This is a genomic window from Ruegeria jejuensis, from assembly GCF_041537905.1.
GTDB lineage: Bacteria > Pseudomonadota > Alphaproteobacteria > Rhodobacterales > Rhodobacteraceae > Ruegeria_C.
Genome location: NZ_JBGRUO010000016.1, coordinates 54,659 through 111,474, shown reverse-complemented (window position 1 = coordinate 111,474; position 56,816 = coordinate 54,659). Strand labels below are relative to the sequence as shown.

The 56,816-nt window shown below is 57.4% G+C and carries 49 protein-coding genes and 11 pseudogenes (2 of these 60 running past the window's edge); 30 read left to right on the top strand and 30 right to left on the bottom strand.

Annotated features, from left to right (window positions below):
• Positions 1-1,475, top strand: the 3' portion of a protein-coding gene (locus AB1E34_RS17820; RefSeq protein WP_372573659.1) for a winged helix-turn-helix domain-containing tetratricopeptide repeat protein. It extends 79 nt beyond the left edge of the window; the window shows 1,475 of its 1,554 coding nt (coding positions 80-1,554); the start codon falls outside the window, past its left edge; its stop codon occupies positions 1,473-1,475.
• On the opposite strand, the gene AB1E34_RS17815 is transcribed toward AB1E34_RS17820, so the two are convergent.
• Both AB1E34_RS17815 and AB1E34_RS17810 read right to left on the bottom strand, forming a co-directional pair.
• Entirely contained in the window at positions 1,450-2,451 is a 1,002-nt protein-coding gene (locus AB1E34_RS17815) for a hypothetical protein (protein WP_372573658.1), read from the bottom strand. The genes AB1E34_RS17820 and AB1E34_RS17815 overlap by 26 nt on opposite strands.
• A gap of 129 nt (positions 2,452-2,580) precedes the next feature.
• Positions 2,581-3,156, bottom strand: a complete 576-nt coding sequence (locus AB1E34_RS17810) for a LysR family transcriptional regulator (RefSeq protein ID WP_372573657.1) — start codon at positions 3,154-3,156, stop codon at positions 2,581-2,583.
• Between the two features lie 330 nt (positions 3,157-3,486).
• Here AB1E34_RS17810 and AB1E34_RS17805 point away from each other — a divergent pair.
• The 3 genes and pseudogenes from AB1E34_RS17805 to AB1E34_RS17795 all read left to right on the top strand — a co-directional run.
• A pseudogene (locus tag AB1E34_RS17805) lies at positions 3,487-3,719 on the top strand (IS6 family transposase); the annotation flags it as partial.
• Between the two features lie 68 nt (positions 3,720-3,787).
• On the top strand, positions 3,788-4,813 hold the full coding sequence (locus tag AB1E34_RS17800; RefSeq protein ID WP_372573656.1) for an IS110 family RNA-guided transposase: 1,026 nt from the start codon (positions 3,788-3,790) through the stop codon (positions 4,811-4,813).
• A gap of 234 nt (positions 4,814-5,047) precedes the next feature.
• Positions 5,048-5,497, top strand: a pseudogene (locus AB1E34_RS17795) (IS6 family transposase); the annotation flags it as partial.
• A gap of 59 nt (positions 5,498-5,556) precedes the next feature.
• Here the strand turns inward: AB1E34_RS17795 and AB1E34_RS17790 are convergent.
• Together AB1E34_RS17790 and AB1E34_RS17785 are read right to left on the bottom strand one after the other, a co-directional pair.
• Positions 5,557-5,958 carry a hypothetical protein gene (locus AB1E34_RS17790; RefSeq protein ID WP_372573655.1) on the bottom strand — a complete coding sequence of 134 codons (402 nt, stop codon included), beginning with the start codon at positions 5,956-5,958 and terminating at the stop codon, positions 5,557-5,559.
• A gap of 84 nt (positions 5,959-6,042) precedes the next feature.
• Positions 6,043-9,414 carry a M10 family metallopeptidase C-terminal domain-containing protein gene (locus AB1E34_RS17785; RefSeq protein WP_372573654.1) on the bottom strand — a complete coding sequence of 1,124 codons (3,372 nt, stop codon included), beginning with the start codon at positions 9,412-9,414 and terminating at the stop codon, positions 6,043-6,045.
• Between the two features lie 1,345 nt (positions 9,415-10,759).
• On the opposite strand from AB1E34_RS17785, the pseudogene AB1E34_RS17780 reads away from it, so the two are divergent.
• Positions 10,760-10,888, top strand: a pseudogene (locus tag AB1E34_RS17780) (IS481 family transposase); the annotation flags it as partial.
• Here AB1E34_RS17780 and AB1E34_RS17775 read toward each other — a convergent pair.
• The gene (locus AB1E34_RS17775; RefSeq protein ID WP_372573668.1) at positions 10,885-11,205 is read right to left on the bottom strand and encodes an integrase core domain-containing protein; all 321 of its coding nucleotides are present in this window, start codon (positions 11,203-11,205) and stop codon (positions 10,885-10,887) included. The pseudogene AB1E34_RS17780 and the gene AB1E34_RS17775 sit on opposite strands and share 4 nt — an antisense overlap.
• Here AB1E34_RS17775 and AB1E34_RS17770 point away from each other — a divergent pair.
• Positions 11,195-11,269, top strand: a pseudogene (locus AB1E34_RS17770) (transposase); the annotation flags it as partial. The gene AB1E34_RS17775 and the pseudogene AB1E34_RS17770 overlap by 11 nt on opposite strands.
• Here the strand turns inward: AB1E34_RS17770 and AB1E34_RS17765 are convergent.
• The 6 genes and pseudogenes from AB1E34_RS17765 to AB1E34_RS17740 form a co-directional block, all read right to left on the bottom strand.
• A pseudogene (locus AB1E34_RS17765) lies at positions 11,261-11,471 on the bottom strand (transposase); the annotation flags it as partial. The pseudogenes AB1E34_RS17770 and AB1E34_RS17765 overlap by 9 nt on opposite strands.
• Before the next feature lie 65 nt (positions 11,472-11,536).
• Positions 11,537-12,535, bottom strand: coding sequence for an ABC transporter permease (locus AB1E34_RS17760; protein WP_372573653.1), 999 nt, complete (start codon positions 12,533-12,535; stop codon positions 11,537-11,539).
• A gap of 3 nt (positions 12,536-12,538) precedes the next feature.
• The gene (locus tag AB1E34_RS17755) at positions 12,539-13,516 is read right to left on the bottom strand and encodes an ABC transporter permease (protein WP_372573652.1); all 978 of its coding nucleotides are present in this window, start codon (positions 13,514-13,516) and stop codon (positions 12,539-12,541) included.
• Entirely contained in the window at positions 13,501-15,036 is a 1,536-nt protein-coding gene (locus tag AB1E34_RS17750) for a sugar ABC transporter ATP-binding protein (RefSeq protein ID WP_372573651.1), read from the bottom strand. The genes AB1E34_RS17755 and AB1E34_RS17750 overlap by 16 nt, the downstream gene beginning before the upstream one ends.
• A gap of 68 nt (positions 15,037-15,104) precedes the next feature.
• The gene (locus AB1E34_RS17745; protein WP_372573650.1) at positions 15,105-16,079 is read right to left on the bottom strand and encodes an ABC transporter substrate-binding protein; all 975 of its coding nucleotides are present in this window, start codon (positions 16,077-16,079) and stop codon (positions 15,105-15,107) included.
• A gap of 55 nt (positions 16,080-16,134) precedes the next feature.
• Positions 16,135-17,601 carry an aldehyde dehydrogenase family protein gene (locus AB1E34_RS17740; protein ID WP_372573649.1) on the bottom strand — a complete coding sequence of 489 codons (1,467 nt, stop codon included), beginning with the start codon at positions 17,599-17,601 and terminating at the stop codon, positions 16,135-16,137.
• Between the two features lie 166 nt (positions 17,602-17,767).
• Between AB1E34_RS17740 and AB1E34_RS17735 the strand changes: the two genes are divergently transcribed.
• Positions 17,768-18,868: a LacI family DNA-binding transcriptional regulator gene (locus AB1E34_RS17735; protein WP_372573648.1), complete on the top strand. Its 1,101-nt coding sequence runs from the start codon at positions 17,768-17,770 to the stop codon at positions 18,866-18,868.
• A gap of 10 nt (positions 18,869-18,878) precedes the next feature.
• Positions 18,879-20,486 carry a GMC family oxidoreductase gene (locus AB1E34_RS17730; protein WP_372573647.1) on the top strand — a complete coding sequence of 536 codons (1,608 nt, stop codon included), beginning with the start codon at positions 18,879-18,881 and terminating at the stop codon, positions 20,484-20,486.
• Positions 20,487-20,704: 218 nt separating this feature from the next.
• Here AB1E34_RS17730 and AB1E34_RS17725 read toward each other — a convergent pair whose 3' ends face one another.
• Entirely contained in the window at positions 20,705-21,931 is a 1,227-nt protein-coding gene (locus AB1E34_RS17725; protein WP_372573646.1) for an ATP-binding protein, read from the bottom strand.
• 205 nt (positions 21,932-22,136) lie between these two features.
• On the opposite strand from AB1E34_RS17725, the pseudogene AB1E34_RS17720 reads away from it, so the two are divergent.
• A pseudogene (locus AB1E34_RS17720) lies at positions 22,137-22,453 on the top strand (DDE-type integrase/transposase/recombinase); the annotation flags it as partial.
• Positions 22,454-22,524: 71 nt separating this feature from the next.
• Here the strand turns inward: AB1E34_RS17720 and AB1E34_RS17715 are convergent.
• The 4 genes from AB1E34_RS17715 to AB1E34_RS17700 all read right to left on the bottom strand — a co-directional run bounded on the left by AB1E34_RS17715 (position 22,525) and on the right by AB1E34_RS17700 (position 26,265).
• Complete coding sequence (locus tag AB1E34_RS17715) at positions 22,525-23,802, bottom strand: TRAP transporter large permease (protein ID WP_372573666.1); 1,278 nt, start codon at positions 23,800-23,802, stop codon at positions 22,525-22,527.
• Between the two features lie 26 nt (positions 23,803-23,828).
• The gene (locus tag AB1E34_RS17710) at positions 23,829-24,323 is read right to left on the bottom strand and encodes a TRAP transporter small permease (RefSeq protein WP_372573645.1); all 495 of its coding nucleotides are present in this window, start codon (positions 24,321-24,323) and stop codon (positions 23,829-23,831) included.
• Between the two features lie 97 nt (positions 24,324-24,420).
• Positions 24,421-25,404 carry a TRAP transporter substrate-binding protein gene (locus AB1E34_RS17705; RefSeq protein WP_372573644.1) on the bottom strand — a complete coding sequence of 328 codons (984 nt, stop codon included), beginning with the start codon at positions 25,402-25,404 and terminating at the stop codon, positions 24,421-24,423.
• Between the two features lie 72 nt (positions 25,405-25,476).
• Entirely contained in the window at positions 25,477-26,265 is a 789-nt protein-coding gene (locus AB1E34_RS17700) for an SDR family NAD(P)-dependent oxidoreductase (protein ID WP_372573643.1), read from the bottom strand.
• A gap of 143 nt (positions 26,266-26,408) precedes the next feature.
• On the opposite strand from AB1E34_RS17700, the gene AB1E34_RS17695 reads away from it, so the two are divergent.
• Positions 26,409-27,134, top strand: coding sequence for a GntR family transcriptional regulator (locus AB1E34_RS17695; protein WP_372573642.1), 726 nt, complete (start codon positions 26,409-26,411; stop codon positions 27,132-27,134).
• Between the two features lie 236 nt (positions 27,135-27,370).
• On the opposite strand, the gene AB1E34_RS17690 is transcribed toward AB1E34_RS17695, so the two are convergent.
• Positions 27,371-28,996, bottom strand: a complete 1,626-nt coding sequence (locus tag AB1E34_RS17690; protein ID WP_372573641.1) for a pyridoxamine 5'-phosphate oxidase family protein — start codon at positions 28,994-28,996, stop codon at positions 27,371-27,373.
• 191 nt (positions 28,997-29,187) lie between these two features.
• A complete protein-coding gene (locus AB1E34_RS17685; protein WP_372573640.1) occupies positions 29,188-29,811 on the bottom strand; it encodes a glutathione S-transferase family protein in 624 nt (207 codons plus the stop codon).
• A gap of 112 nt (positions 29,812-29,923) precedes the next feature.
• On the opposite strand from AB1E34_RS17685, the gene AB1E34_RS17680 reads away from it, so the two are divergent.
• Complete coding sequence (locus tag AB1E34_RS17680; RefSeq protein WP_372573639.1) at positions 29,924-30,826, top strand: LysR family transcriptional regulator; 903 nt, start codon at positions 29,924-29,926, stop codon at positions 30,824-30,826.
• Between the two features lie 238 nt (positions 30,827-31,064).
• Here AB1E34_RS17680 and AB1E34_RS17675 read toward each other — a convergent pair whose 3' ends face one another.
• On the bottom strand, positions 31,065-31,706 hold the full coding sequence (locus AB1E34_RS17675) for a TetR/AcrR family transcriptional regulator (RefSeq protein ID WP_372573638.1): 642 nt from the start codon (positions 31,704-31,706) through the stop codon (positions 31,065-31,067).
• An 85-nt stretch (positions 31,707-31,791) separates the two neighbouring features.
• Here AB1E34_RS17675 and AB1E34_RS17670 point away from each other — a divergent pair, with 85 nt between their 5' ends.
• The 11 genes and pseudogenes from AB1E34_RS17670 to AB1E34_RS17620 all read left to right on the top strand — a co-directional run bounded on the left by AB1E34_RS17670 (position 31,792) and on the right by AB1E34_RS17620 (position 42,721).
• Positions 31,792-32,952 carry an efflux RND transporter periplasmic adaptor subunit gene (locus AB1E34_RS17670; RefSeq protein ID WP_372573637.1) on the top strand — a complete coding sequence of 387 codons (1,161 nt, stop codon included), beginning with the start codon at positions 31,792-31,794 and terminating at the stop codon, positions 32,950-32,952.
• Between the two features lie 12 nt (positions 32,953-32,964).
• Positions 32,965-36,108, top strand: coding sequence for an efflux RND transporter permease subunit (locus tag AB1E34_RS17665; RefSeq protein WP_372573636.1), 3,144 nt, complete (start codon positions 32,965-32,967; stop codon positions 36,106-36,108).
• A gap of 106 nt (positions 36,109-36,214) precedes the next feature.
• Positions 36,215-36,919 (top strand): annotated as a pseudogene (locus tag AB1E34_RS17660) (transposase); the annotation flags it as partial.
• Between the two features lie 306 nt (positions 36,920-37,225).
• Complete coding sequence (locus AB1E34_RS17655; RefSeq protein WP_372573635.1) at positions 37,226-38,467, top strand: acetyl-CoA acetyltransferase; 1,242 nt, start codon at positions 37,226-37,228, stop codon at positions 38,465-38,467.
• A gap of 249 nt (positions 38,468-38,716) precedes the next feature.
• Positions 38,717-39,157, top strand: coding sequence for a MarR family winged helix-turn-helix transcriptional regulator (locus AB1E34_RS17650; protein ID WP_372573634.1), 441 nt, complete (start codon positions 38,717-38,719; stop codon positions 39,155-39,157).
• Positions 39,158-39,203: 46 nt separating this feature from the next.
• Positions 39,204-39,581, top strand: a pseudogene (locus AB1E34_RS17645) (alpha/beta fold hydrolase); the annotation flags it as partial.
• Between the two features lie 22 nt (positions 39,582-39,603).
• The gene (locus AB1E34_RS17640) at positions 39,604-40,008 is read left to right on the top strand and encodes an alpha/beta fold hydrolase (RefSeq protein WP_372573670.1); all 405 of its coding nucleotides are present in this window, start codon (positions 39,604-39,606) and stop codon (positions 40,006-40,008) included.
• A gap of 57 nt (positions 40,009-40,065) precedes the next feature.
• On the top strand, positions 40,066-40,527 hold the full coding sequence (locus AB1E34_RS17635; protein WP_372573633.1) for a tautomerase family protein: 462 nt from the start codon (positions 40,066-40,068) through the stop codon (positions 40,525-40,527).
• A gap of 236 nt (positions 40,528-40,763) precedes the next feature.
• Positions 40,764-41,752 (top strand): annotated as a pseudogene (locus tag AB1E34_RS17630) (class I adenylate-forming enzyme family protein); the annotation flags it as partial.
• Positions 41,729-42,253 carry a class I adenylate-forming enzyme family protein gene (locus AB1E34_RS17625; RefSeq protein ID WP_372573665.1) on the top strand — a complete coding sequence of 175 codons (525 nt, stop codon included), beginning with the start codon at positions 41,729-41,731 and terminating at the stop codon, positions 42,251-42,253. The pseudogene AB1E34_RS17630 and the gene AB1E34_RS17625, both read left to right, overlap by 24 nt.
• A 27-nt stretch (positions 42,254-42,280) precedes the next feature.
• The gene (locus AB1E34_RS17620; protein ID WP_372573632.1) at positions 42,281-42,721 is read left to right on the top strand and encodes a nuclear transport factor 2 family protein; all 441 of its coding nucleotides are present in this window, start codon (positions 42,281-42,283) and stop codon (positions 42,719-42,721) included.
• A gap of 169 nt (positions 42,722-42,890) precedes the next feature.
• Here AB1E34_RS17620 and AB1E34_RS17615 read toward each other — a convergent pair whose 3' ends face one another.
• Both AB1E34_RS17615 and AB1E34_RS17610 read right to left on the bottom strand, forming a co-directional pair.
• Positions 42,891-43,280, bottom strand: coding sequence for a calcium-binding protein (locus AB1E34_RS17615; protein WP_372573631.1), 390 nt, complete (start codon positions 43,278-43,280; stop codon positions 42,891-42,893).
• Between the two features lie 241 nt (positions 43,281-43,521).
• Positions 43,522-44,139, bottom strand: a complete 618-nt coding sequence (locus AB1E34_RS17610; protein WP_510769686.1) for an IS110 family transposase — start codon at positions 44,137-44,139, stop codon at positions 43,522-43,524.
• Between the two features lie 258 nt (positions 44,140-44,397).
• Between AB1E34_RS17610 and AB1E34_RS17605 the strand changes: the two genes are divergently transcribed.
• Positions 44,398-45,486, top strand: a complete 1,089-nt coding sequence (locus tag AB1E34_RS17605) for a DUF2855 family protein (RefSeq protein WP_372573630.1) — start codon at positions 44,398-44,400, stop codon at positions 45,484-45,486.
• 533 nt (positions 45,487-46,019) lie between these two features.
• Here AB1E34_RS17605 and AB1E34_RS17600 read toward each other — a convergent pair.
• Entirely contained in the window at positions 46,020-46,904 is an 885-nt protein-coding gene (locus AB1E34_RS17600) for a DMT family transporter (RefSeq protein WP_372573629.1), read from the bottom strand.
• Between AB1E34_RS17600 and AB1E34_RS17595 the strand changes: the two genes are divergently transcribed.
• Both AB1E34_RS17595 and AB1E34_RS17590 read left to right on the top strand, forming a co-directional pair.
• Positions 46,891-47,070: a hypothetical protein gene (locus AB1E34_RS17595; protein ID WP_372573628.1), complete on the top strand. Its 180-nt coding sequence runs from the start codon at positions 46,891-46,893 to the stop codon at positions 47,068-47,070. The genes AB1E34_RS17600 and AB1E34_RS17595 overlap by 14 nt on opposite strands.
• 23 nt (positions 47,071-47,093) lie before the next feature.
• A pseudogene (locus tag AB1E34_RS17590) lies at positions 47,094-47,541 on the top strand (IS5 family transposase); the annotation flags it as partial.
• Here AB1E34_RS17590 and AB1E34_RS17585 read toward each other — a convergent pair.
• Together AB1E34_RS17585 and AB1E34_RS17580 are read right to left on the bottom strand one after the other, a co-directional pair.
• Positions 47,521-47,613, bottom strand: a pseudogene (locus AB1E34_RS17585) (IS5/IS1182 family transposase); the annotation flags it as partial. The pseudogenes AB1E34_RS17590 and AB1E34_RS17585 sit on opposite strands and share 21 nt — an antisense overlap.
• An 88-nt stretch (positions 47,614-47,701) precedes the next feature.
• Positions 47,702-48,295, bottom strand: coding sequence for an HD domain-containing protein (locus AB1E34_RS17580; RefSeq protein WP_372573627.1), 594 nt, complete (start codon positions 48,293-48,295; stop codon positions 47,702-47,704).
• 209 nt (positions 48,296-48,504) lie between these two features.
• On the opposite strand from AB1E34_RS17580, the gene AB1E34_RS17575 reads away from it, so the two are divergent.
• The gene (locus AB1E34_RS17575) at positions 48,505-48,819 is read left to right on the top strand and encodes a hypothetical protein (RefSeq protein WP_372573626.1); all 315 of its coding nucleotides are present in this window, start codon (positions 48,505-48,507) and stop codon (positions 48,817-48,819) included.
• Between the two features lie 148 nt (positions 48,820-48,967).
• A complete protein-coding gene (gene ahcY / locus AB1E34_RS17570; RefSeq protein ID WP_372573625.1) occupies positions 48,968-50,356 on the top strand; it encodes an adenosylhomocysteinase in 1,389 nt (462 codons plus the stop codon).
• Positions 50,357-50,402: 46 nt separating this feature from the next.
• Here ahcY and AB1E34_RS17565 read toward each other — a convergent pair whose 3' ends face one another.
• Positions 50,403-51,050, bottom strand: coding sequence for a DUF899 family protein (locus AB1E34_RS17565; RefSeq protein ID WP_372573624.1), 648 nt, complete (start codon positions 51,048-51,050; stop codon positions 50,403-50,405).
• A gap of 200 nt (positions 51,051-51,250) precedes the next feature.
• Between AB1E34_RS17565 and AB1E34_RS17560 the strand changes: the two genes are divergently transcribed.
• Entirely contained in the window at positions 51,251-51,592 is a 342-nt protein-coding gene (locus AB1E34_RS17560; RefSeq protein WP_372573623.1) for a DUF2853 family protein, read from the top strand.
• Positions 51,593-51,820: 228 nt separating this feature from the next.
• Here AB1E34_RS17560 and AB1E34_RS17555 read toward each other — a convergent pair whose 3' ends face one another.
• From AB1E34_RS17555 to tsaD, 5 genes are read right to left on the bottom strand one after another with little or no spacing between them, the layout of a single operon-like run.
• The gene (locus tag AB1E34_RS17555) at positions 51,821-52,216 is read right to left on the bottom strand and encodes a DUF1761 domain-containing protein (RefSeq protein WP_372573622.1); all 396 of its coding nucleotides are present in this window, start codon (positions 52,214-52,216) and stop codon (positions 51,821-51,823) included.
• Between the two features lie 42 nt (positions 52,217-52,258).
• Complete coding sequence (locus AB1E34_RS17550) at positions 52,259-52,681, bottom strand: EVE domain-containing protein (RefSeq protein WP_372573621.1); 423 nt, start codon at positions 52,679-52,681, stop codon at positions 52,259-52,261.
• A complete protein-coding gene (locus AB1E34_RS17545; RefSeq protein WP_372573620.1) occupies positions 52,681-52,950 on the bottom strand; it encodes a YciI family protein in 270 nt (89 codons plus the stop codon). The genes AB1E34_RS17550 and AB1E34_RS17545 overlap by 1 nt, the downstream gene beginning before the upstream one ends.
• Before the next feature lies 1 nt (position 52,951).
• Entirely contained in the window at positions 52,952-53,914 is a 963-nt protein-coding gene (locus AB1E34_RS17540) for an NAD(P)H-dependent glycerol-3-phosphate dehydrogenase (RefSeq protein WP_372573619.1), read from the bottom strand.
• A complete protein-coding gene (gene tsaD / locus AB1E34_RS17535) occupies positions 53,911-55,008 on the bottom strand; it encodes a tRNA (adenosine(37)-N6)-threonylcarbamoyltransferase complex transferase subunit TsaD (protein WP_372573618.1) in 1,098 nt (365 codons plus the stop codon). Before tsaD ends, AB1E34_RS17540 begins: the two co-directional genes overlap by 4 nt.
• 86 nt (positions 55,009-55,094) lie before the next feature.
• On the opposite strand from tsaD, the gene AB1E34_RS17530 reads away from it, so the two are divergent.
• Together AB1E34_RS17530 and AB1E34_RS17525 are read left to right on the top strand one after the other, a co-directional pair.
• A complete protein-coding gene (locus tag AB1E34_RS17530) occupies positions 55,095-55,820 on the top strand; it encodes a uroporphyrinogen-III synthase (RefSeq protein WP_372573617.1) in 726 nt (241 codons plus the stop codon).
• 54 nt (positions 55,821-55,874) lie between these two features.
• Positions 55,875-56,816, top strand: the 5' portion of a protein-coding gene (locus AB1E34_RS17525; RefSeq protein ID WP_372573616.1) for a COG4223 family protein. It continues 387 nt past the right edge of the window; the window shows 942 of its 1,329 coding nt (coding positions 1-942); it begins with the start codon at positions 55,875-55,877; its stop codon lies off the right edge, out of view.

Below are 56,816 nucleotides of genomic sequence, written 5' to 3'. Positions count from 1 at the left end.
CGCCACAGACCCTGCACATTCTTGAATATCTCATTGCCAACCGCGACCGGGTGGTTCTGAAAGACGAGCTGGTCGAACAGGTCTGGCAGGGCCGGTTCATCACCGATGCAACCCTGTCGACGGCCATGAAAGAGGCCCGCCAGGCGGTGGGCGACAGCGGTCGCGATCAGCACACGATCCGCACGATCCATGGCAAGGGGTTTCGCTTTGTGGCCGAGATCGAGCCGTCAGTTCACGAAACCCCACCCGTGCCTGAGAGAGACCGGATCGTTCTTGCGGTTCTGCCGTTTCGCAGTTTGGGGTCCAGCCCCGATGATGCGTTTCTGGCCGAAGGTCTGACCGAGGACACGATCACCGACCTGTCCCGTTTTCGCGAACTGACTCTGCTGTCGCATCGCACAACCGCCCAGCTTGCGGCCGAGAACCTGTCGAATTCGGGGATGTCAGACCGGTACGCGGTCACGCATGTGGTCGAGGGCAGCATTCGCAGGTCTCAACGCCATTTGCGGGTGACGGTGCAGGTGACCGAAGCCAATAGCGGCAGGTTGGTTGCGACCGAGCAGTTCGACCGCGGCGGCGGGCCCGAGCATCTGTTTGACATTCAGCAGGACATTGCCGGCCTGATAGCGGGACGTCTTGGCAGTCGACACGGGTTGATGGCGCAGCAGGCCGCGCGATCAGTCCCGGAGGGGCGCACCCAGTCTTGGGACACTTATTTTCTGGTTGCGCAGTTCTACGAGTATTACCGCAGCTACGATCAGACGCTCCATGCCGATATCCGCGACAGGCTGCAAGTTGCGTTGAAAGAAGACAGCGGGTCGTCTGACGGTTGGGCGGCTTATGCGATGCTGTTGCTGGAAGAATACCGTTATCATATCAATCCGCGACCCGATGTGGATGCCTTGGCGCTGTCCGCGGAGGCGGCGCGCCGGGCGGTAGATTGCGACGCGCGGAGTGCCTTTGCCCGGATGACCCTGGCGCTGACCATATTCTATCAGAAGGACATTGCCGGGTTTCGCGCGGCAGCCGAACGAGCACTTGAGCTGAATTCCGGCCATTGCGACGTCCTGGCCGAGATCGGCTCCTGCCATATGTTTCTGGGCGAATACGACCGGGCGGTCGAACTGTTGGACCGCGCGATTGACCTCAGCCCGGTGCATCCAGGCTGGTACCATTATGCGCGCTGCTGGCTCTATGCGTCGCAAGGGTTCACCGAAGCTGCACTGGTCGAGATCGAGAAAGTACCGATGCCCGATTTCTTCTGGTATCAGGCGCATCTGGCCTGGCTTCACGGTGAGTTGGGAAATACCGAGCGGGCCCATGCGGCCGTTTCAGCCATGCGAGAGATGTTCCCGCAATTCGAGGATATCGCTTATGAGGAACTTGCATTGACCGGCATCACCCCGGAACGCGGCGAAATGGCAGTCAAAGGCTGGCGTAAGGCCGGGCTCAGGATCGCGGAACGTCCGGCTTAGGCCGCGAACGTCGCAGCGCTGGCCAGGCGATCAGCCCCGAGACGGCAACCGCCACGGCCAGGGCCGGGTAACCACCCACCGCAATCGCAAGGCTTCCGGCCCCGCCACCCAATGCAAAGCCAAGAAGGTAGCGCGCCATGCCGGTCGCGGGCGCATCTGTCCGGTCCAGATAGAGCGGGAAGAACAGGAAAAGGCCGAAGGCATTGATAAGGATCGACGCGCCAATCAACATTTCGGTCCGCGACAGATAAGTGAGACACCCGGCAAATGCCGCCAGAAGCAGACCGGCTATTCGCGCATGCAGGGTGATCCGATCCGGCATTGCTCCGGCAAGAAACGAGCCGGTTGCGGATAGTAATAGGCTCGCGGCCAGCCAGCCGCTGAGGCCACCAAGCTGTCGTTCAGCGGCAAAAATCTCCAGAAAGGTCCAGTAAGCGCCCATGCAGATAAAAAACGGCAGCAGGATCAGATCCTCTGTCCAATCAAGGTGCTGCGTGTTGCCGTTGCCGGGCAGGGGCAGCTTCTGCAGCATTAACAGCACCTGCACTCCCGCAAGAGCGGCCAGCAGCGGCAGCAGCGACAGCCCGGTCGCGAATAGCCCGCCGAGAAGGACAAAGGAAGCCACGCAGCCAACCGCGATTCCATTGCCGATCATCCGCAGCGTTGTTGCTTCGCTGTCCTTTCGCGACAGGGCCAGGGCCAGAACGATACCCTGCGACAGGCCGACGGCGCAGGCCCCGGCAAAAAGAACCGGCAGGACGATGGTCTGTGAAATTGCGGCACACGCAAGTCCGCCGCAGGCAAGCCCCCCGGCGATACGCGGCAGCGACAGATGCCCTGCGGACGACCCAAACAGGCACCCAACCGCTGCGGAAACCAAGACTGCACTGGCCAGTAGGCCGACGGCAACGTCAGAACTTCCGCTTTTGACTGCAAGCTCGGAGAGCCAGATCGGCATCGTGTTGAGAATGGTCACCGCAAAGGCGAGTATGAAAATGGATATCCGTTTCAGCTTATCACCCTTGCGACAACGGGGTTCCCTACGCGCCCAAGGTTTGTTCAATTAGACCGACCGGTCAATGACGCCGAATGGCCTGCGCCTAAGTCAACGCGACAGTTCATCAATAATTGCTCGCGTTTGGCGACAATTTGCAAGGCCGGACCGCGTGAAGAAGAAGAACGCATGGGAACCATGTCTGGCAACGACCTCATGTTCGGACAGGTTTTTATGTCGTGTCTGACGGTCGAGAAGAAGCTCATCGAGCTCGTTGCTCCAAATGAGTTCCACATATTCGCTGATGCGCGTTTCACGTATGTAAGCGAGAAGCGCCTTTGAATGACGCGGCCAACCCTTCGGCAAATGGGCAATCGGGCATTCCGATATCCCGACACTCAGTTTTCTGCCATTTAGTGCCGGCGCGACAGCTGCCGTTGCATCGGTCAGCAGATCAAAGGCCCAGGATATCTCAGACAGATAAGCGTCCCCCTCTTTGGTTAGCAAGAGGCCCTGCGGCAATCGCAGGAACAACGAGATACCAAGAGATGCTTCAAGGCGCTTCACCTGCTGACTGACAGCGCCGGGCGTGACTCCATGCTCTGCCGCAGCGGCCTTGAAACTCTGGTGCCGAGCTGTTGCTTCGAAAGCCTTGAGCCCATTCAAAGAAGGAAATCGATAGGTCATTTGGTCATCTCTCCGACATTCGTAGCATGTCAACTCGACCGGATAGAGTGAGGTTTTCTAAGTCTTGCAAACAATTTTTATCGTTTGAGATCAAGCCTGAAACCATGTCCAACATGCCCTGGAAGTCAAAATCAGGAACGGCATCATGACCATCAGATACAATCCACCAACAGGTTGACCGCAACTTGGCAAACCCTTTCATCACGGAATCATAAAACCACCGGGCAGAGTGCTTCATGTGGTTTTGTTGCAAACTTCGGCCCGCATGTTGGACCTTAGTGTGGTTTGATCCAACTGGTGATTTGATCGCGACAGTGTTTAGGAATGCCAATGATCGACTTCAAAGGCGCCCACTACCCAAGATCTGTGATCCTGTTCACGGTCTATTCTACCTACGCTACGGTGTCTCCCACCGCGACCTGGAAGAGATCATGGCGGAACTTGGTGTATCGGTCGATCATGCAACCCTGAACCGATGGATCGTGAAGTATTCACCCGAGGACGCTCGCGAGGCGCAGAAACGGAAGGCCAACACCGCTGAATCTGGGCACATGGATGAAACTCTGAGTAATCGAGCAACAGCTCTCTTGGCCAGTGCATGATGGCACTGGAACAATGACAGGAGAGCAAAATGGAACAGTGTTTTGTCGGATTGGACGTATCGAAAGCAGAGACGTCGATTTGCATGTGCGATGAGAATGGAGCCACCGTGTTTGCAGTTAAGACAGCGACGGACCCTGATGTGATCTGTCAGGCGCTAAGCAAACACCGTGGATGTATTCAATGCGTCGTTCTTGAGACCGGCCGAATGGCGAACTGGCTTTATACCGAACTGTCTGATCGAGGGTTGCCGATGGTTTGCATTGACGCGCGCCAGGCTCATGCTGTTCTCAGTCAGATGCACAACAAGACCGATGCCAATGATGCCGCCATGTTGGCTGAGCTGGCGCGTACCGGGTTCTACCGGAAGGTTGCGGTGAAGAGCCGGGTTGCTCAGGAGCGGCGGGCGTTGCTGAAAGCTCGGGAAGTAGCCTTGAAATCCCGTGTGAATGTCGAAAACACCATCCGTGGTTTGCTGGCCAGTTTCGGGCTTCGGTTACCAAAGCATCTTCAAACCTACGAAGAACGCATCCACGCGATCCTGAAGGACCGACCGGTCTTGTCCAGTGTCATCCTGCCTTTGCTCGACTTGCGGACAGCGGCCTTGCGGCAAGCGGCAGCCCTGAGCAAAGAAATGGTGCGCCACGCGAAAACCGATGAGGCCTGCCAACGACTGATGACGATCCCAGGCGTCGGTCCCGTGAATGCCGTGACCTTTGTGGCAACGATTGATGACCCGCGGCGATTTACAAAATCAAGATCGGTTGGTGCTTATCTCGGGCTGACATCCCGGCGTTACCAATCGGGAGACATCGACTATGGCGGCAAAATATCGAAACGCGGCGATCCTATGCTGCGCTCTACGCTCTATGAGGCGGCCAGCAGTTTGTTGAACCGCGTGAAGCCGGGCAAGGGATCGGAATTACAGAGATGGGCTCGGGCTCTCAAAGCCCGCACCAGTCACAAAAAGGCGGTCGTTGCCCTGGCGCGAAAGCTCGCGGTCCTGACGCACGCCATCTGGACAAACGGATCAACCTTTCAAACCAAGGAGGCATAACCGATAGAACAAGCGGACTTCCCGTTCACGAGTTGCCGTACCGACCAACACGGCAGGCTGTCGACCGAACCCGTTCGATCTACATGCGACTCACAATCCAGACCGCGCATGAAACCTTTGGGGGTTGAAGCCTTGAACGCCGAGATGAAGCGCCAAATGGGATGACTTCGGAAAGAACCTTGCAGGTGGTCGATACCGGACTAAACTCAACGAGAGCTGCTGCTCAATTAAAGAACCTATGTCAAAGTCCGTGGTGAATGGGTGTACCTGTATCGTGTGATAGACGGCGACGGGCAAACCCCTGATTTCATGCTTTCAGAGAAGCGAAACACGAAGGCTGCAAAGAACTTCTTCGCCAGCGCTTTGTGCAATTATGGCATCCCGAAACGGATCACCATTGACAACAGCAGGAGCAACGCGGCCGGAGTCAAAGCGGTCAACAACATCTTCAAGCGATTGCAGATACCGGGTAAGATCGACCCCGTCAGATCGAAGTACTTCAACAACATTATCGAGCAGGATCACCGCTTCATCAAGCGACTCACGAGGCCCATGCTCGGCTTCAAAAGCTTTGCCTCAGCTGTAGCCACACTTACGGGAATCGAGACCGCCAACATGATCCGCAAAGGTCAATTCGGATCTCCGACAAACGGATTCCGTCAATTCGCAAAGCTCGCTGGATAATGACGCCCAGTTAAGGCGATAGCTCTTAACCACTGCCGGGATGGCGACGGAACCCTCATTCAATAAAGCGCCTGGTTGAGCGTGATCTTCGCGGGAGCGCCAGTCTTGAAGGGGGCGCTGCCACGTGCGATCAGCCAACCATCGTCACGCTCCAGCCGCGCAACAACCCTTAATTCGGGCGATGCTTTCAGCCTCGCGGGCCAGGAGAATGAGTATTCTATGACCCTCGATTTCCCATCGCTATTGACGCTCGTTTTCGGGACGATAGCGCGGGTTTTGTACTGCACGGCGGGGTTTTCCAGATAGATAAAAACCCGGCCTTCGGGTATCTTCCCGTTATCCTCGTAGAGGATCGATCCCCGGATATCTTTTGTTTGCGCGCCGACGGGTGGCGCTATGACAGAGACAGCCAAAGCGCTGGCAGCGATCCATATAATGCGGCGGTCAGGGGTGCAGGACATCACGCGCCTCCTTGTTCTGACGGTTTCGGTTGGAGTTCCGCGGCCGGAATGGGAAAGGCGCCCAGGCCCCTTTCCCGGCTCATCTCAGATGACAAAGAAGTCCGCCGCCGACAGGTCCAGATCCGCGCTCAGATGCGCGAACTGAACAGCGTCTCCCTCTCCCGAACCATCAGCGTCATAAGACAGGGCCCCGGTCTCGGTGTTGTAGAGGATGCGGTCATTGCCGTCCTGACTGACACCCGTCGCGCTCTCATGGAACGCACCAAAGGACAGAACGCCGCCCTCGCCCAGTTCCGCGAAGATGCGGCTGTCGAGCAGCATCACATCCTCGGCGCTGTCGAAATCCTTGATCCGGTCGACATTATCGTCCCCGAGTGCTGTCGAGAAGCGGAACGAATCCTCGCCCGCGCCACCATGCAGGGTATCGGCACCCAAGCCGCCATCCAGCAGGTCGCTGCCTTTGCCGCCGCGCAGTTTGTCATCGCCCGCAACGCCCGGCTGGGCTGGCGCGGCGGGGAAATCGACCGACACGTTCAGCGTATAGGTCGAGCCCTCGGGCACCGCCTCCTCCCATCCACCCGGCGCATCCGGCGACCATCGGCCTTCGAGGATGTAGTAGGTTCCGGTTTCCTCCACGACAAAGACAGTGCTTGAATCCCGGTTGCTCGCCGAGCCGGGATCGCCACCGCCATCATCGTTCTCCGCGACGATATCACCGTCGCTGTCCAGCAACCGGACCCAGCTGTCATGGACATTGGGGTCGGCGATGCCATCTATATCGATCGAGATCACCGTCCCGGCGGCGAGAGCGATGCTGTAATAACCTCCCAGACCGTTTCCGGTGGCGTTGACGGTCGTGTGCAGCACGCTGGTCGAGTCGAAGATGTTCGGATCTTCCGCGAGTGAGAAGTTATCCGAAATGTCGAATGCGGTTTCGATGGAATTGTTCGTCGCATCCGGCCCCAGCGTGGCATAACCGGTGCCCATGCCCGGACGCGGCGGCGCATCGCCTTCATAGGCAAAGTCACCCAGTAGGGTGTCATCGCCGCCGCCACCGCGTAAGATATCAGCACCGCCCTGACCGGTCAGCACATTGGCCGAACCATCGCCTTTCATCCGGTCATCAAAGCCGGATCCCGCGAGATTCTCGATCGAGACATAGGTGTCCCCGCCATGGTCACCCCGCGCCAGATTGAGCTCGACCCCGGTGCTCGCATCGGAATAGTCCGCAGTGTCATGACCCGCGCCGCCATTCAGAGTGTCGGCGCCATCGCCACCGGTCAGCGTGTCATTCCCGGCACCCCCCGACAGCGCGTTGGCCTGATCGTCACCGATCAGACGATCATCGTGGAAAGATCCGACAGCGTTTTCGATATCGACAAGGATGTCGTGGCGGATGGCGGTACCACGCCCGACGATCTGCACCGGCCCGTCAGCATCGCCGCCGCTGGCCGTGCCATTGGCCAGATCGACCGTCACGCCGCTGGAACTGGCAGCGTAGTCAACCGTATCGGTCCCGGCACCACCATTCATGTAGTCCTGTTCCGACCCGCCGATCAGCGTGTCATTACCGTCTTCGCCATAGAGGATGTCGCCATCCCGGCCGCCGTCCAGAATGTCATCGCCACCGCCGCCGCTGAAATAGTCGCCACCGCCCTGACCCCAGAAATGGTTCGCCGCATCAGTGCCGATGAAGCGATCGATCCGGTCATCAGAGCCGATCAGGTTCTCGATGCTGTAGAACGTATCGCCCGACGCTGTGCCGCCGCTGGCGATATTGGTGGCGAGATTGACCAGCAACTGGAACGGACTCTCTTGGCTGTAATCGACCGTGTCGATCCCCGCCCCGCCCCGGAACACATCCACACCGGCCTGCCCCCGCAGCACGTCATCGCCGTCACCGCCATCGAGAAGGTCGTCGCCCGCGCCGCCATTGATGGTGTCGTTTCCATCACCTCCATAAAGCGCGTCATTTCCATCATCGCTTTCGGTCTGGTCCTCCAAATCCTCAATAGCGATCGTGTTGTTGATGTCGCGGCTGGCCAGCGAGTCACGGCCGCCAATGATGAGGTCATCCCCCCCCATGCCAAAGATCGTGTTGCCGCCCGCGCCGCCATTGATGGTTTCATTCGTTTCGTCGCCGAAAATGATGCTGGCCAGCGCGTTGTTGCCAGCGCTAGACGAGGTGTCGCCGCCTTGGTTTTCGGCAACGGCAGGCGCTCCCTCGGCGTAGATGATGGTCTCGACATTGGCGATCTCGTCGAACACCAGATCCCGGGACATGAGGATCACGGTGTCATTGCCGCCATCTGCGTCCTCGCGCACGATGTCGTCCATGGAGTCGACGAAATAGATATCGTCACCGCCATTGCCAGCCATCCGGTCGCCGCCTGCGCGGCCATCCAGAATGTTGTTGCCGTCATTGCCGATCAGGATGTCGCTATGCTGGCTGCCGATGCCGTTCTCGATGTAGTATTCGGTCTGTTCTGCATTATGACCGGCAAAGATCGACACGTTGTTGTTGTGGCCGTTGACGCTGGAAAACTGTCCCGCGCGCAAGTCGAGGATCGTGCCCGCAGTCGAGCCGGAAAAGTCGACCGTATCGGTGCCGCCGGTGTCATGGATCACAAAGCCGATATCATGCTGCATCCCCGACGAGGTCAGCGTATAGCCATATTCGGTGCTGTTGAAGCCATAGGTATTGTCGCCGATGTTGAGGTTGATCGTCTCATAGGTCCGTACCCCGTCCTCATCGACGGTCGAGAAAAAGCGGCGGATGACCGCCTCGATATCCCCCATCAGCGGCGTTGAGGCCGACCAGCGGCTCGCCTCGCCCACATCGATCCCATCGAAATAGGACATGACGCTGTATTGCTGCCGGTCATAGATCCAGGTGGCGTTGTTGAGATAGTTGATCTGCACGCCACCGGGGCCGCTGTAGTTATAGAGGCCAGGGTGGTTCAACCCAAATTCATGACCGAACTCGTGAATGAACGTGTCGAACACATAGCCGCCGATATCCGTAAGGTTAGGTTCGGTGTCGTGAAACCGCTGCCCGACGCTGACAAAGCGATTGCTTGAGAACGCGCTGCCATCGCTTGGCTCACCGATCTCAGGGCTGACCACCTCCATCCAGTCGGTTTCGGCGTCATAAGGCTTATCGTCCACGATCTCGAACTGCAAAGGGGTGACGGCGGACCACATCTGCAAGGCACCGATCGCGGCCGCCTTGTAGTCGGGGTGATCGTTGAGCTCGTGAATGTTGATCCGCATGGGTTCTGCCGCGATCTCTGGCGTCAGGCTGCGGGGCAGCGCTCCAAGATAGTCGAGATAGGCCTCGTAATCATCGCTTTTACCATAGGGGTTGTCCGGGGTTTGGTCATTGACCCACCACGGGTCGCTGGCGTTGTTGCGTGGTGATTGTATGTTGATCGAAGCTTGAAGCGCCTCGTCCATTTCAAGCGAAAGCGCAGCTTCCTGAGTATTGGCATGGTCTGTATTCTCGGTTGAGAAACCCAGCGAGCCAGGATTCGGGACCTGTTCTGCGAGCGCCAGAGATGTCGTTTCTTGAAGAGTTGTTACGTCACCCAAGTTCACTTGAAATCCAGTCTTTTGAAAACCGATCTCTCCAAAAGACGTCTCTTGCATGGGGCCGTACCCCAGTTCACACATCATGCACATATTCAGTCTACCTTTCCTCGCGAAACCAATGTCGTGGGTTCAATTCGCCGCGCAGAACGTGTGGCGTTCAGACGCTTTGTTGATCACGCTGAAAATGGTTGAGTACCCTGTACCCAACCATTGATCGCTTTCTTGCATTGGAGATGGCATCTTCGAGGCTCCCTATTTTACAACTCTAGATAGCACATTTTGCGTAGCTCTTTTGGATGCCAGCTGCGAAGCGGCATTGCGTTTATTGTCAGCGAAATCCGTCACCTCCATCAGGAACGATGAGGTGTTTCAGGCGCTTTCGATTCTGCTATGAAGTCATTTCATTGAGGATTACTGATTAAAATCAACACGAAATCCACTAGAGGAGAGACATCGGCGGAATTTGGCCTTGCGGGCCCGACACAAAGTTGGGCCGCAGGTCTTGACCTCGGCACCGGAACGAGGCGCGTCCAGCGCGGTTGCCGTGTGACCTAGTGATCCGTTGGCTAAAATCAACCTAGAAGTGAAGAAGCTGCTGTCCAAGTTCATCGTATATGAGCGCACTGCAGGTGTTCTATTGCAGCATCTACAAGGAACCGAAAAGCGCTCGATCCTAAACCACATAAGGTCATCATCACAGCCGTCGCCAGAAAGCTCGTCACAATCGTGAACGCGCTGTGCAAATCACGGCAAATGTGGAACGCTCAGTTCGAATGACAAATACAAGTTCTAGCAACTGTATTTCTCAGACGCCATACACCGCGCCGTCAGCAACCTCGGCCAAGGCGGCTGACGGGGGTCAAGTTAACAAACTCGAGATACAGAAGGCTCAGGGCTTTGGTAACGGGGCCGTCCTAGTCAAGCTGTTTTGCGCAGAATAACTGATCCGCCAAGGCGGTGTAGCTTTACCTTGTTCGTGTCCGCCCTGCTTTCTGTCGCGACCTTCGGTTGAGATCCTTCGGGTACATGCTTCGGTTCGTGGTCAGCGCGGTGGCTGCCAACATGATGCTGGTTCGATGTAATTCCGGTGTGCCCATCTCATAGGCGTGCTTGATCGAAGTCAGCGACGGTCCAGACCTGGGCATCATCGGAACCACGTCCCTGCGGGACCTCGAAGGCCCGCGATCAAGCAGGCAGCGGGTAGAGAGACAACTTCGCATGTCGCTTAACGGCGCTCAGCGGTCTCACGCCTTACGAATACATCTGCAAAATCTGGACATCAGAGCCAGATCGATTCATCCTAAATCCGATCCACCGGATGTCGGGACTGAACAACTAGTCTCTCATCCGGGTCGCGCGCCTCTTCGCAGTCCCTATTGCCCGGTTCGGTTGGACTGCTGCATGCATGTGTCGGAATGGACGTAGAGCGCCCTGTCTAGTCCCCATGTTTGGGCCATTTCGGATTAGAGTTTCGGACACTGGTGGGCGCATGTTGATGGCCTGATGCGGCCGGGTATGGTTGTATTGCCTGAGCCAACCGTTGATGGTGATCTGTGCTTGCTTTGTGGTTGTGAACCATGCGGCATTGAGCACCTCGCTGCGGAGCGTTCCATTGCACCTTTCGTTGTAGCCATTCTCCCAGGGTGTTGCCAGCATCGGTGATGGGCATCAGTTTAGGGACGGCAGGGAGTTTGCTGCCTGGCTGGGACTGGTGCCGGGTGGCGCGCAGGGTTTCGTTCCTGACCCGAGCAGCCTGTATTCCGCGGTCGACCGTTCTTGCGGATCGGAGTGATCGGGGCGGCGTCACGCACAATGATGGCGATGTAGCAGGGGCGCGTGTCGTAAGCACCGTCCGCAGTCACGGTCCCGATCTCATCATCCCTCGGGATTTGGTCGAGCAACTCAGGCGGCACCGGATTGTCCATTGCGCGGCAGTGGTTTGCTCACAAACCATGAGAGCGGCCATCTCGGCTGGAAGTGATGCGGCTCATGAGCCAATTACCTTTTGTTGTTTCGCGATGACGCGGGCCTGCAGCAGAATGACCGCAAACAGGAACCCCCCTCGGATCACCATCTGCCAATAGGCGCTGAAACTGATTGTGCCCTGACCGTTTTCAAAGTTCAGAACGTTGAAGACGAGACCAAGAAGCAATGCGCCAGCCACAGTTGCCGGGATCGACCCCATGCCCCCGGTCAACAGCGTCCCGCCGACGACGACCGACGCGATAGCTGACAGCTCCCATCCGATGCCTTCCAGGGGCTGACCTGCCCCGAAACCGGACGCCAGAAATAGCCCCGCCAATCCTGCGCAGCCGCCCGAAAGCATGTAGACAAACGCCTTGGCGCGATTGACCTTCAGCCCCATGAGGTTGGAGGCATCTTCGCTGCCGCCAATGGCAAGAACTGTTCGGCCGATCGTTGTTTTCTCAAGTACAAGCCAAAGAACCAGCGTCAACCCCGCGACGATGATAATGGCCCATGGGAACAGCCCAAATGCCTGCCCCATGCCGAGTTTGGTGAAGTTTGACCCCCAATCGACCGAAATCGTCTGTGCTCCGGAAATCACCAAGGCGCCCCCCTTTGCCGCAAGCATTGTGGCCAGGGTCGCTATGAACGGAGGAATTCGCAGAACGATGATGCAGAACGCATTGATGGCGCCAAACCCGATACCGGCAAGGACGGCACCGGGCAGCGCGACCTGTATTCCGTAGGGGCTGAGATATGCCGCAACAACAGAGGTAAAAGCCGCGACAGATCCGACCGATAGGTCGATCCCGCCGGTCATGATCACAAAGCACATTCCCAGGGCAATCGCGATGAACATCGCGTTGTAATTCAGAAAGGACGAAAAATTATAGGCGCTGCCAAAGTTGTCGTATCGCATCAACCCGAACAGGATCAGGGCAAGCAAGGCCACCCAAACCGTGACCGAAGCAGAGTTGCGGCGCAGATATTTGCGGAGATCAAAGGCCGTTTCATCAAGCATTAATCAGATTCTCCGAAACTGCTGCATCCAAACGGCCAGGATGATGATTGCGGCCTTTGCGATCAGCGCGACCTCATCCTCTACCCCGTTCGCAAGAAGCGTATATTTTACGAGCTGAATGATCACGGCACCCAGAATGGCCCCAAATATCGGCGCTCTACCGCCTTGTAATAGCGCGCCTCCCACGACCGCAGCGGCAATCGCGTCAAGTTCCATCAAGTTGCCGTTTCGCGCAGCGTCCGAAGCAGAGTTGATTGCTACCACAATCAGCCCTGCAAAGCCGGAGAGCACCGCGCAAATAACATAAGCCCCGATCTTGACCCTGCGCACCGGGCCACCGGACAGGAATGCCGCACGTTCGTTCCCCCCGATCGCCAGCAGGTAACGCCCCCAGGTGGTTCTGGTGACCACCCAGAACAGAATGCAAGCAATCACAAGGGCCAACCACCCTTGGAATGGCAGCCCCAATATCTTGCTTGTCCCGAGATAGCTAAAGGACGGGTTTGAGAAGGTCTGCAGGTTCCCGTTGGTGAGGACCTGTGCGATGCCACGGCCAGAGATGAATAGAATGAGCGTTGCTATGATTGGTTGGACGTTCAACACGGCCACCATGACCCCATTGAAGACACCGCACAGCCCGGCAACCAATAGCGGCAGGATGATCGCCAGAGCCACGCCCAAAGCTGGATTTGCCGCTCCGAGGTCAGAAAGGAAAATGAGCGGTGCAAGCGCACCGGCCAGAGCCATGACCGCGCCTACAGACAGGTCGATACCGCCCGTGGCGATCACCAGCGTCATTCCCATTGCGACGATCGCAATCGTCGCGACCTGGCTGATGTTCACGAACAGGGTCTGCAACTGCAGGAAATTCGGTGTGAACAGCGCATTGAACACCAGTAGTACAACCAGAGCGACGATCCCGCCATGGAAACGCAAAGGCATCGATGCGACCCGTTTCGGAAGCTTCATTGCGCGTTCCATGTGTCGGCTCCTGCGTCGTGGTGCGCAAGGGCGCCCACCAGTATGTTCTCTGTGATGCCCGGGTTGGCCAGTTCTGTCACCGAGCGACCTTCATGCATGACGACGATACGGTCAGCACCTTCCACCAACTCCTCGAACTCGGAGCTGATAAGTACAACACCGAAGCCTTTGTCGACATAGGAGCGGATAAAGGACTGTATCTCGCGTTTTGCGCCCACATCCACGCCGCGGGTCGGTTCATCCAGTATCAGGATGTCGGGTTCGGTCGCCAGCCAACGCGCTAGCAGAACCTTCTGCTGGTTACCGCCTGACAGTTCCCGGATGGGCTGATCCATGTGAGCGGCCTTGATCCCCAGATCGCTGACAAACGCGTCGACAATTGCACGCTCACGTTCGAAATCTATCTGGCCGCGCTTGGCCAGTTTGGGCAACAATGCGAGGGTCATGTTCTCGCGCACGGACATGTCAGGGATGATCCCTTCGGCCTTGCGGTCTTCGGTCAGGAACCCAATCCGCTTTCTGATCGCTTCGCCGGGACCCGAAGGCTGTCCGGGATGGCCATCAAGTTCGATGACTCCGTCTTCAAGCGCGTCTACGCCAAAAAGCGCACGCGCTGCCTCGGTCCGGCCCGAACCCAGCAACCCGCCAAGCCCGACGATCTCTCCGCGATGGAGTGTTAGATCGAAATGCGTCAACCGCGGTCCGCTACAGACATTCTCGGAACGCAACAGAATGCTGCCCCGCTTCGCTTTGGCGCCAGCAAAATCTGTCATGCCCTCGGCTGCGATCTCGTCTGTGTTCCGGCCAAGCATATCTGCAATCATTTCAAGCTTTTTTGTCTCGCTGACGATGCGGGTGCTGACGGTACGGCCATCTCGCATGGTCGTAACACGATCACTAATCTGAAAAAGCTCGTCGAGGAAATGCGAAACATAGAGAACTGACACGCCCTGGTTCTTCAACTCCCGTACCACACCAAACAGAACCTCAACTTCGCTTGCATCAAGCGAGGAGGTTGGCTCGTCCATGATCACAAGTTTTGCCTCAAGCGACACGGCCCGCGCTATTGCCACAAGCTGTTGAATTGCAGTCGAGAAATTTCCCAGCGGCTCGGTAACGTCAATGTCGATCCCGAAGCGCGCAAGCACTTCACGCGCCCGCTTGTTGCCCTCGCGCCAGTCTACGAACAGCCCCAGGCGTTTGGGTTCATATCCCATGATGATGTTTTCAGTGACGCTGCGCAGCGGGACCAGGTTCAATTCCTGATAGATCGTTGCGATCCCCGCTTCTTGCGCCTCGCGAGGGCTTGAGATCTCACTCTCGCCGTGCCGGATCACAACGCTGCCGCTATCCCGCCGGTACACCCCGGTCAGGACCTTGATCATTGTCGATTTACCGGCACCGTTCTGGCCAATAAGGGCATGAACCTCACCCGGCGCAATCTCAAGGCTGGCTTGGCTTAGCGCAGGTACGCCCGCAAAAGACTTCTCGATGCCCGACATCGAAACAAGAGCATTCATGATATCTCGAACTCCGGATAATTGCAGGCAAGGACCGACGGTTTGTCGGCCCCGCCCACCAGGGAGGATCAATAGGCCTCGTCGATGTGATCGGCAGCGTTGTCCTGGGTAAAGATACGGTCTTCGACCTTTACCCATTCGGGGATCTGCTCACCAGCAGCGTATTTCTTCATGACTTCGCATGCCAGCGGGCCAAAGAAAGGCGAGCTTTCTACGGTCACGCCCATCTTGCCGTCGATGATGGCCTGAAGGGCATCGCGTGTTCCGTCGATCGATACGATGGTGACATCCTCGCCGGGTTTCCGGCCAGCAAGTTCCAACGCCTGGATCGCACCGATCGCCATCTCATCATTATGCGCGTAAACCACGTTTACGTCGGGATGCGCCTGCAGCAGCGTTTCCATAACCTGACGGCCCAGGTCGCGGGCAAAATCGCCAGTCTGCGAGGCGACGATCTCGAACCGGTCATCTGCCGCAATGGCGTCGTCAAAGCCTTTCTTGCGGTCATTTGCGGGCGAGGAACCGGTCGTGCCCTCTAGCTGAACGATAATACCCTTGTCGCCCTCAAAGTTTTCCATCAGCCAACCGGCTGCCCGGTTTCCCTGATCGATGAAGTCCGACCCGAGGAATGCAACAAAATGTTCGCCGGGCTTGGCAACGGCGGGATCCACCGAGCGATCAACAAGGAACGTCGGAATGCCTGCGGCACGCGCCTTCATCACGGCCGGGATCAAGGGCTTTTCCTCACGCGGCGGCAGGAAAAGAACGTCGATGCCCTGGGCGATCATGCTATCAACATCGGCCACCTGCTTAGCAGCAGAACCAGCCGCATCCGTTGCGATCAGGTCCCAACCGCAGGCTTCGGCGGTGTCATGAAACGACTTGGTTTCCGCGATCCGCCAGGGGTTGTTCGACTCCATCTGCGCAAATCCGACCCGGTAACGGTCTTTCTGTTCCAGGGGCGGCAGATCCTGAGCCAGCGCCGCGGTGCCCAAGAGTGCACCAGCGATGACCGATGTGATCAAAAGATGTCTGCGTTTCATAGTTTTTCCTCCACTATTTGGTGCGGTCTCCTCCGTTTGACCGCGGATTATCAGGTCATGCCCAATTCAGGTAAGTTGTCTGCTTTCTCAGATAGCCGTCGAACCCATATGCTCCGTCTTCGCCACCAACGCCCGACAAGCCCCAGCCAGTGTGAAAGCCCTGAACCGCCTCGCCATTGGCGCGGTTAAGGTAAAGCTCACCGAATTTCAGGCGGTGCGGCGCCTCCATCAGCCTTTGATGGCGCGACGTGAACAGGTAGGCCGAAAGGCCAAAGGACGTATCATTGGCATGGGCTATGGCCTGCTCAAAATCATCGACACGAATTGCGGAAACGACCGGGCCAAAGACCTCCTCTTGCATGATGGTGTTTTTGTTGTCCGAGACCTCAAGAACCGTTGGGGACATCCAGTGGCCCTTTTCGTAGTCGCCGTCTGTCAGCGGGCCGCCCGCCAAAAGAACCTCTGCGCCTTCCGCGACGCTGCGGTCGACAAGTCCGGCAACCTTTGCCACTTCGAGCTTGCTGACCTTGGGTCCGATGTCGTGATCGGCCATCGGGTCTCCGATTGTCAGAGCCTTTGAAGCTTCGATGAATTTTTCGAGGAACTGGTCCGCAATGGCATGGTGCAGATACATGCGCTCGTTGCAGGTACAGATCTGACCGCAATTGGTATATCGCGCGACGACAGCTGCCGCGACGGCCGCGTCGATGCTGGCATCTTCCATGACGATGAAGGGCGCCTTGCCGCCCAGTTCCAGCCGAACAACCTTGATTTGCTCTGCCGCATTCCGAAAGATCTCGCGACCGGCGCGCGTGCTACCAGTCATTGTGACAAGTGCGGTATCGGGATGTCCGACAAGACGTTCGCCAACGATGGGCCCTTTGCCGGTCACAACGTTCAGGACACCGGGCGGGAGTCCTATTTTGTCTGCCAGTTCCGCAATTGCGAGGCCGGACAAAGGCGTGATTTCGTGCCCCAGCAAAACGACCGTGTTTCCGGCCACCAGAGCCGGTCCGATCTTGCGTGCGGCAAGCGCCAACGGGTAGTTCCAGGCTGTCAGCGCGACAACAACCCCGTAAGGATGGCGCCTGATCTGGATTTCTTCCGACCGGTTGTCTGATGTGACAATGTCACCCGACAGCCTGCGCGCTTCCTCAGCCGCATGGCGCAGAAAGTTGACGGTCGCGCCAACTTCGCCACGGGCCTGAGAAATCGGCTTGCCCTGCTCAGACGTGACCAAAATCGCCAGACGCTCGGTTTCCTTTTCGATCGCATCGGCAAGAGAGGCCACGAATTGCCCGCGCTCGATTGCCGGCCGCGAAGACCAGCTCACGAAGGCGCCCTTCGCAGCGGCAACAGCCAGGTCGGCATGCGCAGCGTCCCCGTCCGGAACGCACGCAATAACCGCCTCGTTGGCTGGGCTCTCAACAGCCACCTCTGAGGCATCAAAGCCAGCAAAACGGCCACCGATATACATCGACTTTCGCGTCATTTGCTTGGTTGTTTCCACAACAGGTGGCATCAGCCCCTCCCCTGTTCAAGCGACCGATTCGCTCTGAGATCGCGCCCACTAATTGGGATACTAATAAGATTATCTCGTCAATACTAATATTATCTTATAGTGACTAATATTAGTTGCGCTACGGGTGTTCACCCGATAAAAGAGATGCGAACGACAAGGTTGAGCAATGAACGAACAAGCCAACAATGCCAAACAGCACAGGGGCGTAGGAAAGGTTGCAGGTCGACAGCGCGTAACCATGCAAGACATCGCCCGGGTGGCTGGCTGCTCTCAGACCACGGTATCGCTCGTCCTAAACAGGAATGACTCGGTCAAGATCTCTGAAGAAACGAAGAAGCGGGTGCTGGACGCGGCGAAAACCCTCGGATACTCGATGCCCGCGCAATTCAGCAAATCCAACAGCACTGAACGACGCCCCGCTACCCTAGATGGAACGATCGCCTTTGTCGTTGACGATCTGGCGTCCAGCCCTGAAATGGTCAATGCCTTCAACGGTGTGAAACAGGCGGTGCGGGACACCGGCAACCTTGTGCTGCTGGCCGAAACCCAAAACGATCCGGAAGTCGAGCCCACAACACTACGGTTCTTCCTGAATCAGAAAGTGGCGGGCATCATCTACGCGACCGTTTTCACACGCCACGTAGAAGTTCCGGAAATTCTAAAGCAGTCCTCCACGCCGGTTTTGTTGCTCAACTGCTTTTCGGATGATCTATCTTTCCCTGCTGTTATCCCGGGTGAAATTGCGGCGGGACATACCGCGACAAATGCCCTGATCAAAGCGGGACACCGGCGGATCGCGACGATCACTGGCGAGCCCTTTATGGAGTGTGCCGCTGGGCGTACAACCGGCTATCGAAATGCGTTGGCTTCGGCAGATATTCCCTTTGATGAGGATCTCGTTGTGGAAGGCAATTGGCTGCCGAGCTCAGGCTACGCCGCGACGCGCGAACTGTTGGAGCTCCCGTCTCCACCAACGGCCATTTTCTGTCAGAATGACCGCATGGCCATTGGCTGCTACGAAGCCCTTAAAGAGCGAGGCATGAGCATCCCGTATGACATGTCGGTCATCGGCTTCGATGATGATGAAACAGCCCGGCATCTTTCCCCCCCGCTGACATCGATGATCCTGCCGACGCGGGCGATGGGCCGCTGGGTGATCGAGCAATTGTTTCACGGACCGACCGAAGATCAGCGGCATCCGTTGGTCAAGCTTGAATGTGAACTGGTTGAGCGCGATTCGATTACCGGCCCGTCTCCGCGCGACTGAGGAGCAAACCATGACAGAGACGTTCGATCACATTGTCATCGGAGGCGGGTCGGCTGGGGCGGCAGCTGCGGCAAAGCTCGTGAACAAGGGTAATTGCCATGTACTTGTTCTGGAGGCCGGGCATTCGCACCGCCATCCCCTATTGGACATGCCGCCGGGTATCTTCAAGATGATCAACGGGTCGAAATTCATGCGGTATCACCGTACAGAGCCACAACATCATCTGGATGGCCGGGTTCATGATATCCCCCAGGGGCACGTCTTGGGGGGCGGGTCCTCCGTAAACGCGCAAGTTTATATGCGTGGTCGACCGTCGGATTACGACGCCTGGGACGATTTGCTGCGTCAAAACAACGATGGCGTTGGTTGGGGGTGGGATGACGTTTTGCCCTATTTTGTTGGAATGGAAGGCAACAATCGTTTCGCCAACGAGCTTCATGGCACGGATGGCCCGCTTCTGGTTTCGGACCCCGGGCATATCGATGACATGTCGCGCTGGTTTGTTCAGTCTGTTCAGGCGCTAGGCGAGCCGTTTAACCCCGACTTCAACGGGCTAACCCAACGCGGGGTCGGCTTTTACCAATTCACCAATCGCTCTGGCCGACGTAGTTCGTCGGCTTACGCCTTTCTCAGCCCTTTGAGTTCCAACTCATCTCTGGCTGTACGTCTTCATGCAGAGGTCACCAGGATCCTCATCGAAAACGACCGTGCGGTAGGCGTCGAATACTGCGACAAGACGGGTCAACATCGCGTGCGATGCGACGGTGAGATCCTGGTTGCCGCTGGTGCGCTGGTCACACCCAAGATTTTGATGCTTTCGGGCATCGGGCCGGAAAAGGAGCTGGTTTCTCATGGAATAGACATTGTCTGTCCGTCCCCGGGCGTCGGCCAAAATCTGATAGATCACCCCGAAGTGCCAATTACTGCGTTTGCGAATGGTCCTTACGGGTACTTTAAACAAGGCGAAGGCTGGCGAATGCTGCGAAACGGTATCCAGTTCAAGTTGTTTGGGACTGGCCCTGTTACATCCGCTGGCGTCGAAGCCGGTGCCTTCGTAAATCCGGCAAACCCGGACGATGAGCCAACAATCCAGGCGTTTTGTGTGCCCATCGTTTATCTTGACCGCGATGCCCTTGATGAAGTGAGTGATGACTACGGACTCACTGTGACGACTGTTGTGGTCAAACCTAAGTCCCGAGGCGAGGTTCGTCTTCGTTCATCTGATCCGCGCGCGATGCCCAGCGTCTCGCCAAACCTTTTGAAACACGAAGACGACATGGCTGAAATGATCAGAGGGCAACGGTTTTTCCGCAGAGCTTTTTCAACCGGGCCTCTTGCAAAACACACCAGAGAGATCGTGATACCACCAGCGGATGACGATGAAACACTTCGCGCCCATTGCAAGCGTTTCGTGAAAACAAACTATCATCCAGCTGGAACGGCCAGGATGGGAAAGGATGGAGATCCTATGGCAGTACTCGACGCGCGAATGCGCGTACGCGGCATAGAAGGGCTCAGAGTATGCGATATGTCAGCGGTTCCAGACATAAACGCCGGAAACACCAATGCGCCCGCAATGATGCTGGGAGAAAGATGCGCTGACCTTGTTCTGAAATAAGCGTGGACCATATTGCATGGATTCGCGCTGTGGCGTTGGTGACATGTTTCCAAAGATGAGCGCAGCGGGTGCTTTTCATACTTAGCGATCCAATCACTGGCAAGTTCACTAGCCCTAGGTGGTTGATCCCACGGTTTGATGGTGTGATCCTTTCGTTGGAATGGAAGGAAGCACTATGGGACAAGTCCCCCCTGCCCTCCCTTGGCCTTGCACGTTCATCAAGTCGCTGCCCACATGCAGGAAATTGGAGCCGCAAACATGTTGTCTGCGAAGGGTACGACCTGATCGTGGTCGTAGAGAACAAGCCCCTGAACAAATCTATCACCACACGCCTCTGCCAATTTACGCATCCCGGAGAAGTCGCTGGAGGTAACAGTCGCGGACGACTTCACCTCGATACCGACGATCTCTCCTCGCCTGTTTTCCAGAACGATATCTACCTCGTTTTTGTCTTTGTCGCGAAAATGCGAAAACGTGCACCTTTGTTCGCTCCAGGTGGAAATTTTGCGTAGCTCGCTGAACACAAATGTTTCCAGGATCGACCCGAAGGGTGTCTTTTCCTTTTTGACGGTATCCGGGGTGACGCTGCGCATCGCCGCCAGAAGGCCTGCATCAAGAAAGTGAAGCTTGGGGGATTTGGTGAGGCGCTTCAGGCGATTTGTGAACCACGGCTGCAGGCTGTGCACAAGAAAGAGGCTTTCAAACACACGCACATACTTCTGGGCAGTCACATGATTCAGACCAATTGCAACACCGATCCTCGAATAGTTGACCAGTTGGCCGGAATGCTCCGCGAGTACTGCCAGTAGCTTCGGCATTATGGCGAGTTGTTCGATCTGGGCCACGTCGCGGACATCTTGCTGGACAATTGCGTCGATGTAATCGTGGTACCAATCCTGCTTTCGCCCCCATCTTTTCCGTCCAAGCGCCTCTGGATAGCCACCAGATAGAGCTGTCTCAACAAGGTCATCTCCAATGATCAGCTTGTCTACGACGGGGTTCTTTGCATCGAATGCCCTGTCGATAAAACCCGATTTTGCTTCAAGGATTTCTGTTTGGCTGAGGGGAAGGAGGCGAACAATTTCCATTCGCCCAGCAAGAGAGTCCGCGACCTTCGGAATAGTCATGAGGTTCGCGGAACCGGTCAGCAGAAACCTCCCTGCCCTTCTGTCATCATCCACGGTTTTCTTAATGGCCAGAAGTAGGTCAGGTGCCCGCTGGATCTCGTCGATTACTGCCCGATCCAGTCCGCGAACAAAACCGACCGGATCGTCGATAGCTGATTGCAAGACAGTCGCATCGTCCAAGGTCAGAAAAGGAACGTTGTCGGAGGCAATGTCTGTGGCAAGCGTTGTTTTGCCGGACTGCCGAGGTCCGGAGATCAGAACGACACGCGTGTCGGACAGCGCTTCTTGTATTCTTGTTTTGGCAAATCTTGGATACATGTTTGGGCTACTCAATCTCGACCGATTGAAAGTACGTAGCCGACCGATTGAAAGTCAACATCGGACTGATTGAAAGTGTAGGGACGGTAGACTGAAGCACTGATTGAATTCTGGCGGTCATAACAGGTGTACCAGCCTCATGGTTTCTTGCTGTAGTCAGGACGAGATCTTTTGAATACAGGCCTTTGGCGATAGCAGGGTTGTTGGGTTCATTCCAAAGCAGATCATCACAGACAAGCTGCGGTCCCATGGCCCCGCCAAGCGGGAGATCGCTCCGAGTCTGGATCATTGGCCGCACAAAGGCCTCAACAGCCGTGCCGAGAATAGCCACTCGCCGTTCCGAAAGCGGGAAAGAGCAATGCAGGGGCATCGGTTTCCAGGTGAATTACAGCGGTTCGTGGCGACACATTCTGCCATTCGCAATCGATCAGCGTCTCCGTTCGCCGCCGCTCCGCCTTAACAACCCTATATCACTGCCCCGAGACAATTGACGCCTGGAATGCCGCGGCCCAAGCCGCTTGAAATCTGAAAACCAGGATCTCTATGTGAACCGGAACAAACGTGACAACACCAACACAGTTGCTACGTCAACATCAGAAACTCTCTGGCATGATCAGCTTGGGCAGCCACAGCACGATTCCCGGGAATGCAGCGATGAGGATCAAAATTAGCAACATCGGCGCGAGTATGATCGTGACCTCTTTCAAGACCTGCACGACGTTCAGGCCGCCAATGGCAGCGGAAATCAGAAGGCACAACCCGTAGGGCGGTGTGACGAGACCAAATGCCAAAGACACGATGCCGATGATCGCAAAGGCGATCGGGTCGATGCCACCGGCCTGGGCCACCGGCATGAGCACTGTGCCCAGAATGATAATGGTCGGGATCGCGTCGATGAAGAGCCCGAAGATCAGGAAGAGAAAAGCGATGACGAGCGCCGTGCCGAAGGGGCCAAATTCCCACGCGGTGATCAGCCCGACGATCAGACGCGGCGCATTGTAGAACGACAGGAGCCAGCCAAACGCAGAGGCCGTGCCGATGGCGAAGAGGGAAATCGCTGCAAAACGCGCTGTGTCATAGAGGATGACGCCGAGGTCTTTGGCCTGCACTGTTCGATAGACGAACATTCCGAGGATCAACGCATAGCCTGCAGCGATAATTGCGCTCTCCGTCGGCGTCACGATGCCGCCCACGATACCGCCAATCACAAAAATCGGCGTGAGCAGGGCAAGTGCGGCGCCCTTCCAAGCCGCCCGGAACTCCCCCCAGTTCGGTGTGGCAGTGACCGGGTAGTCGCGTACCTTTGCAAAGCCATAGACGGTCGCCATCAGGGCGAACCCGACCATCAAGCCGGGGATCGCACCGCCGAGAAACAGCGCGCCGACCGAAACCTGCATGACCCCGCCCCAGACGATCATCAGGATGGATGGCGGGATGATCACTCCCATGACAGACGAACATGCGGTGATGGCCACGGCAAAGCGGGTGTCGTAACCCTCTTTCTGCATGGCTGGGATCAAGATTTTCCCGATGCCAGCTGCGTCTGCTGTGGACGAGCCGGAGATTCCGGCGAACAGCATCGAAACGGCTACATTGACGTGCCCTAATCCTCCCGGCAACCAGCCTGTCAGAACCCGGGCCAGCTCGATCAACCGGTCGGTGACCTTGCCCGAATTCATCAGGTTCGCGGCAAGCAGGAAAAACGGCACCGCAAGCAAGATGAAGGAGTTGTAGGACTGAAACATCCGGTCCAGCAGGATGAATGGCGTCAGCCGCAGTTCCAACAGAACAACCGGCACGGTTGACAATCCAAGCGCGAAGGCGACCGGGATACGCAAAATGACCAGCACGAGAAAGCCGCAGATCAACATGCTGCTTGCGGTGGCGGTATCCAAAATCATGACAAAGAGGCCGATCTGTTGCGGAACTTTGTGACCGCTTGAACCAATCTGTAACCTGCGAACACCAGCCAGATCATTCCGGCGAAGGGGACAGATACATAAGTGACCGCCAAGTTCGCGCGCATCATGACAGATCGCTGGTTGTTCCCAAACTCGACATATTCGATGCCATAGACGAAGAACAACAGTCCGAAGATCATGATCGCGACGTGAACCAGCCCGTTCTGGAGAAGTCGCAGAAGTGGTGAATAGGCATCCGGGATCACCCGAACGTCAAAATGCGTTCCGTCCCAGACCGCGACCATCGATCCGATCATCACGATCCAGACAAAAATGAAGGTCGCCAGTTCTTCGGTCCAGAGAAAGGTCGGGATAAGGCCGGTGTAGCGAGAGATCACCTGCATCGCGACCGGGATGGACAGGGCGCCCATCAGAACACCGAGCAATACGCGCAAGGCATTGCAAAAATTCTCGAGCACTCTGCCGATCATGTGATGCCTCCCGATTGAACTCTGCGATGCGCAACGGTGTCAGGTCGCGCGGGGAAGAGGCGGCGCGCGGTGCGCGCGCCAGCCCTTTGCCACCCGGTCACATCCCTCGGATGTTTTCCAGCAGCTCGGTCGCACCAAGCTCAGCGGCGTAGGCATCTTGCACCGGTTGGACCATTTCGAGCATCTTCTCGCGGCCTGCGAAATCGTGGACTTCGATTTGGCCTGCATCCGCCATTGCCTGCAGCTTTTCACCGTCTTGACCGCTTTCCAGCGCACGTCCGAAGGCGCCTGCCTCGGCACCAGCCTCCATGATGGCGGCCTGAAGGTCTGCAGGAAGCGTGTCAAATTTCTTCGCCGACATCACGATCGGACGCACGGTGATCGTGTGTTGTGTCAACGAGATATGCGGAGCGACTTCGTAGAACTTGAGATTCTGGATCGAGGCGGCTTCGTTCTCGAACCCGGCAATGACACCTGTTTGAATCGCGTTATAGACCTCGTTGTAGGCAATCGCCGAGGGCGCTGCACCCACGGCCGAAAAGGTCTGCGCCTGGATTGGAGCGCCCATGACGCGCATCCGGTGGCCAGCGAGTTCGTCCATGTTGGTAATAGGCTCAGCCGAGGCGAGATTACGCACGCCGCCACCGTGATAGCCTACGATCACGATACCGGCCTTTTCGCGGAGGTCATCTTCCAACGGTCTCAAGGTATCCGAGGACAAGACCGCGTCCCAATGCTCCAGATCGCGGAACAGGAAGGGCATGTCCATCAGCGGAATCGATTCCGAAAAGACGGCCATGTTGGATGGGGCAAGAATGGTGTAGTCGACCGCGACACCCTGGTTCAGGTACGTCACATAGTCCGATTCAACGCCAAGTTCGCCGTTCAGGCGCAGGTCAAAGGCGACGTCGCCGTCGTACTTCTGCGATACGAGCCGCTCGAACTCGCGCAAGGTTTTGGTAAACGCATGTTCCTCATCGAACATACTGGCACCGCGTAGCGTGACATCCGCGTCTGCAGCGGAGATGCCGCCAACGACCACAGCGGCTGCGGCGATAGACTTCAGCGTGAAGTTGAACATTGTTTCCTCCCAGTTCAAGTTAGCGTCTTTGCCCTGGGCGTGATCGCCCAGGATGGGTGAGCTGCCGCAGTTCTAAGAAAACGCAACGCCCCCGTTCACATCAATGCAGGCGCCATTTACGAAGCCTGCACCGTCAGTCGCGAGAAATGCGACAAGCTCTCCAATTTCTTGCGGAGTACCCTCGCGTTTCAGCGGTGTAGATGCCGCGACTTTCGTCCGGACATCGTCTTTCGTGAAGACGTTGTGGAAATCAGTGTCGATCATGCCTGGGCAGAGGGCATTTACCCGGATCTTCGGGCCCAGCTCTTTCGCCAATCCGCGGGTCATCGTCATGACCGCGCCCTTCGATGTGGCATAGGCCACAGCACCCGGTCCGCCACCGTCGCGGCCAGCAAGGCTGGCCAGGTTCACGATGCTGCCCTTCTCACGCATATGCGGCAGGCAAGCCTTTGTCATGGAGAAAACAGAGGTCAGATTCAGGTCCATAACGGCTTTCCAGTGGGCGAGGGTCATCTCTTCCATGGTCTTGCGCGCAACTAGACCGCCGGCGTTGTTCACTAGGGTATCGATGTAGCCATATTCGGCAACGACAGCCTCCACGAAAACCTCGGCGCTGTCCGGTTTCGACAAATCGACGCTTATTGCCATGGCGCGGCCGCCCGCGTCCTCGATTTGCGCGATCGTTTCATTTGCTCCATGCGCGCTGGAATTGTAGCTGACCGCAACAGAGGCACCCTTCTCCGCCAAGGCAAGTGCGCAGGCTCGACCGATGTCGCGGCCACCACCGGTTACAAGCGCTACTTTGCCTTCCAGCGCGAGCGCAGGAACAGATTTGCCGCGCTGAGCAAGTTCAACGTTCATGGTGAGCCTCCCTTGGTCATCTCACGCAAGCTCGCCCAATCTTGGATACTAGTCAACAATTAAATGTAAGCTAACTCTATATTTCATGCTAGAAGAGGCATGTAAAAACCTAGTCAACATTTTTATGGCTGTACCTTTTGCTAGTGTTTTGCCAGACTTGTGATGCAAAGAGACGGACGATAGTGATGAAAGCAGCCGTGGATTTACCCAGCAGAAAAACCGGAACCGATCATGTGTTTGAGACGCTTTTTGGTCAGATTGTCCGGTTGGAGTTGCTTCCAGGAACCAAGATTTCTGAAACAGAAACCGCAAAATCCTTTGGGTTCTCCCGCCAGCCGGTGCGCGAAGCATTCACGCGCCTGGCGAATCTGAACCTGCTACTGATACGCCCACAACGCGCCACGATCGTCCGCCCGTTTTCAAAAGAGATCATCTCGAACGCACGATTCATACGTGCGGCCATCGAGTTGGAGGTTATTCGCGCGGTTGCCCGAAACCGCGACACTTCGGTGGATGCCGAACTTCGAGCGAACATGCGGGCGCAGCGCGATGCCATTTCGCGCGAGAATGCAGAAGACTTCCATGAGCTGGACTACCAGTTTCACAAGCTGCTGTGTCGGGCATCAGGCAACGCGTTTGCGTTCGAAATCATCGCCGCCAACAAGGCACAGGTTGATCGCTTGTGTATGCTCTCTCTGACCAGTCAACAGGCTATGGAAACGCTTTATGCGGACCACGAAGCGCTATTGGATGCGCTCTTCAAACGCGATGCTGAAACTGGCGAACGCGTTCTTCGGACCCATCTTGACCGGCTGACACCGACGATTGAGGCTCTCTACACCACGCACCGTAGCTATTTCGAAGAATGACGTGCATGCGATGCTGGTTTTGTTGCGAAGTCATCGACTGAACAAAAAGATTCCGCCTGAGCGACAGTTTAATCAGCCAGTTCCGCGAATTGGCGAAACGGACAGACTCCGGGCGTGAACTGACATTTTAGGCAGAGCCTAACCTGCTGGGTTAAGCAGCCGGTACATCCCATTGGCCGACATTCAGCGCAATCCGCGGATGCTGGGACTACAGCACTGATTTCGGACATTTGGAACTATGCTCCAAAAGTCTCGTATTTGATCTGGTCGGCTGCGACGCCGGCGGCCTCCAAGCCGTTTTTCAAACCGGTCATGAACTCCAGAGGACCGCAAAGCATATAGTGCGCGTCTGGTCCCGCCCTAAGCGACAGCAAGTCGGCAGCAGTGATCCGGCCTTGGGCGTCAAAGGTCTGGCCCAGATGATCAGTGCTTTCCGGCGCGCTGAAGAATATCTGTCGGGTGGCGTTCGGATTTGCCGCGATCAGTTGATCAACCTCACTGCCAAACGCATGGGTGCGCCCATTTCGGGCCGCGTGGACATACCACACCGGCCGGTCGTTTTCGTCAACCGAGGCTTCGTGAAGCATTGCAAGCATCGGTGTCAGGCCGACACCAGCGCTGACGAAAACCAATGGTTTGTCATCGTCGGGGAGCACAAAGTCACCGGCGGGCAGCTTGGCCTCAATCACGTCGCCCACATGCACCTCGTCATGGAGGAATTGAGACCCGATACCGTCTGCCTCGCGTTTGACACTGATCCGGTAGTGCGGATTCGCGACCGAGCCAGATAACGAATATGTTCGCCGCACGTGCGCGCTATGGCCCGGGATGTCGAGAGCAATCGGCAAATGCTGCCCCGCACGAAAAGATGGCAGAGCCTGGCCGTTTGTGGGCACGAGATAGAATGAGGCGATACCCTCGGCTTCCACGACCTTGTCGGTCACAGTTAGCTTGGTCATCGCCGCCGCTTCTGCAGACCACCGTAGAGAAAGCGCGGCTGGCCTGTCGACGACTGCGTCAATCTCGACATCAATCACACGCAGGATGCTTGGGTCACGCGCTTCCTCTGGGTCCCACTCAACCTTGGCCCTTCCCGTCACATGCAAAAGCCCGCCGGTTGCGAAGTCGACAAAAAGCAGCCCAACACGCGGGTCTTCAAGCAGGTTCCCGATCGTGTTGAAGAAGTTGTTACCGGTGTAGTCGGGGATACGCAGTCTTTGCGGGCCAACCACACGGACAAACCCCGACTCCCCGCCACGATGGGATGCGTCATAGCCGTTGGACATCGCTTCTTCAGAGCCTTGCCTGCCCGATCCGATGAACAGGGTGTCTGCGGAGCCGATGCGCGCGATTTGTTCGGAGTTGAGCTGAGCGGATGCTGTCGCGTCAGCCGCTGTCGTCGCTGCAACACGCCACCACTCCCGCTCGTTAATGTACTTCGGACAATTCCCAAAGGTCTGTCGAATATCGATTGCGAAGCCATCTTTGATTGGACGCGTCCTGCCGCTGAAGCGATTGCGGCGGCGCGTGGCCAGTTCGATGCCAACCACGCCAATATCAGTGCCCGCCAGAATAGCCTCGCTCAGCGGGTCTTGCGGATCGATCTTTGTTGCAAGCGTCAGCGTCCGGGAGTCTGGCGAGCCAATGAAACCCTCCTCGCCTTCGATGATCGTCGCCCACACACGCCCCTGCTCATCGCTGGAGGCCGCAACCAGAAACGGTTGAGCTTGATAGAAAGCGCGGTGTTGGTCCGGCATGTGATCTCGGATGAAAGGCGCCACGCGCGCAGCAAGCCCTTTGACACCTACGCGTTCCTGTGCCGCCAGTTCGCCCGAATGAAATGGGGTGTCTGCGTCAAACATCATTTTGTCCTGTTTGCTCAACCTTTTCGTCAAAGACCCAGATCACTCAGGCCCGGGTGATCGTCGGGACGCCACCCCTAGGGCCAACAGAACTTAAGATCCTCTTCCTGGATCGGGTACTCGTTGATGCTGGCAAAACAGCGGTAAGGGATGGCGTAGGTCTTCGATTGCCATTGGAAACGTCTTTTGCACTACTCGGCGGCAAGACCAACGGCGGTGGCGGGCATCGCCTCAAAACCATCCAATGCCTCGAACCGTGCAATCCAGGCGCGGACGTTCGGGTATGGCTCGAGCGAAACATTCCCTTCTGGCGCATGGGCTGTGTAGGAATAAGCCGCAACATCCGCGATGGTCGGCCGATCACCGACAAGCCAGTCGCGACCGTCCAGACCCTGTTCCAGCTTTTGCATTGCTTTCGCCGCGGTTGCAGCCGCAAAGTCCACGTCCAGGGGCGCGCCAAACACCGTAATCAGCCTTGCAGCACAGGAACCAAAGGCAATTTCCCCGGCAGCAAGCGTGAGCCATCGCTGAACATTCGCTTCTCCCACGGCATCGCTTGGCATCCAGCCGGGTGCGTATTTTCGGGCGAGGTACACAAGAATGGCGTTTGAATCGGAAACAACGGTGTCGCCATCTTCCAGCACGGGCACCTGTCCATTCGGGCTCATGGCAAGGAAATCAGGCGTTTTGTTCTCACCTGCCGCAAGATCGACGAAGACAGCCTCATGGGCAATCCCTGCGAGCTTGGCAAAAACCAAAGCGCGATGCGCGTGGCCTGATTTGGGGAAGTGGTGAATGCGAACGGCGTTTGACATGTAACGGCTCCTGCTTGGGTAGATCATTTGCCAAGACAGATACGACTTGCAGTCTCGGGCGATAATCGTCAATTTTAGGGAATGTTTAGGCCCTGAAAGGGCGCAGTGAGCTATGGATAAGATCGACCGCATGCGGGCCTTTGCGCTTGTCGCAAAGAACGCCTCCTTCACGCTTGCCGCACAACGTATGGGACGATCCCCTCGGTTGGTCAGCAAGTACGTCGCGGATCTGGAAGAGGCGCTTGGCGTTCAACTCCTCAACCGAACCACACGCAGTGTGTCCCTGACGGATGCCGGTGCCACCTATCTGACGATGTGTGAACCGCTTCTTGATGGGTTCGACGAGTTGGAAGAGGCCGTCAGGAACCAACAAGCAGCTTTGCGCGGTGTCATCCATATCTCGGCTCCGACGGGATTTGGGTCGGTGCGGCTCGCGCCCTCGTTAGCGGATTTCGCTGCACTGCATCCGGAAGTGGAGATTGACCTTCGTCTCTCGGATAGAAGGGTGTCAATCATTGACGAAGGTCTAGATCTTGCGATCCGCATCGGACCGATGCGCGACAGCTCACTCAAAGTGCGCCAGCTAGGCTCAATGCCTTTGGTAGTCTGCGCATCTCCGGCCTATTTGAAACGGACCGGCATGCCGACACACCCGCACGCGCTGGAGGCACATGAGTGCATTCTGGACGGCAATATGACGGAATCTACGATCTGGCGTTTCAATATGGACGGCCAGGAATTGGCGGTCCATGTCAACGGCCGGCTTCGCGCCAACGCACCGGCAGCCTCAGCGCGGCTCGCAGCCACTGGCGTCGCGGTTGCCCGCTGTCCAGCCTACACCGTTTCAGAAGCTCTCAAGTCGGGAGAATTGGTCGAGCTCTTTGCCAACAACTGCGTTACACCCTATGTCGTCGCCGCACTGTTTCCACAGAACCGGCGACTGACGACCCGCGTGCGCGCCCTGATCGATCATCTTGCAAGCGACACGTCGCTTTGCTCCGACTTGAAGAGGTGATCAGGCATAGAACGGCCAGGAGAAACCGTTATCGAGTGCCGGCCCTTAGCGCCGTCCTGGTCAAACAGCCGTCGCTACAGCGCTGCCCGCCATACCGGACTGTCGCTGCAAAGCACTGTGGTGTCGCCGCCTAAGTTGCGCAATTCGGACCAAAGCAGTCCTAAGTGCAAAGACCTAACTCCGTTTTTGGGCAGTTTTTTGGATATCGTCGGTCAAGCGCCCCATGACGGGATAGCAATCAACTCAGCATTCTTTCCGAGACATCCTCGAGAAGATCATGCAAATCGAACTCCGAACCTTTTTCTGCAAGCCCCTTTTCATGCAGGATAAACGAAAGTCCGTGCACAAAACTCCATAGCAGGAACCCACGGCGGCGCACCTCTTCTGTGCTTCCGGGTTCGCCCAGACATTTTGCAACCTCGGTTAAAAGAATTCCAAAGCTTTGCTGCCCGCCTTCTTCCAGACGGGGATCGGCGATGCGATCCGTGAACCCGCCAAACTTCAGCCGGAAAATCCCCGGTTCATTCAGAGCAAATGCAATATATTCAATCCCGATCGCAGTAATACGCTCTGGCGATCCTTCTGGGATGCCTTCCAGCGCAGCACGAACCTTGTTTTGGTGCCTTCCCATTCCCTCAAGAACGGCGGCGACAAGCATTTCCGTCTTGTCTTTGAAGTGCTTGTAGGGGGCGGCAGTCGAAACGCCAGCCCGTCTGCAGGCCTCGGAAACCGAAAAACTGTCCGGGCCTTTTTCTTCAACCAGTTGCCGAGTTGCTTCTATCAAAGCAGAGCGTAGGTCGCCGTGATGGTAAGCCCTCTTCCCCACCGATTGACGGTCTGTATTGCTGCCTGGCGAATGAATTTTTTTCGTGCTCGTCATGATCCAACATGTGTCAGATCGCGTATCCCTTGTCAAAGTGAGAACTTCTAACATATGTTAGAGACGCTAACTTGATGAGGTCATAATGCCGAATTCCGCCAAATCCCCATCAGAAACCACTAAGCAGAGCCTGTTTTCGCGCGTGTTGCGCGGTACTGCGAGGGTTGGGCTGACTGTCAGCGTCGTTGCTGTCGCGACAGCCGCCGTTTACTTCGGAGCTTCCGAGCTGATGCGTAGGGCGGACGCCGTACCAGCACCGGACGCTGCGGCAGTGACCCCGGTCTCCGTGACGCCAATAACTTCCGAGAGCACCTATACCATTGATCGCGTTTTCATCGGTCAGGTGGAACCGCAGCGCGCAGCGGATGTTTCGTTCGAACTCAATGGTACGCTGGACCAGATTCTGGCGGATGAAGGGGATGAAGTTGCCAAGGGTCAGCTTCTTGCGACATTGGATGTTGCGCTGCTAGAGGTAGAACGCGACCGCCTGACCGCCTCGCGGGATGCCGTTAAGGCTCAGCTTGCCTTTGCCCGGAAAACGCTCGACCGAAACGCAAAGCTCATCGAGCAGGGCTTTGCCAGTCAGGCTCGTCTGGACGAGGCGGTGGCGCAACAAGATGAATTGCTGTTCAGAACCAACGAGCTCGACGCGGCCCTGCGCGACGTGACGGTTCGGATTGAAAAATCCAGCATTGAGGCGCCGTTTGCGGGCCAAGTAACCGCCCGACATGTGGACGGCGGAGAAACGTTACGCTCTGGTGAACTGGTGTTGGGCATAGTCGAGGTCGTGTCGCCGCAGGTTCGCATCGGGGTTCCTCTGGACGTCGACCCCGCGTTGCTGTCCAAGGTTGAGATTGAAATAGCGGGCGAGAACTATCGGGCAGAACTTGCGACCCTGCGCCCGGATATTGATCCAGTAACCCGCACTCGAACAGCACTGTTCAATCTGAAACACGGACCAGATGTTGCGTTCGGTCAGACTGCACGCGTGCATGTCCTTGACCCTGTCAAAAGTTCAGGGACCTGGGTTCCGACAACCTCGTTGAAAGAAGGGACGCGCGGGCAATGGACGCTGCTGGTCGCTGATGCGCAGAAGACGGTGCGGCTGGTTACTGTCGAAGTGCTTCATGCAGAGGATGACCGCGTCTTCGTCCGCGGGGAGTTTCCGGACGGTACTGTCCTGATTGATCGGGGGCCACAGCGTGTAACTGTTGGCCAGCGTGTGGCCTTTGGAACCGGCGAGTAACGGAGCGATCCCATGGAAACCCTGACCTTTCGCCACCCCAGACTCGTTGCCCTTATTGTTCTGGTGCTTGTATCCGCTGGGCTGTCTTCGTTCTTGTCGCTGGGCCGGCAAGAAGACCCGACAATAACCAACCTCTTCGCAACCGTAACGACGCAATTCCCGGGGGCTGACCCAGAACGGGTCGAAGCGCTGGTCACGGCGGAGATCGAGGAAGAGCTTCGGAAGATCGCTGAGGTAGATGAGATCAGCTCGGTCTCTCGCTCGGGCGTTTCGGTCGTCTCGGTTGAGTTACTGGAAACGTTGGACGCAGCCAGTATCGAGCAGGTTTGGGCTGAAGCGCGGGATGCTGTTGACGATGCCAGCCAGAACTTTCCATCCGGTGTATTGCCTCCGGAATTCGATGCCGAGGGTATTTCGGCCTATTCCGCTGTGATCGCTGTGGCGGCGGATGATCCGAATTTCCCAGTCACCCTGCTTTCTCGCCATGCCGAAGCGCTGGGTGACCGACTGCGCGCCATTCCAGCGACACGGGCCGTTGATTACTTTGGACAGCCAGACGAGGAAGTCTTGGTCAGTGTCGACATGGACAAGGCTGCGGCATTGGGGTTGAGCGCCGCCGAGATATCACAGCGAATTGCTGAAGCGGATGGCAAGGTCCAGTCGGGGCGACTGCAATCGGGCGTGGATCTGACCATCACCATCAGCGGAGAAATCAAGACTCTGGATCGCATCAGAAACATCGTCCTGCGTGAAAGTGCGAAAGGTGCCGTGGTGCAGCTGGGCGACATTGCAAGCGTAGACCGTGGTGCGCGCAACCCGCAGTCCTCAATAGCTTTCGCTGATGGTAAGCCAGCCGTTCTGGTCGGTGTTCTGGCACAGGACGGTGTTCAGATAGACCGATGGACCGGCTTTTTGCGGGAAGAGCTTGAAGCAGGTGCCCCATCGGTGCCCTTGGGTATTCAGGAACTACTGCTGTTTGACCAAAGCCAATACACGACGAATCGTCTGACAGAGGTCGGAGTCAATATGGCCATCGGCGTAGCGCTTGTGGTGATTGTTCTGTTCATAACGCTGGGGGTGCGCGCGGCAGCAATTGTCGCTTTGGTGCTGCCGGTCGTTTCATTGGCCACGTTGGCCACCATGAACATGATCGGATTGCCCATTCACCAGATGTCGGTCACCGGCCTCATTGTTGCTTTGGGATTGCTGGTTGACGCGGCCATCGTGATGACCGACGAGATCCGGCGTCGCCTGCAGGATGGTATGGAGCGTCTTGCGGCCGTCAGGGATGCTGTCCGCCGACTGGCCGCCCCCTTGTTGGCATCGACCGTCACGACGGCGCTTGCCTTCACGCCGATGATCCTGCTTCCGGGGCCTGCCGGGGACTTTGTCGGTGCCATCGCCATCGCAGTAGTGCTTATGTTGGTGTGGTCGCTTATCGTCGCCCTGACTGTGACGCCAGCGATTGCGGGCTGGGTTCTGTCGGACCGGGCCGACGCCGGAATGCTGAGCCGCGGCATCAGCATCCCACCGCTTGCGCGCCTGTTTGAAGCCTCTATTCGTTTGTCCGTTGCCAACCCGGTGCGATCCATCGCGCTGGCCTTGGTTCTTCCGGCGCTTGGCTTTGCGGCCTTTCCGACGCTGACCGCGCAGTTCTTTCCCGGCGTCGACCGCAACCAGTTCTATATCGAGGTCGATATGCCGGGCGGCACATCGATTGCTAGGACCGAAGCAACCGCGCGACAGATCGACGAAATGCTGCTGGCTGATGAAGGCGTGAAAAGCGTCTATTGGACAGTCGGAGAGTCCGGCCCCGCCTTCTACTACAATATTGTCGGTAACCGATCGCGCGAGCCCGGCTTTGCGCAGGGCATGATCACGACCGAAACCGCAGGTGACGCCGCACGTTTGGTAGGGGCGCTGCAGGGCCGCCTGGACACCGAATTTCCCGACGCTCAGATCATCGTGCGCGATCTGGTTCAGGGTCCTCCAGTCGCGGCACCGGTTGAGGTTAAGATACAAGGACAGGACATCACGGTTCTTCGGAACCTGGGCGATGAATTGCGCTCGATCATGGCCAATCTTGATTTGGTTACCCAGGCCCGGGCTAGCGTCAACGGCGGCAACCCTCAAATCAGGTTCGAGATTGATGAGGTCAAAGCACGATTGCTGGGACTTGACGTGGCTGATATCGCCGGGCAGCTGAACGCCGCGCTGGTCGGCGTTACCGGCGGGTCACTGATCGAGGGAACGGAGCAACTGCCTGTTCGTGTACGTCTGGGTGACAAATTCCGCTCGGACCTGAGCACGATTGTCAGCATGCCCATCTTGCTGCCGAATGCGGCCGCGGTCTCTGCAACGGGCGTGTTTCCTGCAGTGCCACTGTCAGAACTGGCCCGGCCCGTTATTGAACCGGCCGAAAGCGTCATAACCCGAACGGACGGCATTCGCGAAAACACCATTCAGGCGTTTATCGTGCCGGGTGTATTGCCAGAAGAGGCCTTGCAGGACGTTTTGGAGGCGCTTGATTCGTCGGGATTTATTTTGCCACAAGGCTTCACCATGTCCTTGGGCGGAGACAGCGACGCCCGATCCAACACCGTCGGAAATCTGCTGGCATCTGTCGGTTTAATCGTCACATTGTCCATTGCAACTATTGTGCTGACATTCAACTCATTCCGGCTGACCCTTGTGACTCTTGTGGTGTGCGTGTTGTCCGCTGGCCTCTCGATGTTGTCGCTGGCCATCATGCAGTTCCCTTTCGGTATCACGGCGATCATCGGCGTCATCGGCTCAATCGGTGTATCCGTCAATGCGGCCATCATCATTTTGACCGGGCTACAAAATGACCCGGGCGCGATTCACGGGGATCGCAATGCCATGGCGAGGGTCGTGTCCGGATCAAGCCGCCACATCATCTCGACGACGGTTACTACTTTCGGCGGGTTCCTTCCTTTGATCCTCGGTGCAGGTGCATTCTGGCCGCCGTTCGCCGTGGCGATCGCCGGCGGCGTTTTATTGTCGACCGTCGTCTCATTTTATTTCACTCCACCCGTCTTCGCATTGGTGTATCGTGGACGATTTAGAAAACGACATCTGTCTACTACCCAACGTCCCAGGTCTGGCAATGCGGCTCATAGGCTCGCCGCAGAATGAAGTTCGCGATTGATTCATCTGGGGAATTTCTCTTCGCCCAGAAGCCGCCGTTGACCGCCACACGCCCCAAACTTTCCGGTCAGGACTCTCTCTTGACCTCGGGGTCACCGACACGGAAAAGCACTTTATGTCAGAGGCTTCGGTTTATCGCATCCTCAAGTCCTACGATCTGATCACCAGTCCGGCCTATGCGGTTCTGTCTGCGGTTGACGAGTTCAAAGACAATACAACGTGACCGAACCAGCTTTGGCAAATGGACTTCACCTACCTGAAGGTCATCGGCTGGGGGTGGTTCTACTTGTCCACGATCTTCGACGATTACAGCCGTTACGTCGTCGCCTGGAAACTCTGCACGACAATGAAGACCGAGGATGTGACCGATACGCTGGACCTCGCTTTACGGGCATCAGGGTGCGATCAGGCAACCGTCCTGCGCAAGCCCCGTCTGTTCAGTGACAATGGGTCGAGTTACATCGCTGGCGAACTGTCCGACTGGCTGGAAGATCAGTAGATGGATCACATCCATGGCGCACCATATCAACCGCAGACCCAGGGCAAGATCGAGCGGTACCACCAAACCTTGAAGAACCGCATGCTGCTGGAAAACTATTGCCTGCCGGTTGATCTCAGTGAGCAGATCGACGCCTTCGTCGATCACTACAACCACAGTCGCTACCACGAAAGCCTATAGAAGCTCACACCCGCCGACGTCTGTTTCGGGCGCGGCCAGGCCATCCTGGAACAACGAGAAAGGATCAAACGAAAGACGTTCGGAACCCGGCGCTTGCTTCACAGCAAATCTGCCGCATAATCAAACCAGACAGATGAGCCAGATTCTCTATTAGATTACGCCGCCACCTGTCCCAAAATCCATGACGACGGACACACCGGTAGCAAATGTCCAGAATTACTGGCCTCGGCACAGCATTGAAGGTACGCCTCCGGCTCGCAGGCATGGAGACGGGCAAATACAATGCAGGCACAAGACGCCCTTGGACGGTTGACAACCACCAAGATAATACATTATCTGCATATGCAGATAAAACGCAGAAACGTGTGTCTCCAATGAATAATCTGGAAGCTCCTCTGCACGAGATGGCGAAGCGAGGAGAGACCCGTGGCGACCGATGCTGTATATATCCTGGGTGGACATCAAACCGATTTTGCGCGGAACTGGACCCGTGAAGGCGGCGATATTTATGGCATGATGAAGACCTGTCTGGAGGCCGGGTTGGCCGAAACCGGCATCGAGGCCAAGGATCTGCAAACCTGCCACATTGGGAACTTTGTAGCCGAGCTTTTCTGTGGTCAGGGCCAGTTGGGCGGCATGTTTGTGGCCATTGATCCCGCGTTTTCGGGTTTGCCCACGGCTCGGCATGAGGCCGCTTGCGCCTCGGGCTCTCTTGCGGTTCTGGCGGCGGCGGCAGAGATTGAGGCGGGGCGCTACGATCTGGCCTGCGTCCTGGGCGTCGAATTCATGCGGAACGTTCATGGCGACCAGGCTGCGGCACATTTGGGGGCCGCCCGCTGGGTGGGGCGCGAAGCCGATGATGTGGGCTTTGTGTGGCCGCATCTCTTCAGTGAGCTGGCCGTCGAATATCACCGGCGCCATGGCCTGGAATACGACCACCTGATGGAGATCGCGCGCATCGCGATGGAGAACGGGCGCCGCAATCCCAATGCGCAAACGCGTAAATGGGAATTCCGAAATGCCGCCTTCACTGCCGATGACGCTGAAAACCCGGTGATCGAAGGCTGGATGCGCCGTCGGGATTGCGGTCAAGTAACCGATGGTGCCGCCGTTGTGTTCCTCGCTTCGCCTAGATTTGCGGAGGAATTTGCGAAGAAATCCGGTCGGCCCGTCGAAAGCCTGTCAAAGGTTGCAGGCTGGGGCCATAGCACGGCCACCATGTGCATTGAGGACAAATTCACTGAAAGCGCTGGCTCGGATTACGTGTTGCCACATGTGAAGGGAGCGATTGATGATGCTTATTGTCGGGCGGGTATCGGCAGTGCCACGGATCTGGATGTGATCGAGACTCATGATTGTTTTACCATCACCGAATACATGGCCATTGACCATTTCGGTATCACCGCCCCGGGCGAATCCTGGAAGGCGATTGAAGATGGCACGATCGGTTTTGGTGGGCGGCTGCCGGTCAATCCATCCGGAGGTCTGATCGGTTTGGGCCATCCCGTGGGTGCCTCGGGGGTTCGTATGGTGCTGGATGCGCATAAGCAGGTGACGGGCCGCGCAGGTGACTATCAGGTCGCGGGTGCGCGCCGGGCCGGGACGCTGAATATCGGTGGTAGCGCGACGACGACAGCCTCATTCGTAGTGGAACGGGCCGACGGCTGATCGAGCCTACGGGCTTATGCGAACAAGGTTGGTGGTTTCCCGAACCGCCAGCCTCTCCAATGAAACGCTCGACGGCGCTTTGCGACCGGTCGCGTACTGTGATAAATTTGATGTATTTCGAGTGGACTACGTCGAAAGATGTATGTACAGGTTGTCTTGGTCATGTGTTATAACGCATGACCGGGTCCCCATTGCGCATGTGCTGTCGCAAGTGTCAGGGCCCAGTGGGGTAGAGTTGGAGGCCTGATCATGGCGACCGAACATCCGTTGGACATTGATCAAGGTCGGTGTAATTGTACCGCGCTGCGCCGTGCGTCACGGCGTCTGACCGCGACCTATGACCGGATGTTGGCTCCGCATAAAATCAGGTCCACGCAATTCTCAATCCTTTTCTATTTGGATCGTGAGAAGAAGGTGCGGATCAACGATTTGGCTGAGCTTTTGATCATGGACGGCACCACGGTCACGCGCAATCTTAAGCCGTTGGAACGCGACGGATATCTCAGCATTGAGAAGGGCAAAGACCGGCGCGAGCGTTGGGTTGGGCTGACGGCCGAAGGCAAAGCATTGCTGACGGAGGCCTTGCCCGCTTGGCAGGAGGCGCAGCGTAATTTCGAGGACTCGATTGGCCACGAAGATGCGGGCGACCTGCGTGGCATGCTGAATCAGGTTGCGGCACTGACTGGTTAACTTTTCTAGGTTTTAACGACGAAAACGCCTTGACTCGACGCATCAGATGTTAATATCTGCATATACAGCTAAAGTCTGGGAGGACAAAATGCTGAGCCATACACTCGTCGGACATGGCCCTGTACGCGTGATCGCCGCCCATTCCTGGTTGGCTGATCATTCTACCTTCGATCCTATGATGGAGTATGTGGATCGTGACCAGTTCACGGTGGCTCTGCCGGACTTCCGCGGCTATGGCGCATCCCGCGGGATGACTGGGGACTTCTCGATTGATGAGATGGCCAGCGACCTGCTGGCTGTGGCGGATGATTTGGGCTGGTCCAGCTTTGGCCTTTGTGGTCATTCGATGGGCGGGCAGGCGGCGCAGCTATTGGCAGCGCAACATCCTGGCCGGGTGTCGTCAATGCTGCTTTTGTGCTCGGTGCCGCCGCGGGGGTTCCCCTTGGATGACGGTACGGGCGCATTTTTTTGCTTCCTCAGCAGAGAATCCAGATGTGCGGGCGCAGATCACCGGCGTTGTAACGGCAGACCGCCTGGGCGGTACTTTCGGCGCGGCGGTTGCAGCGCGATCCGCTAAAAGCGTAACCCAGTCTGCGATTGCCGGATATCTCAAGGCCTGGACTGAAGAGGATGCGTCGACTAGCGTGGGTGCGTATCAGGGGCCCGTGAAGGTTTGTGTCGGTGAACATGACCCGTTCCTGACCGAACAGGTCTCACGTGACCACATCATGGCGATTTACCCAGGTGCCGATTTCGAAAGCCTCAGCGGTGCAGGCCACTATCCGCCGCTTGAAACCCCGCCCCACACGGCGGCCGTGTTCAATGCCTTTTTCGGCAGTCAGACCATCTGATCACAACAGCTGATCCGAGCCCCAGTTACAATCGAAACGGAGTGCAAACCCATGCCAATGGTTGAGTTAACTTTGACCGAAGACAGCCTGTCACCCGAGGCTCTGGACGACCTGATGCACAAGGCGACCAAGACCCTGATGTGGTGGGAAAAGCTGCCGGATGAACCCGAGGCGCGAAAAATCGCCTGGTCCATGGTGAATCAACTGCCAAAGGCGCATTTCTTTGTCGGCGGGCGGCCCGCCGAAAAACCCCGCTACCGGTTCCGGGTTCACACCATCCAAGGGTTGATGAGCCAACGCGCAAAGCAAGGCGTGATGCGTGATCTCACTAAGCTTGCGCTGGAGGCCGAAGGCGCGGCGATGGACTTGGATAACATGAGCCGTGTTTGGGTGATTTTCCGTGAATATTCGCGCGATGACTGGGGCATTGCGGGCGCGCCATTCGCGCCATCGGGCTACGTCACCAGCCTTGATGAAATCAACACCGATCCGATGCCAAGCGTGGACGCGGAGGCATAAGCCGCGAGCCCGGACGTGGTTCAATTCAGGAGGTGATCGTGAGCGATTTCGGGATTCCCCAACGCACAGACCAGCATTTCGACACCGAACTCACTTGTGGCGATGTGGCGCCGTATGGGGTGCATGAGCGAGACCGTTGGGTCGTTCCAGCCAGTCTCAATCAGATTAGCGCTGGCGCTCTCTTTGCCGACCCAACGGTCTCGCTTTTTGACCGTCGTCCGCAGACTTATGACGACATGTTTCGCCTCGCCGTCGCGCGTAGTCCTGAACGCGATGTTCTGATATGTGGCAACCGCCGTTGGACCTACCAATATCTCGACGAACAGGTAGATCACGTTGCTAGCGGATTGGTTGCTGCGGGACTGAAAAAGGGCGACCGGTGGCCGTGATGCTCGACAACCGGGCCGAATTCCTGCTGGCCGTGCTGCCAATTGTGCGCGCCGGTGGTGTGATCATTCCGCTCGGCACACGCCTTGGCAGCGCTGAGGTCGCCTATATCGCGGAGAATGCCCGCCCCAGATTTGCCGTCACCGCCGCCAAGTGGCGCGGTAAACTCCCGGTCAGGAGCAGCATCGAAACGATCTATGTTGTGGATGACGGCGGCTTGCCACAGGCCGAAATGGCACGGTCTTTCCCGGCCCTGGCGGCGGAAGATCTGATAGCGATCATCTACACCTCGGGCACGACGGGCAAGCCCAAGGGCGCCATCCTGACCCATGTGAATTTCGTTCATACCTGCTTGCACTATCTCTACGCGCTGGCCCTGGATGCCCCTCTGCGCAGCATGCTGGCGTTGCCGGCAACCCACATCGCCGGCTTTGGACCGCTCATGTCTGTGACACTAGCTAGCGCAGGAACAATCGTGATGCTCCCAGAATTCAAAGCCACCAAGGCGATGGCAATGATCGAGGCTGAGAGCGTTAATTTCGTGGTGATGGTGCCCACGATGTACCAGTTGTGCATGATGTCTCCCGATCTGGCGAACTACGATCTCAGTTCTTGGATCTATGGTGTCTACGGTGGGGCAATCATGCCGCCCGCAGTGATCGAACGGGTACGCCAAAACCTTCCCCGTCTGCGGCTGATCAATGCCTATGGCGCCACCAAAACCTGCGCGGTCTGCACTATCATGCCGCCGGAAGCAACCGATGCCGCTCCGTCCAGCGTCGGGCTGCCTCTAGCCTGTGATGAGATCAGGATTATGAGTGCCGATGGTGCCGAACTGCCAGTTGGCGAAACCGGAGAGCTATGGATTCGCGGGCCCAATGTCTCGCCCGGGTATTGGGAGAACGACGTTGCAGCCAACGAAGCCTTCGCCGATGGCTTCTGGCGCTCGGGCGATATCGGCAGTCGTGATGAGGAAGGACGACTCTACATTCATGACCGCCTGAAGGACATGATCACGCGCGGCGGGTTCAAGGTATTCTCTGCCGAGGTCGAAAACGCTCTTATGGCGCATCCCGATGTGGCCGATTGTGCCGTCTTTGGCGTACCGGACTCGGTGCTGGGTGAACGCACAGTAGCCCAGATCATGCTCAAGACCGATGATGAGATCGACGGGGACGCGCTCCTTGCGTTTCTGACAGACCGGATCGCCGATTACAAACTGCCCGACTTCTGGCGGTTAGGGCGAGATCCGCTGCCGCGCAATCAAAACGGCAAACTACAAAAGGCGGTGCTGCGTGACGCAATGCTCGCGGAACAAGCACCCCGGGACACCAGCTAAGAATTGACGCGATAGGGAGGAAAAATAATGAGCAACGCCGAGATCATCGAGGCCTGCCGCCTGGCCTATTCGGGCTATGAGGAAAACAAGCGCGAGCCGTTGATCGCCCTGTTGGACGAAAACGCAGTATTCGAATTCCCCAGATCGCTGCCCTATGGCGGAACGTGCAACGGCCTTGAGGAGTTCAAGGCCTTCTGGACCCTGCTTTACACCGAGTATTACGACCATTTCGACTATGACGCCCATGCGGTGATTGATGGCGGTGACTATGTCATCGTGCCGGTCAAGGCGCGTGCCAAAGCCAAGAATGGCAAGACGATGGACAATGAACATTGCTTCTTGTTCAAGGTCGAGAACGGCAAGATCGTCTATGCCCGCATCTACGCAGATACAGCCAAGGGTCGCGACGTGATCGCCGGGCGAGAGCCTAAGCAGTTTCCCAAACCCGATCTGTCCGTAATCATATGATTTGAAACAAGAGCGTGTGGTCGGTATCGGAGGATCTGGCTCGTTGTTGTTTCAGTTTATGCCGCGTTCTGACGATGCAGCAAGCGGCGTTTCTGGATTGTCTTGTTCTTGATCTCCTTTCGACGTCTGAGGATGGTCTCGGCCCGGCCGAAGTAGACATCGGCAGGCGTCAGGTTCCCGATGCTTTCGTGGTAATCCACGCCATCCGCACCATCAAACCATCCGCAAAGATGAAACGTGCCTCTGTCAATTGCTCGGGGTTCACGAAGGGCAGGACGATGCTGTTGCCATCGCCGATATCGACTAAGATGGTGCCCAAACCGGTCGACGTAATCGACAGGTCTTCAATGCTGTTCACGCCTGTGATTTGGCTGACGTCGAGCCGGTCGTTGTTCCCAAACCCCAGTATCGTGTCACCACCATGATCGTCACCAAAGACAAAGATGTCGCTGCCGCCCCGACCATCAAGTTGGTCGTTACCCGCGCCACCGATGATTACTTCGTCCTCGGATGTACCTTCAAGGAAGTCACGTTCGTCAGTTCCGGTGATTATTTGCATGTTCGAAAGTCCTTTGATTGTGACATTTCATGTCGCTGAGACGAGGTAATCTTTCACATCAGCCCGCGACACGATCCGACAGCTAGGGCCGGCCGTACTCAACTTGGAGTAAACTGAATGTGCGTGTCAGGTTCTTGCCAATTCCTGCTTCAGACTGCGCTGATTGCCGTCCAGTTGTATGAAACAGGCTTGCAACCTCACGACTCGTCAGGACACCGGCGGCCTCATGAGATCAACAAACCTACTGCTGCTTTGGTATCAGACGACCATCGTTTGTTTGAGTATCCACGTTGTTCATGCGAGGCGCGTCTTTCGGTGATTGTACAGGGGGCAATGTTTCAACCATGTCGATGTAATCGTGGGCCAGTTGCCGCTCAAGTTCGGGAAGCTCCGTTTCAGGAGCATCAATGACTGCGGTCAGCTTTTTGAGCTGCGTGATGCCTTGAGGTGCAACAACGCCGAATTCTGTCAAATGACCCCGTAGTGCATTGATCAGTTGCGTGCCTTGCCGAACCAGAATGTCACGCGAGCGATATACCATGGCTTGTGCTTGCTGCGCCAGAGGTTTTACTGAAACAAATCGCATCGTCGGACGTGAAGCCGCCTCGGCGTCGGCTGTGTCATTCTTGTGTCGCTTCATGTATTGCTTGGCATAAACAGGTGGAACCAGCCGCACCTCATGACCAAACTCCGCAATCAACTGACCCCAATGATGGGCGCTACCACAGGCCTCCATCGCAAAAATGCAGCGTGTGTGGCGTTCCATATAGCGACTGAACTGAGCCCGAGACAGCTTCTTGCGCAACACAACCGATCCATCTCTGGTAGCCCCGGGCAAATGAAAAACGCGCTTGGCCAACCTCTCATTGATCGCTATGCGATCAACTGCCGGTCAGTGATCGACCCCAATTAGTGTAACATCGTCTATGGATATCCTACTCGTTGCTTGGTGATACTTCACCACTCTGGCACATTGCGATGCCGTAGAGCGGGGGTATCCACTCCATCAAGGTCTCTCTGACTGGGCAATGACCGGTTTTCCTGATCCCGCCTGACGCAGCGTCCTTTGCACGCCGACAGTCCGACGGGCTAGGTTATGCGCAAACTGGAGGAGCTTATGACTTCAATCACGACACTCGAAGTTCGCAAATCGGGGCTTTCGGACATGCGCCGAACTCAAACGCCGGTCGATGATCTGCAAGATGGCCAGATACTGGTCAGGATTGTGCGCTTTGGCCTGACCGCCAACAACGTAACTTACGGCGTTGTTGGAGACAGGATGGGCTATTGGCAGTTCTATCCAACCGCAGATGCCGACTGGGGTGTCATTCCGGTCTGGGGGATTGGTCTGGTCGAGACAAGCGCGGTTGAAGGCATTGTTCCCGGCGAGCGGCTTTATGGCTATTGGCCCATGGCAAGCCACGCAATCCTGCACCCGGACGCAGTCCGGGATAGCCAGTTTTTTGACAGCTCCGAACACCGCTCAAAGCTCGCGGCGGTTTACAACCGCTATCTACGCCTGTCGAACGATCCCAAGGACGATCCATCAACCGATGACATGCGCATGGTGCTATGGCCGCTCTATGCGACCTCCTACTGTCTTTATGACTTCGCCCTGGACAATAACTGGTTCGGCGCCAATCAGGTTCTGATCGTCTCGGCCTCGTCCAAGACGGGAATTGGTACGGCCTATGCGTTCGGGATGGACCCGAATTCGCCCAAGGTCGTGGGCCTGACCTCGTCCGGGAACAAGGACAAAGTACAGGGGCTGGGCCTGTATGATGACGTGATCATCTATGACGAGATCGAGGAGCGTTTCTCGCCGGATCAGAAGACGCTGATCATCGACATGTCCGGATCAGGCAAGGTGATCGGACGCCTGCATAAAGCTCTGGGCGATGCGATGATGTTCACCAGCCATGTTGGGCTGACACACTATACCGAAGCGGGTATGGGCGAACACTACATCAAAGAACGCAGCGAGATGTTCTTTGCCCCCGGCCATATGGCCAAGCGCCGCAAGGAATGGGGCCCCGGTGAGTTCGAACGCCGCTCAGGCGCGTTCTGGCAAGAGGCATGCCAGCGCAGCGAGGCCTGGCTGGCTCTGAACCATGCTCAGGGGGCGGATGCGGCGGTTGATGCCTATCGCAAGGTGCTTGAGGGCCGAACTCCAGCCGATCAAAGCTGGACCGTCTCAATCACCTGAGGCTGTTCAACTCTCCCATGGGCGGTTTCTATGGGGTGAGAGGAAATGCGGGCCTGCCTTCCAAGAATTCGAACCGAACCGGATTCTGCGTTTTATTTTTTTCAACACGAAGGTACGCTCTTTGATTTGTCCCGACGTGCAGCGCTTGGCTGGCTTTCTCGTCGGAGGGGCTCGTTATAGCAAGTGCACCCTATTGGTCTCCTCGCAATGGCCTTGCACGTAGTGGGCCGGTCTGCTGCACACTCTGGCCAGCGGCTGCGCTCGCCTTTCGCATTGCGTCGCTGACGGCGAGCCCCTCGCCCAGACCCAGAGCAAGAGCACAATGCGGATCTTCTCCTCCGCAGAATGGTGCTTGCGCGTCTTGCGGTGAATGTCCTTGACGACCCGTTCAGCCGTCGGTTTGTCGGTTCCAGCTTTCCGTCTCATCTTCACTCCTTAACGGTTCAGATGAGCCAGAAACCTTCCGTTATGCAAATCCTTCAATCAGGCCCAGAGGTGCTGATGTCAGACATTTCGGTATCAATAGCTGATGCTTAGTGCGGCGCGTGATCGGTGCGAGAAACCTCGAAGTGCAGTCGGGTTGCAATCAATACACCGCTGACAATGAGTACAGCACCGACGCCTTGATAGAGATGAAGCTCCGCCCCCAGTACAACGATAGCTTCGACCGCAACAAAGATCGGAACCAGGTAGGAGAACAGCGAGGCAGATGACGCCCCTAGTTCTTTCGTGCCAAAATTAATCAGATGGAGATAGATTGCACCCATACCGATGCCAACAAAACAAATCGAACCCCACACCTGCCACGAATAGTCGAAGGGTTTGGGCGTGCTGGCTTCATACGCCAGAAAAATGGGCGACATCACGATGGTGCCAATTACCAGAATGACAAATAGTCCTTCCTCGGGCTTTGGGTGCAAGTCCCATTTTTTGAGAAGAACCAGATAGAGCGCCCGAAAAGAGTTGGACGCAATCATCAGCAGGAACGCCAGATGCGGCTTGAACTCAATCAGATTCGTCAGATTTCCTCTGAAGACAAAGACCAACGCACCCGCCAGCGCCAGCGCAACACCCAGATACTGCACCGGCCTTAACCTCTCTCGCAGCAACACGGCAGAAAGCAATATCGTCAGCAGCGGAACGCTCGTGTAGCCAGCTCCGAGATCGATCAAATCGTCCGAGCGCAGCGCCAGATACACGAGCCACGGCGTGAATACCACACCGACGATTGCAAGGATTGAAATGCGCAGCGCATTTTGCACGAAGTATCGCAGCGGGTTGGCCCGCTTGGCGAGGACGAATGGAAGCACACAAATCGCGGCGATGAAGCTGCGCCAAAAGGCCAGGACTAACGGAGGAACTTCATTGACGGCGAGGTTGCCAAACAAGAAGTTTCCAGCGCTGATGAGCATCGCCATCAAGAGCGCGACATACGCCAAACCGAGCTTATCCTTAGCCATAGGCAAAGGAAAACACGAGCTGTCCAAAAAGCATAGCACCAAGCGACGCATGACAGAGATCACAAAACGACTTTCACCTGCTACCGGCTTTGTTGCACAAATGGGTAAGGGATTCACTGTTTGAATCCAGCGTGATAGCTGGATGTTATGAGCAGTTGGTCCCCTACGACGTATAAGACCAGGAACTGGCCTTCGTACAACACAGCGCTGAAGCAGCGCGGTTCATTATCGATCTGGTTTGATGCCGAGATGGAATGGCATGCGCCAGCGACCGGCAAGCGCGGTCGTCAGCGCGAATTCAGCGATGCGGCAATCCAGGTTTGTCTCACGATGAAGGTGTTGTTCGGCATGCCCCTTCGCCAAACGACCGGGTTCGTCGAAAGCTTGTTGCGGTTGGCAGGGCTTGACTGGAAAGTGCCGGACTTCAGCACCCTGTGTCGCCGCCAGAAGACCTTGAGCATCGCCATCCCTTACCGCGGAGGAACGGGTCCTTTGCACCTGCTGATCGACGCGACCGGGATCAAAGCCCCTCTCGGCAGCATCCTTTGGATGCGCCTGTCGGGCAGTGGAGGGCGAGGGAGAGTGGAATGCCAAGAGCGGTGTAGCGGTTGAGCACCGCGATCCGGATCTGGAGCTCAGCGACTTGCCGATCGAAGTCGCGGGCCATGAACTGCGCGGCATAGGGATGGGATCGAGCGTCGAGGATACGGCCAAGCTTAAGCCGTCGGCGCCCGCAGTGGGGTCAAGCCACATGTTCAAATCAATGCCAACAACGCCCCATGCCGATCAGAATACGCCCGCCGCACCTCCACTGGTGGCCGCAGCGTGATCTGCAACCCCTCCATCACTGCTTTGTCCGGGCGGCCGAAGAACTTGGAGGCTTCGGTCTCGGAAAACCCGGCGATCTGGGTGGCTTCCATCCAGGCGCTGATCTTGTCGGCTTTCTTGATCTGGCGTTTCACGGTTTTCGGCACTGCGGCAGGCAGGCCAAAACGGATATGGATCGCGGCGGCCAACCGGTCGTCCAGTTTGCCGTAATCTGGCCCCACGGCGGATTTCACCGGTGAAATCATGTCGCCGATCACGTATTCCGGCGCGTCATGCAGCAGGGCCGCCAGCCGCCATTTTGCGGGTGCTTTGGGGGAAATTCGGCCAAAAAGCGCCTCGACCAGCAAAGAATGTTCGGCCACGGAGTAGGCGAAATCACCCTTGGTCTGGCCGTTCCAACGCGCCACAAATGCCAGCCCGTGGGCGATATCCTCAATCTCGATATCAAACGGGGTCGGATCCAGTAAGTCCAGTCTACGCCCCGATAACATCCGCTGCCAAGCCCGTGTTTGCGTTGCCATTCAGCCACAGCCCTTCGTGTTTGCCATGTTTTTGCCACAATTCGATCGCACAATGTTCCTTATCCTGATCACGCATTGCGAACAAATTATTGAGCGCCCGTGGTTTGAAAAACGGGTGCGGGATCACGATATATTAATCGAGGGGGACGCCATTTTATCCTCCCTGGGCGGCCCTCTCAGACAGAAACCTGTAACGAAAGGAGCTTGTCATGTTCAAGCGTTTGTTGGGTATTGCCCTGACTTTCGGTATGGCCGCCACTGCGCCGCCTGCCTTTGCCGCCTCTTGTGGAGCCCGCGACAGCGTTGTCGCCAATCTGAAAGACAAATATGCCGAACAATTAAAGGTCGGTGGTCTTCAGAATGTCCGTGGCTCACATTCGGTGATGGAAATCTGGACTTCAGAAGAAACCGGCACATTCACCGTACTCTTGACCCAGGCCAACGGCATTTCCTGTATTGTCGCCGCGGGCACTGATTTCTTCGAGGCCGTACCGCTCGTCATTCCGGACGGCACGCCAAGTTGACCCGGGACCAGTTTTAGCGAACGCGTCCCTCCCCCTCTCCCCTGATTTGCGCCACCCAGCGCCTGCGATGGTCAATCGCGTTGCCTCTTGTAGCTTTGGATGCTACGGGGCCAAGCAGGATTTGATCGTTGCAGATGGAGCGCGCAGAATGCCCGGGGACTATATCGTCAAAGACATTTCGCTGGCCGGATTTGGCCGCAAGGAACTGGATATCGCGGAAACCGAGATGCCGGGGCTGATGTCCTTGCGCGCGGAATATGGCGAGAGCAAACCACTGAAAGGCGCGCGGATCGTCGGGTCGCTGCACATGACCATACAGACGGCGGTTCTGATTGAGACGCTGGTCGAACTGGGCGCGGATGTGCGCTGGGCGTCGTGCAACATTTTCTCGACCCAGGACCACGCGGCGGCGGCCATTGCCGAGGCCGGTATCCCGGTCTTTGCCATCAAGGGTCAGACGCTGGAAGAGCACTGGGATTACCTCGACAAATCCTTCCTGTTCGAAGATGGCCCCAACATGATCCTGGATGATGGCGGCGATGCGACGCTGTATATCCTCCTGGGCGCGCGTGCCGAAGCCGGCGAAGACATCATCCCTGTTCCCGGTTCGGAAGAGGAAGAGGCGATCAAGGCACAGATCGCCAAGCGCATGGCGGCCTCGCCCGGCTGGTTCACCAAGATGCGCGGCCAGATCCTGGGCGTGTCCGAGGAAACCACCACCGGTGTGAACCGCCTGTACCAGTTGGTCAAGGACGGTCAGTTGCCCTTCCCGGCGATCAACGTGAACGACTCTGTCACCAAGTCGAAATTCGACAACAAATACGGCTGCAAGGAATCGCTGGTTGACGGTATCCGCCGCGCCACCGACACGATGATGGCCGGCAAGGTTGCCGTGGTTTGTGGGTACGGCGATGTAGGCAAAGGCTCTGCCGCCAGCTTGCGCGGTGCTGGTGCCCGTGTGAAAGTGACTGAGGTCGATCCGATCTGCGCCCTGCAGGCCGCGATGGACGGGTTCGAGGTCACCCTGCTGGAAGACGAAGTTGCCAGCGCCGATGTCTTCATTACCACCACCGGCAACAAGGACGTGATCCGCATCGAGCATATGCGCGCGATGAAGGACATGGCCATCGTTGGCAATATCGGCCATTTCGACAATGAAATTCAGGTGGCCAGCCTGAAGAACCACAAATGGACCAATATCAAGGAACAGGTGGATATGATCGAGATGCCTTCGGGCAACCGCATCATTCTGCTGTCCGAAGGTCGCCTGCTGAACCTCGGCAACGCCACCGGCCATCCGTCCTTCGTGATGTCGGCGTCCTTTACCAACCAGGTTCTGGCCCAGATCGAGCTGTTCACCAAAGGCGATCAGTACGACAATCAGGTCTACATCTTGCCCAAGCATCTGGATGAAAAGGTTGCGCGCCTGCATCTGGACCGCATCGGTGTCAAGCTGACCCAGATGGACAGCGAGCAGGCCGCCTATATCGGCGTGAAGCCCGAGGGCCCGTACAAGCCCGAGCACTACCGGTACTGATCCGGTCGGGGCCGGGCGGCGCGTCTGCCCGGCCTTCTTTCCTGCTTCAGCGCAAGGTAGGCATGAAATCCCCACGACCTTGCGGCGTCATGTCCAGCACATTCCAGAGCGGCCAGACACTGTCCATATGGCGCGGGTGCCAGGGGCTGGGTTCAAACAGCATCTCGGACCCCCAGAAATGATGAATGCCATCCCCGTCGCGGCAAAAGACGTTCATCATCGGCATCTGATTGCCCTCGGAACTCTCTGCCAGATAGTCGCTTTGATAGCTGGTCCCCAAGGCCGAGTAGATCGGCAGCGCCTGCCAGCCCATATGCTTGGACAAGGCGGTCAGTTTTTCCGGCGTGTTCTGCGCCACGATGACCAGCGACATCCGTCGCGTCAGTTGGGCGGCGTGACCGCAAAACCCATCCAGCAGCGACGAACAGGCCGGGCAGGGCGCATCGGCATTGGGGCCATACATTAGAGAATAGATCGCCAGAGTGTCGTGATCGCCAAACAGTGAGGACAGCGGCGCGTCTGACCCATCCAGCGCCCGGAAACCGTAATCCTCGGCAATAGCACCACCCTTTGGCAGCTTTCGGCGGAGAGCGGCGACCTCTTCAGTCTTCTGGCGAAGCTCCAGTTCCGAGTGCAACAGCGCGTTGCGCGCTGTGCGATATGTAGGTGATTCATTGGGAAATGATGCGGACATGTCGGGGCCTTTCAGTCTGGGCAAAATACTATTTAACGTAAATGTTAAAATAAAATCTAAGAATTCGCAACAGGTTGCGCGCTGGCTGCAGATAGGGGGAACACAGCGGAATTTTCCCTTTGTGTGAATTGGCTGGCTGACTAGCTTGCGCGACGGGGCTGAAACGCTCGCAAACGCACGAAAATCAAGGGAGAACTGCCATGGGAAAACGTGACGAGCTGATCGCGCAATATGCCGACGATCTGAAGAACAAATGCGGGATTGATCCTGATATGGAACTGCTGAGCAAGGTCACCATCGGCTGCGGCCCGGCGATCTATGATGCGGATGCTGCCACCGTTGCTTCCAGCCAGGACAGCGAGCTGGAAACGGTCAAGAAGAACTTTCTGATCAAGAAGCTGGGCCTTGCCGACGGGCCCGAGCTGATGGACGGCATCAATTCCGTCGTCGAAACTTACGGAAAGTCCGAGCGCAACAAGTATCGCGCCGTCGTCTATTACATGCTGACCAAGCATTTCGGCAAAGAATCGGTCTACGGCTAAGGGCAGCTCAGACTTGAAAGCGTCCACCGGGGACAGGTGGGCGTTTCGCATTTTAACTCAATCCGAAATGCTTTGAGTTTGCCAAATATCGCGTTTGGGCGGATAGTGAAACCAAGGACCAGGACGGTCAAACCTTCGAATTTTTTCGCGTGTGGTGAGTTGGGAGCACGTGGGGACGGGGAAGGTTCTGTATCGTCAGGACCTTCCCCCATTAAACGCAAAATCACCCTAGAACAGCGCCAGAACCAGTCCCATGACGCCGCAGGCAAGCGTGGCATAGCCGCCATCGATCAGCGTCAGTTTGAACGACCGCATGGCATACATGTTGTTCAGCGCGATCCAGGGCGAGATGAAGAACAGCCCAACCCCGATACCGCTGATCAGACCCGCGCCAATTGAGGCGATCCCGCTCATGCGGAACACATGGCTCATCATTCCGGCCACGATCAATTGCAGCACAAAGCCGATCGCAAAGATCTTGGGGTTCATCCCGCCTTCGGGCTGGCCATCCGGCCCGCGCGGCACGCCTGAGGCTTCCATCCACGGTTCGGCCAGTTTCATGTACCAGACCGACCCGATGGCAAATGCCGCAACCGCAGCGACGAGGATGTTGAGCACTTCCATTGCTGACTTCTCCGCTATTGGACCTGCGCCCAAGATGCCCGATCAGTCCGCCTCTGTCTGCCCCAAGGCACAGATTTTGCGCCATTCTTCTTCGGTCACCGGTTGCACTGACAGGCGCGAGCTTTTGACCAGCACCATTTCGGCGAGCGATTCCTCGGCCTTGACCTGTTCCAGCGTCACCGGCTCGGTGAAGGGTCGGACCGCCTTGATGTCCACACATTCCCAGCGTGGATCGTCGGTTGTGCTGTCGGGATGCGCCTCGGCGCAGATCTCGACAATGCCGACCACTGCCTTTTCTTTCTGCGAATGATAAAAGAAGCCGCGATCGCCGAGCTTCATGTCGCGCATGTGGTTTCGGGCCTGATAGTTGCGCACGCCATCCCATTCTTCGCCCGCCGCGCCCTTGGCGACCTGCTGGTCCCAGCTCCAGGTCGAGGGTTCGGACTTGAACAGCCAATATGCCATCACCCGATCACCTTCTTCCAAGCGATCAGATCGACCGATTGAAATAGCCCCGCTTTCGCGTAGGGATCATTGTCGGCCCAAGCCTGCGCCGCTGCCATATCAGCCACGTCCAGAATGATCAGCGATCCGATCATCTTGTCGCCGTCCAGCAACGGACCGGCCTGCGCAACCACGCCTGTGTCCTCGATATGGGCCAGATGCGCCGTGCGGTTATCCAGACGGGTTTGCAGCGCGCCATCCTTGTCGCGCGCGATCAGGGCTATCAGCATGTCATTCCTCCTTGAGCGGTCGTGCCAGAAGTTGCGCCATCGCCGCATCCGGGGTCAAGGCGCCATCCAGCAGCCCGGTCACACAGCGCGAGATCGGCATGTCGATCCGCATCTGGGTTGCTCGCGCAACAACGGCACAGGCGGTCGCGGCTCCCTCGACCGTGACCGAGGGGTCAAACCCCTCGGATCGTCCCAGCGACAGGCCCAGCCGATAGTTGCGCGACAGGTCCGAGGTGCAGGTGAGCGTCAGATCGCCAAAGCCGCTAAGCCCGGCCAGCGTCTCTGGCTCTGCACCGCAGGCCAGCGCAAAACGTTGCATCTCGGCATAGCCGCGCGTCATCAGGGCGGCGCGGGCGCTGTCGCCCAATCCTGCGCCCATCACCGTGCCGCAGGCGATGGCCATCACGTTTTTCAGCGCCCCGCCAAGCTCGGCCCCGATCGTGTCATTGGTGCGGTACAGCCGCAGGTTGGCAGTCGTCAGATCATGTTGCAGCGCCGCGCCCAGATCCGTCTCGGCACAGGCCAGGGTCAGCGCCGTAGGCAGACCCCGCGCAATGTCATCGGCAAAGCTTGGCCCGGTCAGCAGCGCAGTGCGGGCATCGGGCAGGACATCGGACATCACCGCGATCGGACCCAGTCCGGTCTTCAACTCGATCCCCTTGCAGCAGGCAACCAGAGACCTGTCCCGTAGCGCTTCGGCATGATCGCTTAGGAAAGCGCGCAGTTTCTGCATCGGAACGGCCAGCAACAGCGTCCGATTCTGCGCCGCCATGTGCAAATCATCGGTGACGGTCAGCGCTTCGGGCAGGGGCACGCCCGGCAGACGTTCGGCGTTTTCGCGTGCCTTGTGCATTGCATCCGCCTGCGCGCGCGATCTGGCCCAGAGCGTCACCGGCCCGTTCCCTGCGAGCGACACAGCCAAAGCGGTGCCAAACGCGCCTGCTCCCAGAACCGAAACACTCATGCCTTGGCCCCTTTCTTGCCGCTGCCCAACAGGGCCGGGCTGGTCTTGTCCAGCGGCCAGCGAGGCCGCGCGGCAAGCTCCATGCCGTCGCGCGCGCCGGCGCGAAACCGTTCCAGCCCGGCATAGGCGATCATCGCGGCGTTATCGGTGCATAGCGCCAGCGGCGGTGCCAGAAACCGCGCGCCGGTCTCCTCGCACAGCGCCCGCAGCGCGGCCCGGATCGTGCCGTTGGCCGCAACGCCACCGGCCACAGCCACCACCGGTTCAGTCGGATTTTCCCCCATGTAGAGACTGATCGCGCGCCGCGTCTTCTCGGTCAGAGTGTCAGAGACCGCCTGCTGAAACCCGGCGCAGAGATCGGCGCGGTCCTGTCTGGTCAACCCGCCCTTTTCGGCCACGACCTGATCGCGGGCCCGCAGCACGGCTGTCTTCAGCCCCGAAAACGACAGGTTGCAATCGGGCCGGTCCAGAAGCGGGCGCGGGAAGCGGAACCGTGTCGGGTCGCCGTTCCTCGCCTCAGCTTCGACCGCAGGGCCACCCGGTTGGGCCAAACCCAATAGTCGGGCTGTCTTGTCAAAGGCTTCGCCGGGTGCGTCGTCTATAGTGCCGCCAAGGCGGGAGAACTCTTCGGGGCCGCGCGCAATCAGATACTGGCAATGCCCGCCTGAGACGAGCAGCATCAGATAGGGAAATGCCACCCCATCGGTCAGGCGCGGCGTCAGCGCATGCCCGGCCAGATGGTTCACGCCAATCAAAGGCAGCCCGGTTGCCGCGCAGAGCCCCTTGGCGCACATCACGCCCGAGAGAACCCCGCCGATCAGCCCCGGCCCGGCGGTCACCGCGATGGCGTCTAGTTCTGTCAGATTCACCTGAGCAGCCGTCAACGCCTCGAACACTGCCAGATCAAGCTTCTCGGCATGCGCGCGCGCTGCAATCTCCGGCACAACGCCGCCGAAATCCGCATGCAGATCGGTCTGCCCATAGACGATCGAGGACAGGATTTCGGGCGTGCCCTCCTCGGTCTGGCGCACGATGGCGGCGGCCGTGTCATCACAGCTGCTTTCCAGCCCCAATATGGTCAGATGTCGTGTCATGCATCCCCGGGATTGCATAGGATATCCGCTGCGGGGTAGCATCCCGCGTTCCGGCAAACAATCCCGAGGCGGAAGGCCACACCAAGATGCATCTGCTGATGACACGCCCGCGCGCCGCCTCTGAACGGTTCATCGCCGGGTTGCCTGCCGAGGTTTCTAAGCAGTTGACGCCGGTCTTTTCGCCGCTGATCGAAATCCGCCCTTTGGATGTCGCGCCCGACCTGTCGGATGTTCGCGGGCTCGTCTTCGCCTCGGCCAATGCTGTTGCGATTGCTGGCGACCTGATCCAGACCCGCGATCTGGCCTGCTATTGCGTCGGGGCGGCAACCACCAATGCGGCGCGCGACGCCGGATGGCCAGCAACACAATCAGGTGATACGGCGCAGCAGTTGATTTCGACCCTAACAAGGGAAAAACCCGCCGCGCCTCTATTGCATTTACGAGGCGTGCATGCGCGGGGCGAGATTGCCAGGAACCTTTCGCAAGCGGGTATCCCGTGTGATGAACAGGCGATTTATAATCAATTCTTGCGGCCCCTTAGCGACGCAGCGGTTCAGGTTCTGGCCGGGTCCGAGCCCGTTATCGCGCCGCTATTCTCGCCACGTACGGCGCGACAATTTGCCGAAACCGCCCATATTCGCGCGCCACTTTGGCTGACAGCACTCAGCCCAGCCGTGGCGGAACCCCTTGAAACATTGTCCTTTCAAAACCTATTGATCGCAGACCGCCCGGACAGCGCTGCGATGAGAAAAATCGTTGAATTGTCCGTCAAACGAGTGAACCGGGTTGAGGGCCGCACGGACGCGCATTAGTCTTTGCAAGGGTCTGGTGTTTAATAATTTTCAGAATCACGGGGGAAATGCTCGGTGGCCGGTAAGAAAAAGACTGAGATCAGCAAGGAGACCTCATCCGAGGCTGACCCGGTAGAGGCAGTTGAAAATGCCGATGCCACAGAGCCGCCCGAGGGCGAGGCTGAGCAAGCTGTTGACACGGATGCGGTCTCAGATTCGGTAACTTCCGAAGCCGAAGCCGAAGCCGAAGCCGAAGCCGAAGCCGAAGCCGAAGCCGAAGCCGAAGCCGAAGCCGAAGCCGAAGCCGAAGCCGAAGCCGAAGCCGAAGCCGAAGCCGAAGCCGAAGCCGAAGCCGAAGCCGAAGCCGAAGCTGAAATGAATTTCACCCCGAATTATGTAGAAAACGTTCCGGCAGAGCCGGAAAAGAAATCGGGTGGGTTTGTGCCAGCGTTGATTGGTGGTGTTCTGGCGGCTGGAATCGGTTTTGTTGCGGGCCAGGCGGGTCTGTTTGGCTCGGGTTCGGACACCAGCGGCCTGACCACACAAGTGACCGCGCTTGAAACCCAGCTGAAACAGCAGAGTGACGCGTTGACCGCGCTTGATCAGAAGGTTAGCGGCACAGACGCTGCCGGTCTGAGCGACAAGATCACCGCGCTGGCCGCGCAGATCGATCCGATGACGAGCGACCTGGGAACGTTGACCACCCAGATACAGGACCTGTCAAAATCCCTGCCGGATCTGGAAACGCGCCTGAGCGATTTGGAAAAACGTCCCGTCACCGAGGGGGCCTCGAAAGAGGCAGTCGCCGCTTATGATGCGGAACTGGCCAAGCTCAAGGACACGATGGCCAGCCAGCGCAGCGAAGTCGAATCGATGATGAAGCAGGCGCAGGACCTCAAGGCGCAGGCGAGCGCTGATGCGCAGGCCGCCGCCAATCGTACCGCTGCCGCGCAGTTGCGCGGCGAGTTGGAGAGCGGCGCGGCTTATGCCAAGACGCTGGAGGCACTGAAATCCGGC

Coding starts and splice junctions, on each gene's coding strand:
- AB1E34_RS17685 (WP_372573640.1), bottom strand. CDS start 29,811: ATGTCAAACGCCGTTCGCATTCACCACTTCCCCAAATCAGGCCACGCG.
- AB1E34_RS17775 (WP_372573668.1), bottom strand. CDS start 11,205: ATGCTGGCAACACCCTGGGAGAATGGCTACAACGAAAGGTGCAATGGA.
- ahcY (WP_372573625.1), top strand. CDS start 48,968: ATGCCCGGGGACTATATCGTCAAAGACATTTCGCTGGCCGGATTTGGC.
- AB1E34_RS17580 (WP_372573627.1), bottom strand. CDS start 48,295: ATGGCAACGCAAACACGGGCTTGGCAGCGGATGTTATCGGGGCGTAGA.
- AB1E34_RS17605 (WP_372573630.1), top strand. CDS start 44,398: ATGACTTCAATCACGACACTCGAAGTTCGCAAATCGGGGCTTTCGGAC.
- AB1E34_RS17670 (WP_372573637.1), top strand. CDS start 31,792: ATGCCGAATTCCGCCAAATCCCCATCAGAAACCACTAAGCAGAGCCTG.
- AB1E34_RS17635 (WP_372573633.1), top strand. CDS start 40,066: ATGGTTGAGTTAACTTTGACCGAAGACAGCCTGTCACCCGAGGCTCTG.
- AB1E34_RS17715 (WP_372573666.1), bottom strand. CDS start 23,802: ATGTTGATCTGCGGCTTTCTCGTGCTGGTCATTTTGCGTATCCCGGTC.
- AB1E34_RS17760 (WP_372573653.1), bottom strand. CDS start 12,535: ATGCTTGATGAAACGGCCTTTGATCTCCGCAAATATCTGCGCCGCAAC.
- AB1E34_RS17735 (WP_372573648.1), top strand. CDS start 17,768: ATGAACGAACAAGCCAACAATGCCAAACAGCACAGGGGCGTAGGAAAG.
- AB1E34_RS17800 (WP_372573656.1), top strand. CDS start 3,788: ATGGAACAGTGTTTTGTCGGATTGGACGTATCGAAAGCAGAGACGTCG.
- AB1E34_RS17745 (WP_372573650.1), bottom strand. CDS start 16,079: ATGAAACGCAGACATCTTTTGATCACATCGGTCATCGCTGGTGCACTC.
- AB1E34_RS17730 (WP_372573647.1), top strand. CDS start 18,879: ATGACAGAGACGTTCGATCACATTGTCATCGGAGGCGGGTCGGCTGGG.
- AB1E34_RS17755 (WP_372573652.1), bottom strand. CDS start 13,516: ATGGAACGCGCAATGAAGCTTCCGAAACGGGTCGCATCGATGCCTTTG.
- AB1E34_RS17710 (WP_372573645.1), bottom strand. CDS start 24,323: ATGATCGGCAGAGTGCTCGAGAATTTTTGCAATGCCTTGCGCGTATTG.
- AB1E34_RS17640 (WP_372573670.1), top strand. CDS start 39,604: ATGACGGTACGGGCGCATTTTTTTGCTTCCTCAGCAGAGAATCCAGAT.
- AB1E34_RS17750 (WP_372573651.1), bottom strand. CDS start 15,036: ATGAATGCTCTTGTTTCGATGTCGGGCATCGAGAAGTCTTTTGCGGGC.
- AB1E34_RS17810 (WP_372573657.1), bottom strand. CDS start 3,156: ATGACCTATCGATTTCCTTCTTTGAATGGGCTCAAGGCTTTCGAAGCA.
- AB1E34_RS17675 (WP_372573638.1), bottom strand. CDS start 31,706: ATGACGAGCACGAAAAAAATTCATTCGCCAGGCAGCAATACAGACCGT.
- AB1E34_RS17620 (WP_372573632.1), top strand. CDS start 42,281: ATGAGCAACGCCGAGATCATCGAGGCCTGCCGCCTGGCCTATTCGGGC.
- AB1E34_RS17575 (WP_372573626.1), top strand. CDS start 48,505: ATGTTCAAGCGTTTGTTGGGTATTGCCCTGACTTTCGGTATGGCCGCC.
- AB1E34_RS17690 (WP_372573641.1), bottom strand. CDS start 28,996: ATGTTTGACGCAGACACCCCATTTCATTCGGGCGAACTGGCGGCACAG.
- AB1E34_RS17785 (WP_372573654.1), bottom strand. CDS start 9,414: ATGGACGAGGCGCTTCAAGCTTCGATCAACATACAATCACCACGCAAC.
- tsaD (WP_372573618.1), bottom strand. CDS start 55,008: ATGACACGACATCTGACCATATTGGGGCTGGAAAGCAGCTGTGATGAC.
- AB1E34_RS17540 (WP_372573619.1), bottom strand. CDS start 53,914: ATGAGTGTTTCGGTTCTGGGAGCAGGCGCGTTTGGCACCGCTTTGGCT.
- AB1E34_RS17530 (WP_372573617.1), top strand. CDS start 55,095: ATGCATCTGCTGATGACACGCCCGCGCGCCGCCTCTGAACGGTTCATC.
- AB1E34_RS17625 (WP_372573665.1), top strand. CDS start 41,729: ATGAGTGCCGATGGTGCCGAACTGCCAGTTGGCGAAACCGGAGAGCTA.
- AB1E34_RS17550 (WP_372573621.1), bottom strand. CDS start 52,681: ATGGCATATTGGCTGTTCAAGTCCGAACCCTCGACCTGGAGCTGGGAC.
- AB1E34_RS17650 (WP_372573634.1), top strand. CDS start 38,717: ATGGCGACCGAACATCCGTTGGACATTGATCAAGGTCGGTGTAATTGT.
- AB1E34_RS17700 (WP_372573643.1), bottom strand. CDS start 26,265: ATGAACGTTGAACTTGCTCAGCGCGGCAAATCTGTTCCTGCGCTCGCG.
- AB1E34_RS17740 (WP_372573649.1), bottom strand. CDS start 17,601: ATGCCACCTGTTGTGGAAACAACCAAGCAAATGACGCGAAAGTCGATG.
- AB1E34_RS17560 (WP_372573623.1), top strand. CDS start 51,251: ATGGGAAAACGTGACGAGCTGATCGCGCAATATGCCGACGATCTGAAG.
- AB1E34_RS17595 (WP_372573628.1), top strand. CDS start 46,891: ATGAGCATCGCCATCAAGAGCGCGACATACGCCAAACCGAGCTTATCC.
- AB1E34_RS17565 (WP_372573624.1), bottom strand. CDS start 51,050: ATGTCCGCATCATTTCCCAATGAATCACCTACATATCGCACAGCGCGC.
- AB1E34_RS17555 (WP_372573622.1), bottom strand. CDS start 52,216: ATGGAAGTGCTCAACATCCTCGTCGCTGCGGTTGCGGCATTTGCCATC.
- AB1E34_RS17705 (WP_372573644.1), bottom strand. CDS start 25,404: ATGTTCAACTTCACGCTGAAGTCTATCGCCGCAGCCGCTGTGGTCGTT.
- AB1E34_RS17725 (WP_372573646.1), bottom strand. CDS start 21,931: ATGTATCCAAGATTTGCCAAAACAAGAATACAAGAAGCGCTGTCCGAC.
- AB1E34_RS17545 (WP_372573620.1), bottom strand. CDS start 52,950: ATGCTGATAGCCCTGATCGCGCGCGACAAGGATGGCGCGCTGCAAACC.
- AB1E34_RS17680 (WP_372573639.1), top strand. CDS start 29,924: ATGGATAAGATCGACCGCATGCGGGCCTTTGCGCTTGTCGCAAAGAAC.
- AB1E34_RS17615 (WP_372573631.1), bottom strand. CDS start 43,280: ATGCAAATAATCACCGGAACTGACGAACGTGACTTCCTTGAAGGTACA.
- AB1E34_RS17790 (WP_372573655.1), bottom strand. CDS start 5,958: ATGTCCTGCACCCCTGACCGCCGCATTATATGGATCGCTGCCAGCGCT.
- AB1E34_RS17665 (WP_372573636.1), top strand. CDS start 32,965: ATGGAAACCCTGACCTTTCGCCACCCCAGACTCGTTGCCCTTATTGTT.
- AB1E34_RS17600 (WP_372573629.1), bottom strand. CDS start 46,904: ATGGCGATGCTCATCAGCGCTGGAAACTTCTTGTTTGGCAACCTCGCC.